The 57,671-nt window shown below is 34.7% G+C and carries 41 protein-coding genes (1 of these 41 only partly in view); 8 read left to right on the top strand and 33 right to left on the bottom strand.

Annotated elements, in window-relative coordinates; translation table 11 throughout:
- Positions 1-321 precede the first annotated feature (321 nt).
- From AC1VAQ_RS01425 to AC1VAQ_RS01435, 3 genes are all read left to right on the top strand, one after another.
- A complete protein-coding gene (locus AC1VAQ_RS01425; RefSeq protein WP_302596686.1) occupies positions 322-2,322 on the top strand; it encodes an oxidoreductase in 2,001 nt (666 codons plus the stop codon).
- Between the two features lie 97 nt (positions 2,323-2,419).
- Positions 2,420-3,616 carry an MFS transporter gene (locus AC1VAQ_RS01430; protein WP_479903408.1) on the top strand — a complete coding sequence of 399 codons (1,197 nt, stop codon included), beginning with the start codon at positions 2,420-2,422 and terminating at the stop codon, positions 3,614-3,616.
- A gap of 152 nt (positions 3,617-3,768) precedes the next feature.
- On the top strand, positions 3,769-5,130 hold the full coding sequence (locus AC1VAQ_RS01435) for a dicarboxylate/amino acid:cation symporter (protein WP_302596684.1): 1,362 nt from the start codon (positions 3,769-3,771) through the stop codon (positions 5,128-5,130).
- 87 nt (positions 5,131-5,217) lie between these two features.
- Here AC1VAQ_RS01435 and AC1VAQ_RS01440 read toward each other — a convergent pair whose 3' ends face one another.
- Positions 5,218-6,096, bottom strand: coding sequence for a LysR family transcriptional regulator (locus tag AC1VAQ_RS01440; protein WP_479903409.1), 879 nt, complete (start codon positions 6,094-6,096; stop codon positions 5,218-5,220).
- 188 nt (positions 6,097-6,284) lie between these two features.
- Between AC1VAQ_RS01440 and aroD the strand changes: the two genes are divergently transcribed.
- Both aroD and AC1VAQ_RS01450 read left to right on the top strand, forming a co-directional pair.
- Entirely contained in the window at positions 6,285-7,049 is a 765-nt protein-coding gene (aroD, locus tag AC1VAQ_RS01445; RefSeq protein WP_302596682.1) for a type I 3-dehydroquinate dehydratase, read from the top strand.
- Between the two features lie 56 nt (positions 7,050-7,105).
- The gene (locus AC1VAQ_RS01450) at positions 7,106-7,972 is read left to right on the top strand and encodes a shikimate dehydrogenase (RefSeq protein ID WP_302596681.1); all 867 of its coding nucleotides are present in this window, start codon (positions 7,106-7,108) and stop codon (positions 7,970-7,972) included.
- 50 nt (positions 7,973-8,022) lie between these two features.
- Here the strand turns inward: AC1VAQ_RS01450 and AC1VAQ_RS01455 are convergent, their stop codons facing one another.
- From AC1VAQ_RS01455 to AC1VAQ_RS01500, 10 genes are all read right to left on the bottom strand, one after another.
- Positions 8,023-10,050 (bottom strand): methyl-accepting chemotaxis protein, encoded by a 2,028-nt coding sequence (locus AC1VAQ_RS01455; protein WP_479903410.1) that lies wholly within the window; start codon positions 10,048-10,050, stop codon positions 8,023-8,025.
- A gap of 148 nt (positions 10,051-10,198) precedes the next feature.
- A complete protein-coding gene (fabV, locus tag AC1VAQ_RS01460; protein ID WP_302596679.1) occupies positions 10,199-11,365 on the bottom strand; it encodes an enoyl-ACP reductase FabV in 1,167 nt (388 codons plus the stop codon).
- A complete protein-coding gene (locus AC1VAQ_RS01465) occupies positions 11,355-11,756 on the bottom strand; it encodes a hypothetical protein (protein ID WP_302596678.1) in 402 nt (133 codons plus the stop codon). The genes fabV and AC1VAQ_RS01465 overlap by 11 nt, the downstream gene beginning before the upstream one ends.
- A 164-nt stretch (positions 11,757-11,920) precedes the next feature.
- Positions 11,921-15,298: a glycosyl hydrolase 53 family protein gene (locus AC1VAQ_RS01470; protein ID WP_479903411.1), complete on the bottom strand. Its 3,378-nt coding sequence runs from the start codon at positions 15,296-15,298 to the stop codon at positions 11,921-11,923.
- Positions 15,299-15,430: 132 nt separating this feature from the next.
- Positions 15,431-17,497 (bottom strand): beta-galactosidase, encoded by a 2,067-nt coding sequence (locus AC1VAQ_RS01475; RefSeq protein ID WP_479903412.1) that lies wholly within the window; start codon positions 17,495-17,497, stop codon positions 15,431-15,433.
- A 20-nt stretch (positions 17,498-17,517) separates the two neighbouring features.
- A complete protein-coding gene (locus tag AC1VAQ_RS01480) occupies positions 17,518-18,360 on the bottom strand; it encodes a sugar ABC transporter permease (protein WP_479903413.1) in 843 nt (280 codons plus the stop codon).
- Entirely contained in the window at positions 18,360-19,682 is a 1,323-nt protein-coding gene (locus tag AC1VAQ_RS01485) for a carbohydrate ABC transporter permease (RefSeq protein WP_302596674.1), read from the bottom strand. The genes AC1VAQ_RS01480 and AC1VAQ_RS01485 overlap by 1 nt, the downstream gene beginning before the upstream one ends.
- Positions 19,683-19,791: 109 nt before the next feature.
- The gene (locus AC1VAQ_RS01490; RefSeq protein ID WP_302596673.1) at positions 19,792-21,051 is read right to left on the bottom strand and encodes a sugar ABC transporter substrate-binding protein; all 1,260 of its coding nucleotides are present in this window, start codon (positions 21,049-21,051) and stop codon (positions 19,792-19,794) included.
- Between the two features lie 21 nt (positions 21,052-21,072).
- Positions 21,073-22,092 carry a LacI family DNA-binding transcriptional regulator gene (locus tag AC1VAQ_RS01495; protein WP_302596672.1) on the bottom strand — a complete coding sequence of 340 codons (1,020 nt, stop codon included), beginning with the start codon at positions 22,090-22,092 and terminating at the stop codon, positions 21,073-21,075.
- A 320-nt stretch (positions 22,093-22,412) separates the two neighbouring features.
- Positions 22,413-23,207 carry a M55 family metallopeptidase gene (locus AC1VAQ_RS01500; RefSeq protein ID WP_302596671.1) on the bottom strand — a complete coding sequence of 265 codons (795 nt, stop codon included), beginning with the start codon at positions 23,205-23,207 and terminating at the stop codon, positions 22,413-22,415.
- A gap of 142 nt (positions 23,208-23,349) precedes the next feature.
- Between AC1VAQ_RS01500 and pepF the strand changes: the two genes are divergently transcribed.
- Together pepF and ade are read left to right on the top strand one after the other, a co-directional pair.
- The gene (gene pepF, locus AC1VAQ_RS01505; RefSeq protein WP_302596670.1) at positions 23,350-25,149 is read left to right on the top strand and encodes an oligoendopeptidase F; all 1,800 of its coding nucleotides are present in this window, start codon (positions 23,350-23,352) and stop codon (positions 25,147-25,149) included.
- 242 nt (positions 25,150-25,391) lie between these two features.
- On the top strand, positions 25,392-27,188 hold the full coding sequence (gene ade, locus AC1VAQ_RS01510) for an adenine deaminase (RefSeq protein WP_479903414.1): 1,797 nt from the start codon (positions 25,392-25,394) through the stop codon (positions 27,186-27,188).
- Between the two features lie 90 nt (positions 27,189-27,278).
- Here the strand turns inward: ade and AC1VAQ_RS01515 are convergent, their stop codons facing one another.
- The 14 genes from AC1VAQ_RS01515 to AC1VAQ_RS01580 form a co-directional block, all read right to left on the bottom strand.
- Positions 27,279-28,790: a magnesium transporter CorA family protein gene (locus tag AC1VAQ_RS01515; protein WP_302596668.1), complete on the bottom strand. Its 1,512-nt coding sequence runs from the start codon at positions 28,788-28,790 to the stop codon at positions 27,279-27,281.
- A 401-nt stretch (positions 28,791-29,191) separates the two neighbouring features.
- The gene (locus AC1VAQ_RS01520) at positions 29,192-29,992 is read right to left on the bottom strand and encodes an MBL fold metallo-hydrolase (RefSeq protein WP_302596666.1); all 801 of its coding nucleotides are present in this window, start codon (positions 29,990-29,992) and stop codon (positions 29,192-29,194) included.
- A 97-nt stretch (positions 29,993-30,089) separates the two neighbouring features.
- Entirely contained in the window at positions 30,090-31,373 is a 1,284-nt protein-coding gene (locus AC1VAQ_RS01525; RefSeq protein ID WP_302596665.1) for a SpoVR family protein, read from the bottom strand.
- Positions 31,357-32,577 carry a sporulation protein YhbH gene (gene yhbH / locus AC1VAQ_RS01530; protein ID WP_302596664.1) on the bottom strand — a complete coding sequence of 407 codons (1,221 nt, stop codon included), beginning with the start codon at positions 32,575-32,577 and terminating at the stop codon, positions 31,357-31,359. Before yhbH ends, AC1VAQ_RS01525 begins: the two co-directional genes overlap by 17 nt.
- Positions 32,578-32,586: 9 nt before the next feature.
- A complete protein-coding gene (locus AC1VAQ_RS01535; protein WP_302596663.1) occupies positions 32,587-34,509 on the bottom strand; it encodes a PrkA family serine protein kinase in 1,923 nt (640 codons plus the stop codon).
- An 85-nt stretch (positions 34,510-34,594) separates the two neighbouring features.
- Positions 34,595-36,361, bottom strand: coding sequence for a glycoside hydrolase family 13 protein (locus AC1VAQ_RS01540; protein WP_302596662.1), 1,767 nt, complete (start codon positions 36,359-36,361; stop codon positions 34,595-34,597).
- Positions 36,362-36,382: 21 nt separating this feature from the next.
- A complete protein-coding gene (locus AC1VAQ_RS01545) occupies positions 36,383-38,356 on the bottom strand; it encodes a methyl-accepting chemotaxis protein (protein ID WP_302596661.1) in 1,974 nt (657 codons plus the stop codon).
- A 31-nt stretch (positions 38,357-38,387) separates the two neighbouring features.
- Positions 38,388-39,242: a sugar ABC transporter permease gene (locus AC1VAQ_RS01550; RefSeq protein WP_302596660.1), complete on the bottom strand. Its 855-nt coding sequence runs from the start codon at positions 39,240-39,242 to the stop codon at positions 38,388-38,390.
- Positions 39,239-40,633 carry a carbohydrate ABC transporter permease gene (locus tag AC1VAQ_RS01555; RefSeq protein WP_302596659.1) on the bottom strand — a complete coding sequence of 465 codons (1,395 nt, stop codon included), beginning with the start codon at positions 40,631-40,633 and terminating at the stop codon, positions 39,239-39,241. The genes AC1VAQ_RS01550 and AC1VAQ_RS01555 overlap by 4 nt, the downstream gene beginning before the upstream one ends.
- A 98-nt stretch (positions 40,634-40,731) precedes the next feature.
- The gene (locus tag AC1VAQ_RS01560) at positions 40,732-42,027 is read right to left on the bottom strand and encodes an extracellular solute-binding protein (protein WP_302596658.1); all 1,296 of its coding nucleotides are present in this window, start codon (positions 42,025-42,027) and stop codon (positions 40,732-40,734) included.
- A 119-nt stretch (positions 42,028-42,146) separates the two neighbouring features.
- Positions 42,147-44,507, bottom strand: coding sequence for a glycogen/starch/alpha-glucan phosphorylase (locus AC1VAQ_RS01565; protein WP_479903415.1), 2,361 nt, complete (start codon positions 44,505-44,507; stop codon positions 42,147-42,149).
- Position 44,508: 1 nt separating this feature from the next.
- Positions 44,509-46,008, bottom strand: a complete 1,500-nt coding sequence (gene malQ / locus AC1VAQ_RS01570) for a 4-alpha-glucanotransferase (protein ID WP_303243722.1) — start codon at positions 46,006-46,008, stop codon at positions 44,509-44,511.
- Between the two features lie 391 nt (positions 46,009-46,399).
- Positions 46,400-47,599, bottom strand: a complete 1,200-nt coding sequence (locus AC1VAQ_RS01575; protein WP_479903416.1) for a glycosyl hydrolase — start codon at positions 47,597-47,599, stop codon at positions 46,400-46,402.
- A gap of 51 nt (positions 47,600-47,650) precedes the next feature.
- Positions 47,651-48,193, bottom strand: coding sequence for a Holliday junction resolvase RecU (locus AC1VAQ_RS01580; protein WP_302596654.1), 543 nt, complete (start codon positions 48,191-48,193; stop codon positions 47,651-47,653).
- A 254-nt stretch (positions 48,194-48,447) separates the two neighbouring features.
- Between AC1VAQ_RS01580 and AC1VAQ_RS01585 the strand changes: the two genes are divergently transcribed.
- Positions 48,448-49,188 (top strand): hypothetical protein, encoded by a 741-nt coding sequence (locus AC1VAQ_RS01585; RefSeq protein WP_302596653.1) that lies wholly within the window; start codon positions 48,448-48,450, stop codon positions 49,186-49,188.
- Between the two features lie 141 nt (positions 49,189-49,329).
- Here AC1VAQ_RS01585 and AC1VAQ_RS01590 read toward each other — a convergent pair whose 3' ends face one another.
- The 8 genes from AC1VAQ_RS01590 to recG all read right to left on the bottom strand — a co-directional run.
- Positions 49,330-50,298 carry an RluA family pseudouridine synthase gene (locus AC1VAQ_RS01590; RefSeq protein ID WP_302596652.1) on the bottom strand — a complete coding sequence of 323 codons (969 nt, stop codon included), beginning with the start codon at positions 50,296-50,298 and terminating at the stop codon, positions 49,330-49,332.
- 12 nt (positions 50,299-50,310) lie between these two features.
- Positions 50,311-50,871, bottom strand: a complete 561-nt coding sequence (locus AC1VAQ_RS01595; protein ID WP_302596651.1) for a hypothetical protein — start codon at positions 50,869-50,871, stop codon at positions 50,311-50,313.
- An 8-nt stretch (positions 50,872-50,879) separates the two neighbouring features.
- Complete coding sequence (locus tag AC1VAQ_RS01600; protein ID WP_479903417.1) at positions 50,880-51,650, bottom strand: glucose 1-dehydrogenase; 771 nt, start codon at positions 51,648-51,650, stop codon at positions 50,880-50,882.
- Between the two features lie 204 nt (positions 51,651-51,854).
- Positions 51,855-54,758 carry an insulinase family protein gene (locus AC1VAQ_RS01605; RefSeq protein WP_302596649.1) on the bottom strand — a complete coding sequence of 968 codons (2,904 nt, stop codon included), beginning with the start codon at positions 54,756-54,758 and terminating at the stop codon, positions 51,855-51,857.
- Between the two features lie 489 nt (positions 54,759-55,247).
- Positions 55,248-55,790 (bottom strand): ATPase, encoded by a 543-nt coding sequence (locus AC1VAQ_RS01610; RefSeq protein ID WP_302598187.1) that lies wholly within the window; start codon positions 55,788-55,790, stop codon positions 55,248-55,250.
- Positions 55,791-55,795: 5 nt separating this feature from the next.
- Complete coding sequence (gene coaD, locus AC1VAQ_RS01615) at positions 55,796-56,281, bottom strand: pantetheine-phosphate adenylyltransferase (protein WP_302598188.1); 486 nt, start codon at positions 56,279-56,281, stop codon at positions 55,796-55,798.
- 4 nt (positions 56,282-56,285) lie between these two features.
- A complete protein-coding gene (gene rsmD, locus AC1VAQ_RS01620; protein ID WP_479903418.1) occupies positions 56,286-56,828 on the bottom strand; it encodes a 16S rRNA (guanine(966)-N(2))-methyltransferase RsmD in 543 nt (180 codons plus the stop codon).
- Between the two features lie 115 nt (positions 56,829-56,943).
- A protein-coding gene (recG, locus tag AC1VAQ_RS01625) for an ATP-dependent DNA helicase RecG (RefSeq protein WP_302598190.1) crosses the window boundary here: on the bottom strand, positions 56,944-57,671 show its 3' portion. The gene runs 1,336 nt beyond the window's last position; the window shows 728 of its 2,064 coding nt (coding positions 1,337-2,064); the start codon falls outside the window, past its right edge; it ends in the stop codon at positions 56,944-56,946.

A 57,671-nucleotide genomic window follows, 5' to 3' on the forward strand; every position in this document is an offset into this window, starting at 1 on the left:
TTTTCTCTTATAGTATACACGATAAATCTCTAACGGTCTATTTGTAGTATACCCCTCACCATTTGTTTTAATTTTAACATATCATTTTTGTCCTCTTTATTTCTGCATAATATTGAAATTTTCACTTCATTTCCCCCATATCCTTTGAAATATTTCAGTTTAACTATATTTTTTACTTCTTTTTCTTATGAAATTTCATTTTTTACTTGTTAAATAGTTGACATAATATGATTTTTTTCATATACTCTTATTATTAGTTTAAGTTTTAACAAACATAACTTTAATTTTTATACTATAAAATAAACACAACTGGAGGCTATTATGTTAAACACACACTACACAAACTTATTAAGCCCATTAACGATTAAAAGTTTAACTATGAATAATAGAGTTGTAATGACACCAATGGGGACTAACTTTGCAAGTAGTACAGGTGAATTTACAGATGAACATATCAAATATTATGAGCAGCGTGCCAAAGGCGGTACAGGTCTTATTATTGTAGAAAACATTAACATTGACTACCCACTTGGTTCAAATGGTACAACTCAAATTAGAATTGACCATGATCGTTACTTACCAAAATTAAGTAAACTTGCAGATGCTGTACATAAACATGGCGGTAAAATTGCATTACAAATTAACCATGCTGGTGCTTCTGCAGTAAGCACACGTATTGGACAGCAGCCAGCTGCACCATCAACCATCCCTTCTAAAGAAGGCGGAGAAATACCAAGACCTTTGACAATTGATGAAATTCATGACATTGTTAAAAAGTTTGGTATTGCTGCAAGACGTGCTCAAATTGCTGGTTTCGATGCTGTTGAAATCCATGGTGGCCACTCTTATCTTATTGCACAGTTTATGTCACCTCTTACAAATGATCGCACAGATGAATTTGGTGGCAACGTAGAAAATCGTGCACGCTTCTGTAAATTAGTTCTTGAAGAAGTAAGAAATGCAGTTGGTCCTAACTTCCCTATCATCCTCAGAATTTCTAGTGATGAATTCATGGAAGCCGGAAGAACTTTAGAAGATACACTTGAACTTCTTACTTACTTAGATAAAGAAGTTGATATGTATGACGTTTCTGCTGCTGTAAATGATTCTCTTCACTTACAAGTAGATATCATGTCACTTGCTGAAGGATGGCGTGCGCACCATGCAAAAGCTATTAAAGAGAAATTCGGCAAACCAACTATGGCTGTTGGAAGTTTCCGCTCACCAGAAGTGGTTGAAAAAGTTCTTGCAGAAGGTGTCTGTGATCTTGTAGGTATGGGACGCGGACTCATTGCTGAGCCAGAATGGGTTAACAAAGTTGCAGAAGGTAATGAACGATTACTTCGTAAATGTATTTCATGTAATATCGGATGTATTACAAACCGTGTCTTCTTAAATAAACCCATTACATGTACAGTAAACCCTGATCTTATTAATGAAAATGAGTACAAAAGACGTAAAGTAACAAAACCAACTAACGTTGTTGTTATTGGTGGCGGAACTGCTGGTCTTGAAGCTGCTTGCACAGCTGCTGAAGTTGGCTGTACAACAGTTTTACTTGAGAAAAATGAACAAACTGGTGGTCTTGCACGCGAGATTGCAAAATTCCCAGACAAAGATAAAGTACAATTCTTCGTAGATTACCTTGAAGAACGTGCAAAAGACTTAAAGAACCTTTTCGTTTGTACAAATACAATGGCTACAATCGAAAAAGTAGAACAGTTTAAACCAGATATCGTGGTAAATGCAACAGGTTCCGTACCACTTCTTCCACCTATCAAAGGTTTTGCTGAAAACTTAAACAACGATAACGTTTATACAATTACTAAATTACTTGCGAATTTAGATAAGGTCCCTAATATGAAGGGTAAAAAAGTTGTTATCGCTGGTGCAGGTGCTGTAGGTCTTGACTGCGTAGAATATTTCTCTCAGCAAGGTGCACAAGTCACTATTTTAGAACGACTTCCAGTTGTGGGACAAGACTTAGACCCTGTTTCACGTAAAGGAATGCTTGCAGTCATTAAAGAACATGATGTTCAAACACTTACAAGTACTTCTCTTATGGAACTTACTGATAAAGCAATGCTTTGCCAAGATTCAGAAGGCAATGATATAACACTTGAATTTGATCTTGCATGTATCTGTTTAGGTATGCGTGCTGAAAACAGCCACGTTGCTGAGCTTACTGCTCACTTTAATGCAAAAGGCATTAAAGTACTTAACATTGGAGACAGCTTAAGAGCTAGAAAAATCTTAGCTGGTATTGAAGAAGGACGTAATATCCTATTAGAACTTGAAAAACAAGGTCGCTTAACTTACTAATTTCAAGCTAAAAGTTTAGGGCATTAAATTGCCCTTGGCTTTTGCCTTGATTTGATAAATTTTTAACATATTATTTTTAAAGGAGCTTTTTAGCAAAATGCAAAACTCAATTTTCAAAAACAAATTTTTACTTACTGCTCTCGCCATGTATCTAGTTTACTTCGTACATGGTATGGGGGGAATCATTGTAGCACAAAATAAAACAGCCTTAATGGCACAATGGGCAACTGATGCTGCTGGTATTGGTACTGTTATTTCTGCCCTTGGACTTGGACGCTTCATCGTTCTTTTCATCTCAGGTAAATTATCAGATAAATATGGTAGAAGACCTTTCATTCTTTTAGGAATTGTAACTTACATTATCTTCTTCGTAGGAATCTTATTCTCTCCTAACGTACTTGTTGCTTTCATCTGTGCACTTATTGCAGGTATGGCAAACTCATTCTTAGATGCAGGTACTTACCCAGCACTTATGGAATGTTTCTCTGATGCTCAAGGTTCAGCAAGTGTTATGCTAAAAGCGTTCATTTCTGGTGGTTCATCATTACTTCCTATTATGATTAGCTTCTTAGTTGCAAACAATATGTACTATGGTTACTCATTTATCTTTTGTATTGCAGTTTTAGTAGTCTGTGGTCTTGTACTTTTAAAAGCACCGTTTCCAGCTTTCAAAGCTGTAGAATCTACTGCTGAGGCAAAAGTTGAAGTAATCGATGCACCAAAAGCAAATATGTGGATTGAAGGTCTTGCCCTTATTATCATTGGTTTCACAGCAACTACTACTTTCCAAATTATTGCTTCATGGCTTCCAACTTATGCAGAAGGTGCTGCTGGTATGAGTGAGGCATCTGCGAATATGCTTGTAAGTCTTTATAGTACAGGATCTCTACTTTCTGTATTTATAACATCAACATTAGTTGCTAAATGGATTAAACAAGTACGTTTCGTATTCGTTTATCCACTTATTTCACTTGTCATGCTTATCATTCTTTACATGTTCCCAAGTGTAATCATCTGTAAAGTAGCTGCATTTGTTATTGGTTTCACTGCTGCTGGTGGTGTACTTCAATTAGCACTTACATCTATGACAGAATTATTCCCAGCTAATAAGGGAACAATTACAGGTATCGTATATAGTGCATCAAGTATTTCTTCATTTGTTATTCCTGCTTTAACAGGTAAACTTGCAACAATGAATGTAAGCTATATCATTCTTTTAGATATCGCTGTAACAGCTGTTGGTGTACTCCTTGCACTTATTGTTAACTTCCGTTACAATAAGGTAATGAAATAAGCATAATTAAGATTAATTATATATTTAAATACATGGGGGCACTTTATCACGTCATATAATGCTATACATTATATGCTGGATAAGGTGCCCTTTTAATCTAGATTATGCTGCATACTAATTTGAAAATAATAGAAGCTCAACTGGAGGTTTATATGAAATTAAAAAGGTTCTTAAAAACGCCTAAAGATAATAGCAATGCCCTAGCCATACGCATGACCATCGCATTGCTTCTTGCCTTAGTCGTTGGTTTCCTTTTAATCTTTGTAAGGGAAAAACTTATAAGTTCAGGTCACGGTGAGACTTGGACATTTATTAACGCTATTTTTTTCCAAGATATTAGTGTAGAAGAAGGCAGAAATGCCTTAGGACTCTTCTATATTCTTGGGCAACTCTTTATTAATAGCTTGCAACTTATCATTATTCCTATGGTCTTCTCATCTATTGCACTGGCTATGTGCCATATTAGCGATACCAAGAAGCTTGGTCGACTTTCTTATAAGACACTACTTGGCTTTTTAACAACATCTGTGTTTGCATTATCTACTGCAAGTATAATCGGTTATACCGTTTATCGCTTTGGCTTATTTGATGTTACTCTAGAAAGTACTGGAAATGCTGCTGTTGCCACAAGTAGTAATCCACTCATGATTATTTTAGATGCTGTACCAAATAATATTGCAGTTGTCTTTAGCAACAACAGTCGTGTTTTAGCTATTGTCTTCTTAGCTGTAGTCATCGGGCTTTGTATTAACAAATTAGGAGATGATATACAAGTTCTCAAAAAACTTCTAGAAGATTTTAGTAAACTTATCAATGTATTTCTAAACTTTATTATTATTAAGTTTAGCCCTATAGCTGTATTTATTTTAATTACACGTACTTTTGCTGTTTATGGTACTGAGCATCTAAAGCCTGCTCTTGTTTATATTTTAACAACTTGTTTTACGGCTATTTTATATTTAGTGGTAGCTTATCCACTTTATGTTTTTTTAGTGGCACGCCTTAATCCAGTCATCTTCATAAAGAAAATTGCAAAAGTAGGCCTTCTTGCTTTTTCAGCTAATTCTTCTGCTGCTGCACTTTCTTTAAACGAACGTACCACAACGAGTGAATTAGGCGTAGATAAAGATATTGCCTCTTTTATACTACCACTTGGTATGACCATTAATATGAATGGTACCGCCATTACCCAAGTAGTTGCTACAATCTTTATTGCTGCCAGTTCTGGCTATGAACTAACATTCAAAAATATCATTGTTATTGCCGTACTTGCACTTGTAGCTTCAATAGGTACCCCAGCTGCCCCTGGTGCTTCTGCAATTATTTTATTTACAATCTTAAATTCGATGGGCTACAACAACCCAGCAACACTTATTGCCTATTCCCTCATTATTGCCATTAATCGACCTGTAGACATGGTTAATACTAGCCTTAATGTTATAGGAGATGCTGCCACTGCTGTAGTTGTTGCAAATTCTGAAGATGCTTTAGATAAAGATATATATTATTCATAAAAGAAAAGCTAGAGATTTTTACATCTAAAATGTCCTTTACAAAGGGTACATTTTACTAAATGTATACTCTAGCTTTTTTATTATCTATCATGAATTATTTTTAATATACGCAATAAAGTTTTGTACAACTGGAGCAAGCTGTGTATTTTTCATATGTGCCATAAAAATCTGACGATGATACTGAGGTGAAGTAATGTGAATCGCCTTAAGTGGCAGGTGATCTAACGCTTCTGTCTTTGCTACAACAGCTATCCCAAAATGCTGTAGCACAAGCCCTAAAATGGCATTTTCATCTTCTCCTTCGCAAACTACTTGAGGTGTGATCTGCGCAGCTCTAAATAACTTTGCAAGCGCCTTCCCTAGTCCTGAATGCTTATCATATGCTACAATAGGGTAAGGTGCGATATCAGCAAGGGGCATTTCATCTCTTGTAGCTAAGGGATGATTCTCTTGTACCACCACCACAAGTTCTTGTTCGATGATGGGCTCAAACACAATATCCTTTTCATTTTCTACATAAGAGCAAAAGCCCACATCATATTTAGAGGATTTTAACCCCTCTATAATATCTCCTGTAATGCCTTGTTTAAAAGAAAAGGTAATTTCACCATGAGCCTTAACATCCAAAAATTTCCTTACCATAGTTGGTATATAAGAAAAAGCCAAAGGTGCCACATAAGCAAGGTCAATATGCCCTGCTACAGGGCTTGTAAGTTGTTTGATTTTTTTTTGACCGCTTTCTAACATATCTAATGCTTCTTCTACATAACTCAAAAAAATTTTACCATATTTAGTAAGGACAATGTTTCGTCCCTTTTTTTCAAATAAGGCGATGCCTAATTCTTCTTCTAAACTAGAAATGGCATAGCTTAAACTCGGTTGTGATATACTTAACAATTCAGCCGCATAGCGAAAATGTTCCACTTTAGCCACTGTTTTAAAATAATAAAGTTGGTTTAAGTTCATATTTTATAGTACTCCTAGATGTTTTTTATAGTGTATCACTTTTGATAGATAATTTCTATCAAAAATACAAAAAATAAGTATTAGATTTATCAAATCAATAAAGTTATAATCTACTTATAAGAGAAAACGTTAATTTTTTAACCAATCTATAACATATAAATATTATTATCTCAAAAGGAGATCTACTTATGAAAAAAATCGTTGAAGTTAGAAATATTAAATTAGGCGAAGGCATGCCTAAAATCTGTGTACCACTTGTTGGTAAAACAAATGAAGAACTTCTTGTAGAAGCGACTAGCTTAAAAGAACTTAAACTTGATATCGTGGAATGGCGTATTGACCACCATGAAGATGTTGAAAATATTGAAAAAATGAAAGAAACTTTAGCATTACTTAGAGATGCCCTTGGTGAAACACCTCTTTTAGTTACATTTAGAAGTAAAAAAGAAGGTGGTGAGCGTGAGGTAAGTACGGCTTACTATGCACAGCTCAATAAAGAAATGGCTAATACAGGTATGGCTGATATAATTGACGTAGAACTTTTCACTGGTGACGAAATCGTTAAAGAAATCGTTGACTTTGCACATAGTAAAAACGTAAAAGTTGTTATGTCAAATCATGATTTTGATAAAACACCAACTCAAGCAGAAATCGTAAGTCGTCTTTGCAAAATGCAAGAATTAAATGCTGACCTTCCTAAAATTGCAGTAATGCCACAAAATACTGATGATGTTTTAACACTTTTATGTGCAACAAATGAAATGGCTACAAAACATGCTGACCGCCCAATCATTACAATGTCTATGGCAGGACTTGGTGTAATTAGTAGACTTGCTGGTGAAACATTTGGATCAGCACTTACATTTGGTGCTGCAAAAGTAGCTTCCGCACCAGGTCAAGTGCCAGTCGGTGAACTTTCTGAAGTACTTAATATCTTACACAAAAGCAAATAATTAATTTTATAATCATTTTAAAACATACTATATAAACACCTTGGAGGACATAAATCATGGCAGAAAGAATTACAGGACATACAGAACTTATTGGATTAATCGCAACACCTATTAGACACTCAAGCTCACCAAAAATGCATAATGAAGCATTTGCTAAATTAGGACTTGACTATGCTTATCTCGCTTTCGAAGTAGGTAATGAAGAACTCGAAGCTACTGTTAAAGGCTTTAGAGCAATGAATGTGCGTGGCTACAATGTTTCTATGCCAAATAAAACAGTTATTCACAACTACCTTGACAAACTTTCACCAGCAGCTGAAATGTGCGGTGCTGTTAATACAGTAGTAAATGACAATGGCGTACTTACAGGGCATATCACAGATGGTACAGGCTACATGCGTTCATTACAAGATGCTAATATCGATGTAATCGGCAAAAAAATGACACTAGTAGGTGCAGGTGGCGCTGCTACTGCTATAGCTATCCAAGCTGCTTTAGATGGTGTAGCTGAACTTTCTATCTTTAACCTTAAAGATGGTTTCTGGGCTCGTGCAGAACAAACAGTAAAAGATATTAACGAAAAAACAAACTGCAAGGCAAAACTATTTGATCTTGCTGACCTTGACGCATTAAAAGCTGAAATTGCAACAAGCTACTTATTTACAAATGCAACAGGTATGGGGATGAAACCACTTGAAGGTCAAACATATATTCCAGATGCTTCTTTCCTTCGTCCAGACTTAATCGTTTCTGACGTTGTATATGCACCAAGAGAAACTGCCTTATTAAAAATGGCAAGAGAAGTTGGTTGCCAAACAATCAATGGTCTTGGTATGATGTTATTCCAAGGCGCAGCTGCCTTCGAACTTTGGACAGGTAAAGAAATGCCTATCGAACACGTAAAAGAAGCTCTTGGTTTCTAAATAATAAAAGCCGTAGCACAAATCTGCTACGGCTTTTATTATTTATTCTTTTAAAGTTTAAACTTAGTAACTTGTTCATCTAATTTCTGTACAAGTCCTAATAAGTTGTTTGCACCACTTCCAATTATCTCACTTGAATCCGTAAATGAATTTGTAATTGTTGCAACCTCTTCTGTCGTTGCTGCTACTTCTTGAGAAGCTCTCGTGATACATTCAACTGAATCTACCATACGATCTTTACGTTTCTTATTATGTACTGAAAGCATAGCTAATTTTTCTGTTTTTGGAATGATTCCTTCAATGGCAGTTGTAATATGTGTAAAGGTTTGTAATGTTTGATTTATTTTTTCGCCTTGCATGCTCATATCTGCATTCATATCTCTAGTTGCTTTAATAATATTTTCACCTTCATTTAAAACAGCTTCGATAATCTTTGTAATTTCTTCTACTGATTGTTGACTCTGTTCTGCTAAATGTCTAATCTCTTCTGCTACAACACTGAAGCCTTTACCTGCTTCTCCAGCTCGTGCTGCTTCTATGGCAGCATTTAATGCTAATAAATTAGTTTGTGAAGCGATTTGTGTAATTGTTGTTGTAATCCCCTGAATCGATGAAATACGTTCATTCATACGACTTACATTCACGTTAAAACCTTCAAAGGCTTCATTAACTACTTGTGCTGAATTATTTAGCGCTTCCATGTCTGACTTGCTATTTTTAAGCTCTGTTTCAACATCTAGAGAATCAATTACAACGGCTTCAATACTCTCATTCATTTCCTCAATATTTCTATTTAAGTCATCCATTTCTTGGCTTACCTTACTTATTTCCATCGCTTGATTTGTATTGCTCCCTGCTGCTTCTTGCATAGAGCTTGCTATGGCCATACTACTTTCAACCATTTGTCTTGATACAGTATCTAATGAACTAGCCTCTGTATTTAAGACAACAATATTTTCTTGTACGGCTTCTAAAAGTGTTTTTATACTTTCTACCATATTACTTATGGCTAAACTAATCATGCCTAACTCATCTTCACGGCTGCTAAGTGACTCAGGGAATGACTGTGTAAAATCACCTTTTGCATAAATTGCAAGTTGTTCACTAATCTGCTTAATACCTGTGCCTACCTTTTTCCCAATGACCAAGGCTACACATGTCATAAATAATATACCGATTATTGAAGTTATAATTAATAAAACTCTTATTGCACTAATTTCTGCAAAGATATCTTTTTTTGGCACTTCAAACGCAATTGACCAACCATTTGAATGCTTAATTGGTGCATAAACTACTAGATTATCTTCTCCATTATTAAATGATTCAATCCCCTGCTCTCCCTGAATCATCTTTTCTTGAATCATTGCAAGGTCTTTTAAAGAAGAATCTTGCCTTGCAGCTTCAATGACATTATATTTTGTGTCTACTTTTTCTTTGTCGTCTGAAGCAATAACTGTTCCTTCTCCATCTAACATATAAGTTCTTCCTAAATCAAAGTACTTCAATGATTCTGTGAAGCCTATTAAATAACTATTATCAAAAGTACAGGTAATAGCACCTTTAAACTGACCTTCTAATTTAATCGGTGTCCCCATAAAGATGATTTGTTTACCTGTTGCTGTATTATAAGATGGATTACTTATATAAAGTATGTCCCTTTTAAAATTCTTAAAGTATTCTCTTTCTGAAATATCATTTTGAAATCCATCTGTTGATGTTAAATACCCATCTGCTGTAATATAACCAATTGAAGCAATACCATATTCTTTGCCATAATCTGCTACATAATCATTAAGCCTTTCAACCTTTTCTTCTATACTTAATGTATCGTCTACGAGCATCATATCATTAGCAATAATATGTGTCATCGATAACTTTTGTTCTAAGCCTTGTGAAACAATTTGTGCTGCATCTTGAATCATTCGCTGCACACCATTAATCTTTATCTGTTCCATTGCTTTATTTACATTAATACCTATTATAGAAAATACAGTACCAAATAAAATAATACTTATCCCAACTAAGTACATCATTAAACGTACTGTAATAGATTTTTTTAACTTCTGTTGTTTTTTCATGTCTGCCACCTTTCTAGTATATGTTACTACTTATTTATCGACATATATATTTTTATAATATAGGACATTTTAAATTTACATAATATTAAATTAACTAAACGAAATAAAGCTGCATTACTTAATAGTAATACAGCTTTATTTCGTTTAGTTAATTTTCCAAATTTATATCTTGGCTATAATCTACATTCGCAAAATGGAATCCAAACATATGATAAAAATCTTCCCAATAACCTTTGATATCTGCCTTTTCACTTAAACTTTCTGTTGTAATTTGGTTCCAGTTTGCCATAACTTCTTTTTGCACATCTTCTTGCATTTCATAATCATCTAAGCGAATGAGCCCTTCTTCATCTACTTCAGCACTCTCTCCCTTGAATTTCTCTCTAAGTAAACGGTCCATTTGTTCAATACAACCTTCATGAAGCCCCTTATCTTTCATAACCTTATAAAGTAATGTAATATAAAGTGGTACAATAGGAATAGCAGAACTTGCCTGTGTCACTAGAGCTTTATTTACTGAAATATAGGCTTTAATTCCTTTTTTTGCTAACATCTTTGTAATGCTTAAAGATGTCTCATACAAATGTGCCTTTGCTGCACCAATTGTTCCTTTATAATAAACTGGAAAAGTAAGCTCCGGCCCAATATATGAATAGGCAATTGTTTTTGCCCCTTCTTCTAAAACATCAGCTTCACTTAAGACTTTCATCCACTCCTGCCAATCTTCGCCGCCCATTACTTTAATAGTGGCATTTATTTCTTCTTCTGTAGCTGAATCGATAGTTGCCTCATTTACTTCATTATTTTTTAAATCTAAATTTTTATTTGTAAAAGGTTTTCCTATTGTTTTTAAAACAGATTTATAAATTGTCCCATCAGCCATAGCACGGCGTGGTGCCGCTAAACTATAGATGACAAGGTCTACTTTCCCTAAGTCTTTTTTAATAACCTCTATTACTTCTTCTTTCACTTCCTTTGAAAAAGCATCCCCATTAATTGTTTTTGCATAATATCCCTCTGCCTCTGCCATTTCTTCAAATGCTAATGTATTATACCAACCAGCTGTAGCTGTGCGGCGGCTTGTCCCTTGTTTTTCAAACATTACCCCTAATGTAGCCGCCCCACTGCCAAAGGCTGCTGCAATACGTGTCGCAAGACCATAACCTGTAGACGCCCCAATCACAAGTACCTTTTTAGCACCATCAAATTTACCTTTTGTCTTCACATATTGAATTTGCTCTTTTACATTTTCCCTACATCCTAATGGATGTGCTGTTGTACAAATATAATCTCTTACTTTTGGCTCAATAATCATTTTCCTTCTCCTTTACAAAACATTTTGCCTCATGAATCAGAAACTTAACTGTCTCATCCGCTACATCTACTTTTATTTCTTTCCCCTCTAACACTGCCTTAGCTGCTTCTAAAATAATCTCATGACCATACCTTCTAGTACCAATCTGATTTTCTAACAAATATGTAGGACCACCAATAGAAAAATGTATATCATCATAATCAGGTTCTATATAAAAAGCTTCTCCCTCATACTTCTTATAATCTTCCTGATAATAGGCGATTAAATAAATAAAAGCTAATTGTCTTCGAAGTAATTGTGATGGCGTTTTTAATGCCTTAGTTGATAAGTCCATTTGTTTTAATAAATCATGAAATGCCGCTTGATGCTGTAAATTTCTAAAAGCAATCACGTGTTAAGTCTCCTTTTCCTATAAAACATTACATTTAATTTAAATTACATTCATTATTATATCATTTATTTTTATTTATTTTTATATATTTTTATAATTTTAATAACTCAAAAATAAGACTATGCCACTTTATATGCCATAGTCTCATTATCTATACTTTTATCCTATTTCTTCAATAATGTATTAAGTCTCATTAATACTACCATCATCTCAGCTCTTGTAAGTTCTTTTTGAGGCGCCATTGTACCTTCAGCTACGCCTTCTAAAACACCTGTTTCATAGCAATATTTTAATGCCTCTTCATACATTGTTTCTTTTGTATCTTCAAAGCCTTCAAAGTTTCTTGTTCTTTCCAATCTACCCTCTGTAATTTCATAAATAACTTCAGCTAAAAGTGCTCTTGAAAGCGGTTCATTTTCCAGTTTTGCTACATTTCTTAATGTTTCTTCTTTTAGCTTACTCCCTATAGACATCTCATGTCCATAAGCCCAATGCTCTGAATCTGTCCAATATTTACTGACAGTTTCTCGCGGTAATTGGGTTGTTATTTGATGATTTAGCAGTAACATACGGTCCAAGAAAGTAAAGGCATCATTGACCCTCACACTTTCATTTGGTGCAAACTGCGTTTTACTTATTCCTTGTGTAATCCCCTCATTAACAGCTGTTTCTATAGCCGCACTCGCCCAGTGGGCTGAAGGCACGTCTCTAAAGGTTATACTTTCACCTTTTTTAAGAGTAATGTGCATATAGGTTAACCCTAATTCTTTTAATGCCGCTTCATCTTGCCATAATGTGGTAAACTCTTCTGCTGTAAATATTCCATTTTGATTGAGCCAACTTAAGTCTTCCTTAGTCCCTAATAAAGTATAAGGCATATAATTTTTAAGATGAGCTAATACTTCTTTTTGTGTTTCAGCATTTAATTTCTTATAGGCATTTAAAAATTTATTACTTGTTGTTTGCTGAACAGTTACAGAGGAACTACCGCTACTTGGCCTTTGACTTCCCGAGTTGCCATTATTACCTTCATTTGGCTTGCTGTCTTCTCCGGGTTTATTACCTTCATTTGGCTTACTATCTTCTCCTGGGTTATTACCTTCTTCTGGCTTGCTGTCTTCTTCATCTGCTGCTATAAGATAACACAAGAAATCATCTATTGTTCCCCAACCACCTGCATCACTTTTAATCGCCATACCAATTGTGATGCTGTCTTCTTCTACTGGAATTTCACTAAGCTCAGGTTTCTGCCAGTTTACCCAACCATCTACTCCTGTTTCAGCCTTATAAAGCTTATCACCTACTTGTGCATAGAGATACATTTCACTATTTTCACAATCTCCACCTTGTAGTGCTGCACTTATAGTATAAGTACCTGATTCCAAACCTGTCAGTGTCTGTGAAATTGTAAAGTTAATCTCACTATCATTCCAGAAATGAACGCTATAGTCACCACTTGCTGCATCTCCTGCCTTATTTTGATAGCTAACATATGAACTGCTATCTCCTAAATAGTCTATTTGCCACATACTACGGTCTGTACCTTCAAAGCTAGAATTTTGAACAAGGTTCCGTGGTTTGATTTGCACTATACATTTTACTTCACGTGCTTCTTCAACCGTTCCTGTAATCTTATAAGTGCCAACACCTGATTTAATTGCCGCCTCCACTTCTTCTTGGTCCCATATGACAGCAAAACTCTCTTTTGTCCCATCATTATAATACCCTAAAATACTTTGTGGTAACTTAACACTGTCGCCTAATTCTACTGTTATTTTTAATTCTTCAAAACTAGAAAGCACTTTCTTTCCGACAGCACCATTTTTTAAATAACGATATGTATATAATGAAGGAAGAATCCTACCCTCTGCATCAAAGAATGCTTCATTATCCCATGAACTTCCCCCATACCACTTTCCTGCATCTTCTGCATCATATTCGGCTGCAAACTTAGACGCCCAACCGGAACCATATTGTTCCCATTTTTCTTGACGTGCTTCTAAAGTCTCATCAGGTACACTAATCCAAGCAGGTTCCCAGTAAAATACACCTATACCTGCTTCACCTATATCCACTACTGCTTGTACTACATCTCTTAAAGCGTTAGCTTGACCTTGTGGTGAAATTTCATAATTTAAAGTTTGTCCAGTTTTGGGTGCAGAATTTTCATGACCATCTGTGTCTTCTTTTGTATAAACATAAGAAGTTTCTGCTACCATTACCTTTTTATCATATGTATCTGCCACTTCTTTAAGCACAGCTGTTAGGTTTTCTAAGCTACCATGCCAAAATGGATAATATGAGCTTGCAAATACATCATAATCTACATTATAAGTATCAAGTTGTTTAGCAAAGTTCGCATAATTCCCACTGCGTTCCGGATTCGTAAAGTGAAGCGCTATTAAAATATTTTCATCTATCTCTCGAATGGCACGACTTCCTGCATTAAATAACTTGCTTCTATTCTCCCACTCTTTTTCCCCACAGAAGGAATTGGTGGTTTCATTGCCTACTTGAACCATGCCTACATCTACACCTGCTTTTATAAGTGCTTGTAAGCTCGCTTTGGTATACTCATATACAGCTTGCTCTTTTTCTTCCAAAGTATAGTTTTCCCATGCTTTAGGTGCCTTTTGCTTAGCTGGATCTGCCCAAAAATCTGAATAATGGAAGTCTACGAAAACTCTCATCCCAGCTTTTGTTGCACGCTGACCAATTTGAATAGCTTTTTCAAGGTCATTATTTCCACCGCCATAGCCATTGCCCTCTGCGTCATAAGGGTCATTCCAAATACGCACACGTACATAATTTGTTCCTGCATCTTTTAAAATCTTGCAAAGATCCTCAGCTACACCTTCTTCATTATAATATACAACGCCGCTCTCTTCTTGCGCAATAAGACTTGAGATATCGGCACCTTTCATAAAATCATCTGGAAGACCCTTGACATATTCCACAAAAATGTCTGCTTCTTCTGGCACAGGAACTTCCTCTTCCTTTTCCACTGCTACTAAGCTAATTTCATCAATATAACTATACGCATTTGGCATGCCTGTAATCTCAATTGTCATTAGAACATCATCAGGCATGGCATTTTCAAATGTCATACTTACTTTTTGCCAAGTATTCCATCCTTCATTAATTTGAATTGCTGAAGATGTCGTACTGCCTGCATGAAATTTAAGCATTGCATCGCCGCCGCCCATGACATAAGCTGACAATGTATACTCTCCTGCTGGCAAGTCCTTCACAACTTGTGACCAGCTCATCGTATGTGATGTTTCCTGAGCATCATCTACCCAATAAGTCATGGCATAGTCACCCTCTTGTTTGCTAATCCCTTGCACATCGCTATAAGCTTTCGCTTCTACCTTAGCGCTCTCCCAAGACGTACTTGTAATATTCCAGTCACGCCACACGTGCTCACTTTCCTCAAAGCTGCCATTTACAATATATTCTTTCCCACTTGCTGCAAAGCATTGCAATGGCATACCTGTCATACATAAACATAAAACTAATAAGTAGATTATTCTTTTTTTCATTTTCTCACCTATTCCTTTGTATGCTTAAACTTATTTTTAAAATGTCTTTATACTAAAAAAGAAGCCTGTGCCGACAAATACTATATACTTGATATATAATGGGTACATGCTTCTTTTAAAAATTGCTTTACTTTAAATTGTAAATGTATGTGCGTATTCACTTTCGGCTGTGACTTTTTTAAGCTCACATGCTCTACCGTCTTTCATTTCTGGCCATTTTTCTAAGAAAATAGGTGCATTTTCTTCAAGTGGCATAATTTCAAGACGAAGTTTTTGTGGGAAATCAAAACGTTTTGTGCCTACCTCCCATACTTTACCGGTATAGAAATGATCATCTATATAGTCTTCACCTAAATATAATTTACCACCATCACCAGCAAAATCAATTTGAAGGAATAAATCATTTTGCATAGCATCTTGTTTTTCTACTGTAATTTCATAAACGTTCTTTTCATCACTTTGTGAAATAAGCTTATAAGTTACTTGTGGCACTACCACAGCCCTTGAAGCTTCATACACTGCAAACTGACCTTCATTTTCCTTTTTCTTAAAGCCTTCTGGCACAACTTCAAGGTCTGGATAAACTTTAAAGTTTACTTTTCCTCTACCAATTATCTCAATACCTTTACTTGTTTGCAGTACTGCAGCTTGACTAATGATTAAGCGTTCTGTCTCACCTTGTATTTTCCAAGCATTTTTAGCTTCTTCTTTTGTTAAAGTCATAATTTCTGCATCACCAAGTGACCCTTCAATTTCATAGCTAATTGCTTTATCACTATAAAAGACATATGTTTTTTCATTTAATTTACAAAGCGGTGTTGCTGAAATCGTCTTAAGCACAGCCTGACCAACTGACATATTAAATGGATAGAAGAAAAATTCGCCATTTTCAATATCTGTAGCTGCATATGTAAGTGTTTCATTTTCAAGCGGTACAGTTAGTACAACATCTTTGTGTGCTTTCATTTCATAACGACGTTGATAATTATTCACAAAAATATAGCCTGATTTACCGTTGTGTCTATAACTTGTACGAAGGTCTTCAAAGTTTGTAGGATAAAGTGGATTACTTTCAGGCATAATGGCAGGCATTTCACATAGCTGACTACCAAAGTCTTTTACAAACATTGTAAGGAGTTTAATCTCTTTATAAGTTTCTGACACTTGCCCATATTGTCTAATCGGTGCTCTAAAATCATATGAAAGCTCTGGGAGGTCATTAATAGAACCTGTTGCTTTAGATTCCTGTAAGAATGAAAGCTTTCCTTTTGGATTTGTACCCCCATGATACATATAGTAACCCAACAAGTTTACACCACTTCCTAATTTCACCATAGACATCGCACCAATATCTGTTTCTGTTGCTACGGGCCTTCTATGGTGCGTCACTTGAAGACCACCCCCAAGCTCGGCGGTTAAATATGGGAATTTATTAATATCAAAGGTGATACCTGTTCCAAAGCCAAAATCACTTCCGATATTATGGTCGTTGCGTTCATGGGTAAAGATATAGTTACCACTTGGTTCAATCTCTGTAAGTCTTTGATCCCAAGGTGCTTCACAATACCCCCCCATTACAGGTAGCAGCCCACCAGTTACAGCACCGCCCCAACCTGTTGCAGTATATATAGGCACTTCAAAACCTATTTCCTTCGCCATTTGAGTGAGAATGCGCATATGCTGCTCGCCTTCTTCACCATTTAAGCCACCGCAGTGACCATATTCATTTTCTATTTGAAGCCCAATAATAGGCCCATTATCTTTAAACAACAATCCCTTAACTTGTTCATATATCTTTGTATAGAACTTACGTACTTCTTCTAAGTACGCTGCATCATTGCTACGTACTTCAAAATCTTTGTGAAGAAGCCAATCTGGAAATCCTCCATTTCTCGCTTCTGCATGGCACCAAGGTCCTACACGAAGAATCATTTTAAGACCACAATCTTTACATGTTTCTACAAAGCATCTTAAATCTTTATCACCTTCAAAGTCATACTGACCTTCAATTTCTTCATGATGAATCCAAAGGACATAGGAAGAAACAACGTCTACGCCCCCTGCTTTCATTTTATAAAGAGATTCACGCCAATACTTTTTAGGATATCTTGAATAATGAATTTCCCCCATAATTGGGAACCAAGGTTTATTATCTTTTAGCATATATTTCTCATTGTAACCAAATGCTGTATTGTTCATTTTATTTCCTCTTTCCATTCTTATTCCTTAACTGCTGCGCCGCCCATACTTGTAATCATTGTTTTTTGCATTACCATAAAGAAGATAATAAATGGCACTGCAATCAAAAGAGCTCCAGCTGCAAATGTTGTAAATTCATTTTTCTTTTCTGTTAAAAAGCTACTATATAAGCCGAGTGCTAAAGTTTGTTTATCTGAAGAACGAAGCACCATTTTAGGGAAGATATAGTCCATCCAAGGTGCTGTAAAGCTAGAAATACCTAAGAAAATAATAATTGGCCTTGCAACTGGTAAAATAACACCTGTAAATATTTTAAAGTGACTAGCCCCATCAATTCTAGCTGCCTCATCTAAGCTCTTCGGAATAGTATCCATATAACTTTTTACCATCCAAGTATTATAAGGAATGTTTCCTGCTAGATAGACAAGAATAAGTCCCCAAAGCGTATCAAGCCCACCAATGCGAAGTAAAATAACATAAATGGCTACCATCCCTACGAAAGAAGGGAAGATTTGTAAGATAAGCATTGTCATCATCATACTTTTTTTCATTGTAAATTGAAAACGTGAGAAAACATAAGCACCAAGTGATGCTACGATGACTGTTGCAAGTGATGTACAAACTGCTACATACAGTGTGTTTTGAAACCATTTACCATAGTTTGTCTTTGTAAATAGTTCTTCAAAATGTTTAAATGTAATCCCATCACCAAATGGAATAATGCTTAATGTTGCAATAGAGTTACCTGGTGCAAAGGCTCCACTTACAACATACATAAGAGGATAAATTACAAATAATGACGTTCCTATTAAGAATAATAATACAAATGCTAAGTTGATCTTTTTAATCACTTTATTACTCATTAGATTTCACCATCCTTATAAGCTTTTGTTTTTCTAAAGTTGTAAATTGCAAATGGTGCAAGTACAACAAAGATGACAATCGCTAGCACTGCTGCATAGTTGTATTTCAGTAAATTAACCGTTAACTTATAAATCCATGTCACTAAAATATCTGTACCACCCGCGCCAGTTGTTGTACTATCTGCTACAACTGGGTAACCTGTCGTTAAGAAGAAAATTGAACCAAAGTTATTGATATTGTGTGTGAACGACATAATAATAAGTGGTGTTGTTTGATATAAAACGATTGGTAAAATCATTTTTTTGAAGATCTGGAACTGACTTGCACCGTCAATTTTAGCTGCTTCATAAATATCAGGTGAAATAGCTGTCATAGAACCTGTAATAAGGAGCATGAAATAAGGGAATCCTGCCCATAGATTTACCATAACACAGACGAATTTAGCCAGCCACTCATTACTCAGCCATGGGAGCCCTGAATTTGCAAGCCCAAGTGCTATCAATGTACGATTAACGACTCCGAAACTACCATTTAATAAGTTGCTCCATACAAGCATACTTACAATAGCAGGTACAGCATAAGGTAAAATAAAGATTGTCCTAAAAACAGGTGCAATTTTAAGATTACTTTGTTGTAAAATGACAGCCATAATCATCCCACCAAAGTAACATGTAAGTGTTGCAAGTGCCCCCCAAACTACTGTCCAAATCGCAACACGTGCAAAACCGGTTGACCAGGCACTATTTCCACCAAACATGGCTTTAAAATTGGCAAATCCAACCCAGTCTACTGTATTATTAGGCGGAATATGATCTGGCGCCGCATAATTAGTAAAGGCTACACACGCTGAGAAAACAAGAGGTACAACTACAAAGAATAATACAAGCCCTACAGTAGGGGCTAATGCTAAAATAGGAAAAGCTTTTTGAGAGGTATCTGAAATAATATTTTTTTCATTTTTAAAATAACCAAATGTACAATAATCTTTATATGATTTTAATGCACTCTTAACAGAAATGATATAAATCGCTACAAAGATAAAAATAACTGCTAATATAATCACACCATCTATGAGCATGAAAATAGAATTATCACGTTGTTTTACAGGTAAATTAGGTTGTGGACTTCCCAGTGTAATCAAATTAATGATTTTTTGAACAACCATAGGTGAACAAATTAACATTAAAATTTCAATTAACGCATAAAACAAACCTTTTATATATTCCTTTAAGTAAAGAATGTGGCCAAGTCCCATAAATAATATGGAGCTTATAAGTACTTTTTTTCTAGAAGACCCATCTGGCTGCACTTTTGTTTGCATAAATCCACCTCTTATCTTATTTTTTAATCAAATGATTGCATTTTAAAGAGGTTGCAAGAAGGCGTTTCGAAAGTGCCCTTCCCACAACCTCTTTCATTTATCATTATGGCTATTGTGCTAAAATTGCTGTATTACAAGCATCTAATTCTTTTTGAACATCTGCACCGTCCCAGATATTTGCACTAGCTGCTTTCATAGCATCCCAGAAAGCATTCATTTGAGGAATAGAAGGCATTGGGAATGCATAGTCAAGTTGTGTTAAGAATCCTTCAATATATGGACTGTCTACGCTGCAGTTAATTGCTGGAAGTGCACCTGTAAGATCAAAACGTAATTTTTGCATTTCTTCTGATACTAAGAACTCAGAGAATAATGCTGCTTCATTTGGATAATCACTATATGCTGATACGAACATTGCACGAGTACCTGCAAATGATGCAGCTGGTGTATCATTACCTGGAAGGCTTGGAAGTGGTGCTACCCCGAAGTTAAGTCCAGCTTCTTCAAAAGTTGCTACGTTCCATAAACCTGTAATATAAAGAGCTACATTACCACTGCTGAATGCTGAATCACAAGCAGCTGTTGTAAGGTCAGCTGATGGAATATCAAGTGCTGGTCTTAAGCTTTGGAAGAATTTCATACCTTCTACAGAAGCTTCTGAATTGATATTTGTATTTGTTGTATCTGTTCCATCTGGTCCAAATAAGCGGTTATCCTCACTTGTTGTAAAGATGATTGTATAATAACCATTTTCTACATCCATCATAAATCCATATTGATTATTATGTGATGCATTAAATTCTTCACTAAATGCTTTTAAATCTTCCCATGTTGTTGGCACCTCTTCTTCTGTAATTAAATCTTTATTATAGAAAAGTGCATATGTTTCTGCTGAAACTGGGTAACCGTACATTGTGCCGTCATATGTAAGCGCTGTACTACATGCACCTAATACATTTTCTGCAAGTGTATCAGGATTAACCGTTGGTAGAATATGTCCACCTGCAACAAGTTCACCAAGTTTATCATGTGGTGCTGCAAATACATCTGGTCCTACACCGGCTGGCCCATCTAATGCAATTTGGCTTGTTGTATCACCCAATTCTACATTTACATATTCAATAGAAATATTAGGATATTTTGCTGTAAAAGCGTCACCTGCTTGTTTGATAAATTCATCAGGCCCACCTGTTGATTCCCATACTTTTAAAGTAATAGAATCACTTGTGATTTCTGCACTTGATGCTGCTTCGCTTGATGCTGGTGTCTCTGTTGATGCCGTTTCCCCAGCTCCATTACTGCCACATCCTACACTCATTGTACCTGCTACACACATTGCTGTTAATAATGCTAATTTCTTAAGTTTCATAAAAACTACCTCCTTATAAATTTACATAGTCGATTTTTTTAAAACGATTTCATAATCTAATAGAGTTTGATGAGGAACTTCTTCCCCATTTATTAAACTGATTAACACTTTTCCTGCTTCAATGCCTAATGCTTTAATATCAATTTTGAGTGATGTAATTGGTGGATTATAATTCGCCAAATGAATGCTATCATAGAAAGATGCAATTTTGATATCTTGTGGAATCCTAACACCAAGTTCACCAAGCCTAATTAGTGCTCTACTGCAAATCACATCATCACTGCAAATAATACAGTCAACTTCTTGATTCATCGCAAGGTCTACAGCACGGTCGATTTGTACATGGCTGTTAAGATCTAAAAAGACGAGTTTTTCATTTACACTTTTACCATGGTTCTCAAATGCTTGTATAAAACCTTTATAACGATTATTGGTAATGATATGGTGCCTACTTCCTGCTAGTAGTGCGATTTTCTCATAACCTATCTTTAGAAGTACGGATGTAAGTTCTGCACAACCTGATATATGATGATTATCGATTTGAACAACTTCTTCATCTTCCACAGAACCAATTACAACAAACGGAATTTTTACTTTTTTTAAATAAGAAATTGCTAAGTCATTTACTGTAGGTCGTGTTAAGACAATACCATCTACCTTATGATTTCTGATAAGCCTTTCAATCAAGCTAATATCATTTTCTGTAGAGGTAAGCACAACAACATCATACTCAAAGCCTGCTGCAGTATCACAAATACCCATTAAACAACTTTGGAAAAAAGGAATTTCTGTTTGCTTTGTATCTGCTGGAAGGACTACACCAATGTTAAAGGTCTTGGACTCAGCAAGACTTTTTGCAATGACGTTAGGCCTATAGTTATGAATCTCTATATAATCCCTAATGCGCTTACGCGTTGCCTCGCTAATTCTACCTTTGCCAGATATAGCTCTCGAAACCGTTGTCTTAGATACACCAAGTTCTTTAGCAATATCACTAATCGTTAGGCTCTTATCACTTCCTGACATGTTGCAATCTTCCACAAACTCACCTCCTTGGTTGGATAACCGGTTGTTTATATATTCACATTAGCATTATTTTTTACTTCTGTCAATTTATATTTTTCTATACTTAATAGTATTTTTCAAATAGTTTTTTATAACTTTTTTACAACAAATTGATTTTATTACATTGCAACGTTGCGCACTTTTTATGCTTTTATCAAAATTTTTATTTTTAGAAAATTATATATATTATTTAAATTTAATTTTTATATTAAAAATAGAGATTGTCTAAAAGGCAATCTCTATCTTTGTTTCATTTCAAAAATATAATGAATAACTACAGTTTATATTTGCGAAATCTATAAAAATAAAAGGAACGACAAGATTTGTATATAATGCTTAGACTTATAACGTACACTGTGTTCCGAAATCTGCTCTGCATTTGGATAAAATGAATATTTATAAGCCTCCTCGTGTTTTATAAATTCTACGACTATTTCATATTCTTCTGGCCTTTTAAGCTTATAATCCGTTAAGTGCTCTGCTGCTTTTTTGACATTTTTATGGATACGCTCAATAGTTAACTCTGGATGAATACTTACAATGCCACCGCCAAATCCTTCACCTGTCGCCACACTCTTAATATGTCCGTCAAATTCTCTTACCCGCCTAATAAGTTCACCATCACCTGTCACAGCAATAACAGGCACACCAATACTATGCGCGCCATAAGCAAAAATCAAAAATTCATCAGCTAGCTGGCCATTAATACGAATACTTCTTATTTTATCTGGATTTAAAGAATGTGCTAATGGACTGCCATTTGTTCCAGCGCCACTATGATAACCGATAAATACAGCTGCATCAAAACTTTCATCTAAACCTTCTATCATACTATAAGGATGATTACTCCATCCCGAAATAATCTTTACTTCCTTTGGCAGCATCTCATGAATTAAATTCTTACCGTCTTCATGGGCGTCCTTCACTAAGATTTCCTTTGCACCTGCTTCTATAAGTCCCTTACAAGCAGCTACAACTTCTTTCGTCATCTGTATACAATATTTTTCATAGTTACTGCCACCCTTATGTGTTTCATCCCAATTTGAAATGCCTGTTACACCTTCTATATCTGCACTGATATAAATTTTCACTTGTACCCCCCCTTAATTTCGTTTTTATCCTATCTTTGAGTATATCAAAACTGACAAAGAATAGCAAAAAATTAATTTGTTATTTTCCCACAAATTAGAGTATACTATATAATATTATACTAACTAAAAGGAGCTGAAAAATATGACACATACTCTTCCAAAACGAAAAGATGTAAAAATAGAAGATACTTGGAAACTAGAGGATATCTTTGAAACGGACGATGCTTTTAAAGCCTCCTTTGCTGCTTGTGAAGCACTTATTCCTACTTTTAAAGATTTTACTGGCAAACTAACACAAGATGCCCATACACTTTATGACTTCTTAGTAAAGCAAGATGTACTTTGGCAAGATATCAATAAACTTTATGTTTATTCTCATATGCGTCTTCATCAAGATGGTGGCAATGATTTCTATCAAGATTTATCAAGTCAAGCTGAAATGCTTTCAATTAAAGCATCTGAAGTACTTTCATTTGCAAGTAGCGAACTTTCTAACCTTACTGCTGATCAAATTACTGCTTTTTGCACAGAGGTTCCAGAACTTAAACTTTACGTGCGTTATTTAAGTGAAATTCTTCGTCAAAAAGTGCATATTTTAGATGCACAAACAGAAGCACTCTTAGCACGCATAGGTGAATTAGCAGGTACACCAAGCAACGCCTTTGCTATGCTTAATAATGTTGATCTTAAATTCCCAACAATCAAAAATGAAAAAGGTGAAGACGTCCGCATTACACACGGAAACTATATAAGTTTCCTTGAAAGTAATGACCGAAGTGTCCGTGAAGCTGCTTTTTCAGGTCTTTATAGCACTTATGACACTGTTAAAAATACAATTGCCGCCTTATTTACTGGGAATGTAAAACAATATGGCTTCTTCTCTACAACACGTCATTATGAGTCACCGCTTCATGCTGCTTTATCTGAAAATAACATTCCTGTTTCAGTGTATGATAATCTCATTGATACAGTGAATAAAAATTTAAATATTATGCATGATTATGTGGCCCTACGTAAAGAGGCCCTCGGCGTAGACATACTCCATATGTATGATCTTTTTGTACCTATTGTGAAAGACTTCCAAAAACTAATTACTTTTAATGAAGCTTGTGATATTGTGCTTAAAGCACTTGCCCCTATGGGTGAAGACTATGTTGCACTGCTTAAGGAAGCATTCGATAACCGCTGGATTGACAAATATGAAAATGAAGGTAAACGTAGTGGTGCGTATTCATGGGGCACATATGGAGCACCACATCCCTATGTGCTTATGAACTATACAAATAATGTGCATAACCTCTTTACCCTTGCACATGAAATGGGTCATGCAATGCACAGCTACTTCTCTTCACATACACAACCTCATATTTATGCAGATTACTGCATCTTTGTTGCAGAAGTTGCATCTACTGTAAATGAAGCGCTTTTAATGCAATATCTCTTAAAAACAACTACAGACCCTGTGTTTAAAAAATATCTTATTAACTACTTTATGGAACAATTCCGTAGTACACTCTATCGCCAAACAATGTTTGCCGAGTTTGAAAAAGAGGTACATCTCTTAAATAGTAAAGGTATAACACTTACAACAAAATTACTTTGTGATAAATATTATGCCCTTGTTAAAAAATATCACGGTGATGCCATGGAAATAGATGAAGCCATTGCACTCGAATGGGCACGTATTCCTCATTTCTATACACCATTCTATGTATACCAATATGCAACAGGTTATTCAGCTGCTATTACTCTCTCTGAACGTATCTTAAAAGAAGGTGAAAGTGCAGTTAAAGACTATATGCAATTCTTAAGCGGCGGTTCTTCTAAGGATCCTATTGACCTTCTTAAACTTGCAGGTGTTGATATGAGCAAACCTGAACCAATTGAAACAGCGCTCAAACAATTTGCAGCCCTTATTGACGAATTTAAACAAATGAGCTAAATCCATAAAGGCTCAGCTTATTAATGCTCTTGTAAGAGAAAATTAATAAGCTGAGCCTTTTGTAATATTAATTTTTATCATAAAATTTTGATATAGTATTGCAGTTTATTATATAATTTGTTTATCAATTTCATTATAGGTATATATATATTAAATATTTTGATACAACTTAACTATTATATATTGTCAATTTAATTATGCAATGTTATGATAGTTGAAATAAATTTTTAGGAGGCCAAATAATGTCAAAGAGATATAAATTATCAGAAATCACAAAAGAGCTTGTTGCAGTTGCTCGTGGAGAGCGTAAAGCGGACATTGTCATTCAAAACGGTAAATTAATTAATGTAAATACAGCTGAGATTATTCCTGATATAGATGTTGCTATTAGCTTTGGACGTATTGCTCTTGTAGGTGATGCATCACACACTATTGGGCCTCAAACAAAGGTTATTGATGCCGCAGGTCTTTATATTGCACCTGGCTTCATGGATGGGCATCTTCATGTAGAAAGCAGTATGCTCACTGTCAAAGAATATGCTAAAGCAGTCATGCCTCATGGTACAACTTCAATCTTCATGGACCCACATGAAATTGCCAATGTATTAGGGGCCGAAGGTATCGGTCTTATGATTCAAGAAGGTAAAGAAGTACCACTTAACGTCTATACGACGATGCCAAGTTGCGTACCTGCTACTGCTGATTTTGAAACAACAGGTGCTACTTTAAACGCTTTAGATATTATTAATGCCATGGGACAAGACACCATTATCGGGCTTGGTGAAATGATGAACTATCCTGGTGTCTTAAATGGCGACTTACAAGTACATAGAGCTTTAAAAGCTACTTTAGAAAATAATAAGATCATTACTGGACACTATACTGGCCCAGATATGGCTGCTGGGCTAAATGCCTATATTGCAGCTGGTGCAAGATGTTGCCATGAAACAACACGCATGGAAGATGCCCTTACTAAAATGCGTCTTGGGATGTATGTGCAAATTCGTGAAGGTTCTGCTTGGTGCGATGTCAAGGAAACAGTTCGTGCACTTACAGAACATAATATCGACTCACGCTTTGCCTGCCTTGTAAGTGATGATCTTCATCCAGATACTTTAATCCATGAAGGCCATATGGACCATATTATCCATCGTGCTATTGAAGAAGGCTTAAATCCAATTACAGCAATCCAAATGGCAACAATCAATACCGCGGAATGTTTTGGACTTGCCCGTGACTTAGGCAGTGTATCTCCTGGTAAATGGGCTGATATTGTTCTTTTAGATGACCTCACTAAAGTACATGTTAAAATGACACTTATCAATGGCGAGGTCGTTGCTGAAAATGGTGCCTTATGTATTGAAATCCCTGCACACTCTTATCCTAGCTTTGCTAAAAACACAATGAATGTGGGCAACACTTTACAGGCAAGTGACTTTCAAATTTGTGTTCCTGAAGATTTTTCAGATGATACAATTACAGCTCATATCATTGGTATTAATGAAGCTCAGGCTGGTACAAATCATTTAACAGGTACCTTAACTGTAACAGATGGCAAGGTTGAAAGTGATTTAAATAATGACTACCTTAAACTTGTAGTCATTGACCGTCACACAGCTTCAACACGTATGGGAAAAGGTTTTGTACATGGCTTTGGTCTTAAATCTGGCGCTGTAGCTTCTACAGTTGCCCACGATGCCCACAACTTATCTGTATTAGGTACTAATGATGCGGATATGGCGCTTGCTGCTAATACTTTAATTGCAGTTGGTGGAGGCATGGTTGTTGTACAAGATGGTAAAGTATTGGCACTTAATCCACTTCCTATTGCAGGTCTTATGTCAGAAGATCCAGCCTCAGAAGTTGCCATGCGTACTGCCCAAATTGATGAAGCTTGGAAAATACTAGAATGTTCTATTGTCTCACCATTCATGACAATGGCCCTTCTCTCTCTAGCTGTTATCCCAGAACTTCGTCTTACCAACAAAGGTCTCGTAAACACTATTACCTTTCAGCAAATAGACTTATTCATCAAGTAATCTCTCATATTATTTTAGGAGTAGAAAAGCCCCCGCTTTCCTACTCCTCTTTTATTCCTTCATCTTTTATCATTTCACCTTTACTGTCTTCTAAACCCCACTTCCATAACGACAAATAATAAAAATACTTGCTGCAAAAAGTACTGCATATAAAATCCTCAAGGTAATATGCAGCTTTGTCTTTTTTTTATTCCAAGTACATAACACAACTGTTACTAACACTGGCAATAGCACATAACTATTCATCCAAAGTGCTACACGCTCGCTACGCCACCAATGATTTATTTCCTTTTGCAAAATATTCATGCCAAAAAGACTTGTTACAAAGCTAGGAATGACAAGGGCAGCACCAATAATTGTAAGTAATTCTACTTTTACTGTAGACTGAGCTTGTTCCACTAAATTAGCATATTCTCGTACTTCATCGATTTCAAAATTAAGCTGCTCCAACTCTTCTGTAATTTTAAACTGCTCAGATAGCTTCTCATAAATATGTGCGCCCTGTGCGTCTTCTGTCACTTCTTTAAAATAAAGCTGATTGATAAATTGAATATAGATTTCATAAATACTTGAAATAGCTGGTGAAATTTCATACTTTCCTAATGTCGAAACTCTAGCAATTTCATTAGATAAACTAAGCAAGGTGGCCCGCTGCATCAATACTAATGAAACTAACTGGTCATAAAGTTTACTTTTAGGCAGTTCATTAGCTACACATAATAAAGCATATCGGCTAATGCCATAAATACTCCCCTCATTTTTCAAATAATACGTAGAGCCAATATGCTCTGGAATATCATCTTCTTCATGATATGTTACCTTTTTATTGATTGTCATCATTCGCTCTAATGTTTCATAAGAAACAGTTCCTTCTTGAATACTTCTTAAAATCTCCTTATTTTTATAAAGGCATAAACAGAACATCTGATTTCCTAAAATTGTTTCGATAACAATTTTCCCGTTTTTCTGATGACCTTCCCGCGTGGCAAAATCACTTCCCAATACATCCATAATGACCTTACTAATATCTAAACCTCTTTTTAAATAATTTGCTTCATATCGTTCATCAATATGACACCGCTCATTTAAATGTAAAATAATATAGTCTGGAAACAATTCTTCTTTTGCTTTTGATAACGGTAAAATAGGCGGATATACACTTTTGCTAAAGCTATTGATGCCTTCAACAGCTTCATAACTGGCATAGTCTCTATTGGTTAAGGTAAATGATAGTAACCCAATGCCCGTTTTATACAGTTTAAGGCTGATTTCTTCAATATGCAACTTATACGCAATGCCACCAACTGTAATAATGAAATAATTATCTTCAGCTAGCTGATGGTACGTATAATTTCTTACAATTACAGGACCCTCATGAAATGTATATAATGCTGTACGGATGGGTTTATAAAAATAAACAAATTCATTATAATCTTTCTCCGTCATTAACCTAAGCTCATGTGCCTTCCAGCCCTCTAAGGTTTCAAAAAACTTATTTTGAATTTGTGTATGTTGTAAAAATAATGTATTATTCTTTTTATGATTATAATTCCAACTAAAGGGAAATAAAAAAATATGTTCACTAATAAGCTCTTTGTCCATATCTACACCATATTATCAAATAAAGGATGTTCTTCTTCGAAAAACATCCTTTAGATTGAACTTATTTATTGTTTTTGCAATCTGTTGCATTGTTAGTGCTGTTATTATAATTATTGTCGTTATTTGCATTATTATAATTATTTGAGTTGCTTGAGTTACTATATTTGTGTTCGTTTAATGAATTGTTGTAGTTATTGTTGTTGCTTGCATTGTTGTAGTTGTTGTTGTTGTTACTTGCATTATTATAGTTGTTACTATTACTTGCATTGTTGTAATTATTTTTATTTTGAGCCATTATGAGCCCCTCCTAGATAATAAGAATTTTGTTTAAATGAACGCTCATTTAATACGCTACTTATTATCTACCTTTTAACTCATTTTATTCTCACTTAATCATTTTCTTAAAATCCATATATTTCAGAAACTTCATCCCTTTTAGCAACTGACACAATAATATCTTTACCTACCTGAATATTGTTTTCTTCTAACGCAGTTTTGGCTGTTAAATAAGCCAAATCAGGTACATTATTATCTTTACTTAAATGGCCTAGCACTGCCCATTCTAAACCTTCATGATAAATTTCAACTAATGCTTTTGCTGCATCTTCATTATTTAAATGGCCTTTATCTCCTAAAATACGTTTTTTAAGAGGAAATGGATAGCTTCCTGCTTCTAACATACGAATATCATGATTAAATTCTAACAAGATTCCATTAGAGCCTCGAAGATGCTGTGCAATTTCTTCATCAACAATACCAATATCCGTTGCTAAAGTAATTTTTTTATTTTTATATTCAAAAGTATACCCTACAGGATCCACAGAATCATGGTGAATACTGTAGGGTAAAATGCGAAGTCCATCTTGCTCAATATACTTTCCTTTTTCAAGGATACGTACATTCTCTTCTTTGATAGCCCCTAACATGTTTGCTTCTAGCATACGCTCCCATGCTTTCTTAGTTGCATAAATAGGGGTATTATATTTTCTACTAAAAATACCTACACCCTTAATATGGTCAGAATGCTCATGCGTAATTAAAATCCCATTAATGCTAGCTGGATCTACATCAATCTCACCCAATCCTGCAATAGCTTTTTTTCCGCTAATTCCTATATCAATTAAAAACTGATTTTCTCCTGCACCTAAATACGTACAGTTTCCACTACTACCACTTGCAATGGCACACAGTCTAAATTCCATCTTTTGTCTCCTTCACACATAATCTAGCTCTTATTACTATATCACAAATTTAGCTAAAATGCGTGAAGTTTTTTAGGCTTATTCTGGCTATTGCACCCTACACATTCTCAATGCTTACTTTTTTGCTCGCATTACAAATGATTTTTCTTGGAATTTGAGAAAGCTCTGTTAGAAGTACAACCTTATCGCCCCAAAGTGTTTGAATATATTTCAAGGTTTCTGTTGCATAAGATAAGCTTAGTTCTCGGCCATCTCCTACATGCTCCAATACCAAGGTATTGTTATCATGTCTTAATACTTCTTTTACACGGATTGTTGGAATTCCTCCCATACCTACACTATTTGCAAGTGTATTACGTATGCTCTTCCATCCCTCTTCATTAGAAACCTCTGAAACTACATAATACCTCTCTTCTTCTTCTAATTCACAAAGATGGCTTTCTAGGCAAAGCTCATAAGTTAAATGACTTCTAATAAATGATGCATCCCTTTCAGCTGTTCGAATCTGTGCCAGTTTCTTAAAATCCCCATCATATTTCTCATATAAATCCTGCCATATCTTAAAGCCGATATAATAAGGATTTAAACTTCCTGGTATCTGACAGATAACACCGTTGTGTACTTTATAAAATTCAAGTTCCAGACCTTGTTCCACGCCAAGCCTCTTGAATATTTGATAATGCCAAAAAGTTGCCCATCCTTCATTCATAATCTTTGTTTCAATCTGTGGCAAGAAGTATCTACTTTCTTCCATGACAATATTCATGACATCTTGTTGCCACTCCTCTAAATTACCATAGAATTTCAGGAACTCTAACAAATTATCATAAGGATACTCCGGCTTCTCCGGTTTATTATAATTTAATGGCTCACCAGCACCGCAATGATATTTGATGGAATGCGCTGCATCTAGTATCTTTTCTACTGCTTCATACCCAATACTAGGGTCTTGAATATAATCTCTAATGCGATCTGCATGCGTTTTAAAACGTTCTACCGTGACCCTTGCATTGGTATAAGTTTTAAACATACGGTTATTTTTAAAGAAATCATTATGCCCATACACATGGGCAATGGTTAAAATTTGTAGTGCCAATGTATTGTCTTTCATGAGATAGGCAATACAAGGGTCAGAATTAATAACCATCTCATAAGGAAGCCCTGTTAAGTTATACTTATACGCAGTCTTTAACCTATCATAACTTTTGCCATAACTCCAGTGAGAATAATGAGAAGGCATACCCACATAAGCTTCATAACAGAGCATATCTTCAAAGCTAATAATTTCAAATTCTTGAGGATAGTAATCCAGTCCTATTTCCTTAGCAATGCCTTCAATTTGCTCATTATACTTTTCTAGATCCTTAAGCGTGTAATCCATCTGCCTCCTCCTCCTTTCTCTCTGTCGTTTTCTTACCAGTTTCTACAGCTAGCATCTGTTTAAATGCTGTCCATACATCTTCTTTTTTAGTAATTTTGACGGCTGTAAAATTAGGTTTATTTACATCTTCAAGATAACGGCTCATTATCGTACTTGTGTAGCTACTAGTCTTAATCTCGCCATAGCCAAATAAATTACACGTATCACAAAGTTTATTGGCAAGTTCTACTGCACGGTCATTATCTTCACCCCAGTTATCACCATCACTGCAATGGAACGTATAAATATTCCAATTTGCTGGATTATAACGTTCTGCAATCAATTCCAAGGCCTTTTCATAGCCGCTACTTATATAAGTACCGCCACTTTCACCGCGATGGAAGAAATCATTTTCATTAACTTCCTTAGCTACCGTTGTATGGGCAATAAATGCTATTTCCACATTCATATAACGAATGGTTAAAAACTGATACAATAGAAAATAAAAGCTACGGGCAAGATATTTTTTCGTTTGACCCATAGAACCTGATGTATCCATGATACAAATAACAACTGCATTTGAATCACGTTTCATTTTTGGTTTTTTATAAAAGTACTTAAGATCTGTCTCATGAAATGGCATTCTCTTGTCTTCTGGATAGTCAATACCAGCTTCCTTCATTGCACGCTTTGCACGTTTTTCACGTTTAATCTTTTCAATCATACTATGCTTTTTAGAAAGTCTGTATCTCGCCCCCTTATCGCGCACACCGCTTCTCTTAGAACCATACTGGGTTTCAATTTCATTAAATTGCTTATGTTGAAGATAAGGAAGGCTTAGGTCTTCAAATAATAAAGAAATTGCTTCCTCTATTGTTACTTCTGTTTCATAGATATCTTCGCCTTCTTCATTACCTGCACCCTCTTCACCTTGCCCATTCCCTTCTCCATAGTCGCCTTTAGGAATCTTCTTTCCTTTAGCTTCTTGGCCATTACCGGACACAACCCCTTTCTGGTTGCGTCCGTATTTGAAGTAATACTCCTTTAGGCCTTTAATAGGAATCTTGATTTTCTTATTTTTACTTTTTCCAATAATACTTTCTTCTGAAATAATGCTTCCTATATTCTCTTTAATACTTTTTTCTACTAGTTCCCTATGTCTCCTACGGTCTTCCACGCTACGATCTCTGCTATGGGGTTGAAACTCTTTAAAAATGGCTGTCATACTTTTACCCTAGTCTTTCCATAAATTATTAGCTGCATATTTTAGTATGACATTACAACAATGGTCACAATATCCGTTGAGTTTCATTTCTTCAACCATAGCATCGTATTTTACGTTTTGTTCCTTATCTCTTACCTTGCTTTGAGTGATAATTCTTGAAAGCTCTCTTACAGAAGCTGTGAGTTTCTTTTCAATGGCTTCTTTAAGAGGCTCATAAGCCGTATAATCTACTTTGCCACCGTTTCGGATAATAGAGAACATATAAGCTGTTACATCTTGTCTGAAGCCTTTTGCACCAGCTTGCGTAATACCTAATTGCTCTTCAATAGAGCGCATGAATTCTTCATCAGGATTAAGTTCCTCTCCTGTATTAGGGTCCTTGATTTTTGTCTTATTTGCATAAGCTTCTGCATGATCAAGATAATTATTGAACAAATCTTCAGCTTGCTCACGATAGCCATGAATGAAAGCCTTAGTAACTTCTTTTTCAAGCATTTTATGATACTCTTTCTTGATTGTATCTTGTAAGAAACCAAGATATTTTTTCTTAAGCTCATCTGTTGTGGTCATTTCTTTGACTTCTCTTGATAAAACATCAATGAGCCCAATTGGATTAATACAATTACAATCTGATTCTGATAAAGCTGTATCAATAGCTTTTGTAATAAATCTTGTAGAAATGCCTGTCATACCTTCACGTTCTGCTTCATCGCGAAGCTCTAAAATATCTACACGTTTTGTTGTGCCCTTTTCAATAATTTCTTCACCATTATAAATCTTCAGCTTAGTAAGTGGATCTACCTTAGCAGATGGTGTCAAACGTGTTAAAATAGCAAACATTGCTGCGATTTCTAACGTATGTGGTGCGATATGAGACTTGAAGTTAGAATTTCTAAGCATCTTTTCATAAATTTTAATTTCTTCGTTAAGCTCTAAACAATAAGGTACTTCAATCTTAACGATACGGTCTAAGATAGCTTCGTTGGTATGATCAGATTTAAATTTATTCCACTCTGCTTCATTAGAGTGTGCTAAAATAACCCCGTCAAAATAAATCATTGCATTTTTACCAGGCGAAGGAATACTCTTTTCCTGAGTTGCTGTAATCATGGTATGTAAGTATTCAACGTCGTTTTTAAATACCTCGATAAATTCTACAATGCCACGATTACCTGCATTAAATGCACCATTTAAAGAAAGTACCCTTGGATCATCTTCTGGGTATAAATCCATTTTTGAGATGTCAATTGAACCAATTAGAACCGACGTATCTTGATTGTTAGGATCTACTGGTGGCACAACGCCAATTCCTTTACGAGAGCGGACTGAGAAATCAGTTTGAACCACTGGAAAATCCTCATATTTGCCTTCAAATTCATGAACTAAACGATATTTACAAGCTGGACACAAGTCCCCTTCGATTTTAATACCTAATAGTTCCTCCATTTGTGGGCGTAAGTGTTTTGGAATAAGATGCAGAGGCTCCTCACGCATTGGGCATCCATCTAAGGCATAAATTGGATCACTTGTTTCTAGGAGATGTTTAATCGCCTCAATAAGAGAAGACTTACCTGCGCCAACAGGACCTACTAAATAGAGCACTTGCCTAGATTCTTCGCCTTTCATTGCTGCTGAACAAAAATATCTTACAATCTTCATAATTGTCTGATCTATGCCATAAAAATCATTTTTAAAGAAATGATAACGTTTAATCATCTCTTTACCATAGATTCGCATAAGACGTGCATCCTCTTCAGTCTTAATATAGTCTACCCCTGGCTCAGTGAGCAATCTATATAGTCTTTCATGGGCTAGCTCATAAATACTTGTATCTTCCTTTAGAATATCTAGATATTCTAAAAATGTTCCTTTAAATTTTGTTCGTTTTCTTGCCTGTCTATCAGCCATAATAAGTTCAGAAAAATCCACCATATATTTTCACTCCTTTGCATAGGAAATGCTCTCTTTAAAATATATGGTGGACTTTAACAATAAATTCTTATTTCTTGTTTTTTATTTAGATTAATTTTTTTATAATTAAGATACCATTCTTGCCGAGTTTGTTCACTTTTAAATAACGACTATACATAACTTGTCCTTCTATAGGTACCTCAATTTCATTTTCACTACAGTTTAATATAATCTTTAACTTATTTTGGTTATAATCATCTATCTTTAGAAATTCAAGTACTCTAGAATTCTCTAGCTCATGGGTAAAATGAAAATTTCTACTCTTAAAAAGTGGCTCCGTAAGACGTAACTGTAACAATGTCTGAATAGTTTCCATTTCTTCTTTATACAGTCCCTCTTCAATTTCCTTCCAAGGCATACATCTTCTACAATCCGGGTCATGTGCCCCATCTAAAAGCACTTCAGTCCCATAAAAAATGCAAGGACTACCTGGCATAGCAAGTAATAATAATATTTGCTGATACATTTTGTCTTTATTTTGAATACGATGCATTAGCCTAGCTGTATCATGGGAATCTAACAAGTTAAACAGTACATCATTCGTCTGTTGCATATATAAGGTGTAGCATCTATTAATGAGAGCTTCAAACTTTTCACTTGTCTCTTCCTGGTTCAGCCAAAAATCTGTAATTGTTTCACCTAAAGGATAATTCATCACCGCATCAAATTCATCGCCACGTAGCCAACTTATCGCATCATTCCATATCTCGCCAAGTATATAGAGGTCTTGCTTTATCGCTTTAAGCCTTCTTCTAAGTGCCTTACAGAAACTATGGGATACTTCATTAGCCACATCTAAGCGAATCCCATCAATCTGATAAGTATTTACCCAATACTCACAAATACTGATTAAATATTCTTGAACAACTTCATTGTTCGTATTGAATTTAGGCATCTTGTCATTAAAAGCAAAGCTAAAATAACGCCCTTCATGCGCATTGTTACCTCGAGGGTCAAAAGGCCATTCATTCACCATGAACCAATCATAATACTTAGAATTAGGCCCCTTTTCTACCACGTCCTGCCATTTAGGAAATACGGCGCCTGCATGATTAAATACGCCATCTAACATGACTTTAATCCCCAAAGCATGTGCCTTCTCTACTAATTCTTTCATTGTCTCCTCATCACCAAAGTAAGGATCTATTTTAAAATAATCAATCGTATCATATTTATGAGTACTTGGACTTTCATTAATAGGTGTTAAGTAAATACCTGAAATATGAAGTGACTTTAAATAGGGTAACTTTTCAATAATTCCCCTTAAATCACCTCCATAAAATTCATTGTTTTTCACGGTATCTTGTGGCCCTGCCCATGATAATGTGCCTTCTTTATTTAAACTTGCATCGCCATTACAAAAACGCTCTGGAAAGATTTGATACCATATGGTGTCATTTACCCATTTAGGTACTGTATTAATATCACTTTTATTCATCCATGGGAATGTAAAATATTGAGGTTGACCTTTCATCTCTTCTAAATCTTCTAAGGTATAAAAGCCATCTTCAAAATAATAGATGACCTCCTCATTACATATAAGCTCGAAATAATAGCGACATCTTTTAAAGGGTGGCTGTACTGTTGTGGTCCACCAATTATGATGTGCTAAGCGCTTTTTAAACACTATTTCTTCTCGTTTTCCTTCCCAAGTGCTGTTACTTCCCAAAATTCCATTCGTGAAAGGGTCTCCATAGTGTAAAAACACTTTGGAGACCTCCTGACCCGTTTTCAAATTAATAATTAAGTTATTTTCATCTAATGCATAGCAATAATTATCGCTGCTACGATGATATACTCCCTGAAGTTCCATATATCCTCCCTCACATTTAAGCTAATAACATTTCTCTAATTCTTTTACAATTTCATTCATCTGCGCCGCTAGCTGATTAATCATCGTTGCACATTCAGCTTGTGTTATAGTTTTTTCATTGACTTCTTCTGTCACACAAGCAAACTCCTGCGCAATCGCATTAATTTTTACAACACGCTCTAATACACTATTTTTGTGCTTATCAATGATTGTAATCAAATCATTTGTATGATTAATTTCTTCATCAATATAATTCATTTTGCCTAAGATCATCTGAAAGCTCTTGTTGGCATCATCTACTAAAGGCCTTTGATGCTCAAAAAGATTTACCGCTTCACCTAGTTCACCTATTGCAGAACGGCTCTTTTCTTCAATAACTGCTAAAAGACCTTGAATTGCATGAATTGCCTCACTTGTTTGCTGAGATAAATTACGCACCTCACTAGCAATTACAGCAAATCCTCTGCCAAAGTTACCAGCCCTTGCAGCTTCAATAGACGCATTTAATGCTAATAACTCTGTTTGATCATTAATGCCTTTTACCATTGTCAGTATGCCGTATATATTGGCTGTTTCTTCACTTAATGCTTTTACTGAAGTGCTCACTTTATGACTCATTTCTATATTTTTAAGTGCATTGTCATCTAAAGTACTTAAACTTTGTTGTGTGTTTTCACTAACAGCCATAACATCCTGTGATACATTTTGTACCTCGCCAACTACCTTGCCCACTTTACTTACTTGCTGCGAAAGCTGTTCCATAAGTTCTGCGGTTTCCTGTGTCTGCTCACTTTGAGTTTTCGCACCCTCCGCCACTTGTTTTACCGTACTGCTTACTTCACTGGCTAAACGTGCTGTTTCTCCACCTTGATCCTTCAAAGCCTCGGCATTTTCTTTTACCTTTTCTGTAACAATTTGACTTGCTGCAAGCATCTGCCTAATTGAGCCTAGCATATGTATAAACCCGCTTATCACAAGATTTGTTTCTACTTCTCGGCTCTTAATCACCTTTGAAATGTCTTCTTCAAAAACTAAATTACCCTCTTCAACCTTTTTCATATACTGGGCAATTTTTACAAGCGGCCTTGTAAGTTTCTTACCTAACATAACACTTAACAAAATAGCTACAATACTACACATGCATAAGACAATCAAAATATTAATACATGACCGGTTAAATCCTTGCATTAAAACAGCTACTGGTGCAACACTCACAACCTGCCATCCATTGGTGCACTGAATTAAGCTTACAATATTACGCTTTACATTACTTGTCACCACTACTTCTTGACGTTCTTCTTCCCCCATAGCCTGAAGTAATTGCTGCAGTGATATGGTATCTGCACTACCTGCAATCATTTTATTATCTTCATCTAATATTGCAAGAGACATTTGCCCCTCTACATTACTTAAATCTAAAAGTTCATTTAAGTAATCACTATTCATGGCAAAAATCACAGCCCCCTCACTGCCACCTGCTACCTTTCTTGCCAAATAAATATTGCCATCATCTAAGGTAAACCATGTAAACTCTGTAGTTTGTGCCGTAACTACCTTATCATATACTCTATTTAATTTAAAATTTTGTAAGTTAAATGTATCCTTCGTCTTTACATTTTTATAATAAATGGTATCGTTTCCGTAAATATAAATACCATTTATAGCATCTTGCACTTTAATAACTGGTGAAACAACTTCTTGAACCTTTCCTCTTAATACAGATTGTTCGTTTGCACTTAGCTGATCATATTGATTTATCATCTTTTGGATATAAGAGGAACTTGTTAAATCTCCCATTACCCCTCTACCTGTTTCAATAAAGCCATTTACATTATAGCTTAATTGTTCTACAAGCTTTTTAGTATATACGCTTACCAATTCTTCAGTACTGTTAGTTGTAAACTTGATGCTCATAGACATGATAATCAGTGCGGGTACAATGGCAATAAATGAAAAGTACATAATAAGTTTAGTCTGCAGTTTTCTTTGCCTCATAAATCTTCCTCCTATATCCATATTTAAAATACTATTTTACAGAACCACTTGTAACACCTGATACATAGTATTTTTGAAGCCAAATAAATAATATGGTAATTGGAATAGCAATACATACACTACCAGCAGCAAACATGGTGAAGCAGTTTTCAATATTTTCTTTTTCTGTCATATACCAAAGTCCAATAGCTACTGTATATTTTTCATAGTTGTCACCCATGATAATCTTTGCAAAAATATAATCCATCCAAGGTGAAATAAATGCTTGAAGTGCTGTATACACAATAATTGGTTTTGAAAGTGGTAATACAATCTTTGTAAAAACTTGTGCATTAGTCGCTCCATCAATACGTGCTGCTTCATCTATTTCTTTGGAAATTGTATCAAAGAATCCTTTAGAAATATAAAATGTTGTCGCTGCTGATGCTGAATATACTAAAACAAGTGCCAGAAGGCTTTGTGTTAAACCTACAGCCTTTAAAACATAATATACAGCAATCATTGACATAAAGCCTGGGAACATACCAAGTACAAGAGCTAAATTCATATATGCTTTTCTAAGTCTAAAACGCATTCTAGACATTACATAAGATACAGATAAATTGATTGTTGTACTTAATGCGCAAGATCCAATAGCTACAATTAACGTATTCACAAACCACTTTTTAAATGGAAAGACACTAGCATCCGAAAAAAGTCTTGCATAATTATTAAGTGTAAATTGTTTAGGAATAAAATACTGTACAAATGCTTTTCCTTCTGCCCTAAAAGACGTTAATATAATCCATATAATTGGAATCAGCCAAATGATACTCATAATTCCAAGTATCGCATAAACGGTTCCATTGCTTAATTTTTTACGTGCAGTATTGGTCATTTTACTCATTGGAAATCCTCCTCATTCTTTGCTGATGACGTAAAGTTGAAGGCAATTAATGAAAAGATAACTGAAATTACAAAGACTGCGATACCAATGACAGATGCACGGCTATAATCTTTGTAGTTAACTGTTAGCTTATAGAGCCAAGTTACAAGTAAATCTGTCTTACCAGCAAAATAATAATCTGTTGCCAAAGGTTCTCCTTTTGTTAAGAAGAAGATTACATTAAAGTTATTAATATTACCAATAAATTGTGTAATTAAATAAGGGGATGTGACAAATAAGATATAAGGCATTGTAATTTTTATAAAGGCCTTAACTGGAGATGCCCCATCAATTTCAGCAGCTTCATAAAGTTCTTTAGGTATATTCATTAAAATACCAGATGTAATCAACATCGTATAAGGAATACCAATCCAAAGGTTAACTGCTAGTACTGTGATTCTAGCATATGTAGGGTTTTCTAAGAACTGAATCAAATTTTGAGTAAGTCCTAGGTTTTGAAGTACTGCATTAATTGGACCATAGTCATTAAGCATAACACGCATAACAAGTAATGAAATAAACTGTGGGATTGCCATAGTGAGTACAAAGATTGTACGCCACATTTTTTTTAGGCGAATTCCATTTTTATTAATCATAAGTGCTAGTATAATACCACCTAAATAGCAGCTAGCTGTAGCAATTACTGCCCATGTGATTGTCCAACCTAAAACTGGGAAAAAAGTATGACTAAATGAAGAAGAGCTAAATAACATATCCTTAAAGTTTGCAAGTCCTACCCAGTCAAATAAAGCTCCTGGTGGTTGATGATCTCTATCATAATTTGTAAAGGCTATTAATATCATATATGCGAGTGGTAATACTGTAAAAATCATAACGCCTATAAGTGGAATAGCCATCAGTGTTACATGGAAACGCTCATCTAATAAACTTTTTAATTCTTCTTTAAATGTTGGGATGTGTCTATTATTTTGAACTAATTTTTGTACATTCCAAGCACTATGTATATTACTTACGTAAATCACCAAGAAGATAGCTACAACTGCTAAGGCACACACACCATAAAGTAAAAACAGCATGGAGTTATCACCTTGTGAAAGCACTTCTATACCTAGTGCCTCATCCATTACCCAGCCTTGTGCGTTTGTGCCAAGTGTAATTAGGCCTTGTAATTTACTTAAACCTATAGCTATTAAGAAATAAATAAAAACTATTTCACTTACTAGATACAGAAGTCCTTTTACAAACTGTTTTCTAGCGATATTCCCTAACCCCATGATTAAGAAAGAAAGTTTAGTAAAAATATCTCCTTTCGTAAAGATGGTAAAGAGATTTTCTTTTTTTGAATGGCTTTTTACTTTTTTGGTTTGCCTACTTATAACGCCTGCACTCATATAAACCTCCTTAGATTCTTCTTAAAAAGTTATTTTTATGGCAGTACTTGAAAACAAGTACTGCCATTTATTACTTCATCCTAAATAAGCCAATAATATTACTCAGCACCTTCAGTAATTGTTGCAACTAATGTATCGAGTTTTGCTTGATAATCAGCTTCTGTAATTGTACCATCAAATGTTTCTTGAACGAATGCTTTTGTTGCATCCCAGAATTTACCCATTTGTGGAATAGAAGGCATTGCATAAGAATAATTAAGTTGTGCAAGAAGTGCCGCAACTGCTGGATCTGATGTTACTTCACTACTTTCAGAAAGTGATTTAGCTACTGGTACAGCACCACGATCTTCAAAACGTTTTAACTGATTGTCTTCATTTGTAAGCCAATTTGCAAGAGCCATTGCTTCAAGAGGATACTTCGTATTAGCTTTTACACAATAGATTTTGAAACCTGAGAAAGAAGACATGTGTTTTTCTTCACCATTAAAGTTAAGTGTTGGAAGTTCAGCAACTCCGAAGTTATCTCCTAAAACTTCTTTGTAGGTTTCTGTTTTCCAAGGACCTGCAATATAAGCACCTAATGTACCTGCTTCAAATTGTGTTGCAGCTACTGTATCATCAAATGATACAACGCCTTCAGCTTTAAGACCACCTAATAATTTAGCAACTTCAAGTCCTTGTTCATTGTTAAATGTAACAGTTTTTGGATCTGAACCATCTGTTCCAAATAATTCACAACCATTTGATAAGAAAAATGGACCTGAGTAATAAGCATTAGCAATATCCATTGCAAATGGTGTCACACCATCAGCTACATCTGCTGTTAACATTGCATCTAATGATTTAACTTGATCTTCATTGAAAATTGCTTTGTTATAGAATAAGAAATATGTTTCTGAAGCACTTGGATAGCCATAAAGCTCTCCATCATATGTAGAAGCATTAACTGCTGCTTCAACAGAACGTTCTTTTATTTCATCTGCATATTTTGTATTTTTATAAACTGCACCAGCTTGTACAAGTTCACCAAGTTGGTCATGGGCAATAGCAAATACGTCTGCTGCTGCTTCTGTATCTTTTAAAACTTCTGTTTTAGCTTGGTCTTCACCATTAACACGTACTGTAATATTCCAGTTAACCCCTGGGTTAGCTGACTTAAAGCTCTCAACCATTTCATTTAACATTGTTTGATCATCTTGTGAGCCCCATACTGTAAGTGTAACGTCAGTATTAGCTGGTGCTGTGCTTTCTTCTGCAGCTGCACTGCTTTCTGTTGGTGCTGTGCTTGGTGTAGCTGAAGTACTTGTACTACCGCCTCCACAACCTGCTAATGAAAGTCCCATGGCACCAATTGTTAACATACTTACTATTTTAGAAAACATCTTTTTCTTCATGAAAATCTCCTCCTATAAATAGTTCTTTTTATTTTTTTTACTTATATTAAAACCTTGCCTATCCATGTCCTTATTACTCATTGACAGGCAAGGAATTTAATCGGAAACGATTCTAAATTTTATTTATTTGTTACTGCCTCAATACCCCAGATTTCATTTGCATATTGTAAAATAGTACGATCGCTTGAGAAGATACCAGCATTTGCAATATTTTTAAGGCTCATTCTTGCCCAATTCATTTGATCCTTGTATGCTGCAAATACGCGGTCTTCAGCTTCTTTGAAGGCTACAAAATCTTCTAGAACGAAATAAGTATCTCTTTCTTTCATAAGACTTGCATAAAGATCTGCAAAATCACCACTGCCATCATCTTCAAATGTTCCATCAACTAAGCTATTTACAACTCTTAGAAGTGCTTCATCTGCTTCAGCTACTTGACTACCTTTATATGTTTTTTGGATTTTTTGAATATCTTCTACACGAAGGCCAAAGATAAAGTTGTTATCTTCTCCTGCTTCTTGCACAATCTCTACATTAGCACCATCATAAGTACCAAATGTTAAAGCACCATTAAGCATGAACTTCATGTTACCTGTACCTGATGCTTCTTTACCTGCTGTAGAAATTTGTTTTGAAATTTCTGCGGCTGGGAAGAGTTTCTCTCCATAAGAAACACGGTAGTTTTCTACAAAGAGTACTTGTATTTTTTGACTTACTACTGCATCGCTTTCAATTAATGCCTTAATGGCACCTATGAATTTTACAATAGATTTGGCACGTCTATAGCTTGGGAATGCTTTTGCCCCAAAGATAAATGTTACTTTAGGCATATCCATATCAGGATTTTCTTTAATACGATAATATAAATCTAAGATATAGAAGGCATTTAAAAGTTGTCTCTTATATTCATGAAGACGTTTAATTTGAATATCGAATAAAGAATCTGGATCAATGACTGTACCTTCTGTTTCTTTAATATATGCTGCAAGTTGTTCCTTCTTAATATGTTTAATTTCAAGAAGACGTTTTAAAACTTTCTCATCATTGACATAAGCTTCTAATTTCTTAAGTTCACTTAAATCAGTTACCCAATTTTCATTGCCTAAAAGTTCTGTAATAAGGGCAGATAACTCTTTATTACAAAGTCTAAGCCATCTTCTTGGTGTAATACCATTTGTTTTGTTTTGGAATTTCTCTGGATATAATTCATACCAATTATGAAGCTCTGTATCTTTTAAGATATCTGTATGAAGTTGTGCAACACCGTTTACTGCATGACCTACTTCAATAGCTAAATTAGCCATACGTACTTGGCCATTTCCAATGATTGAGAATTCTTCAATAGCTTTTCTACCATACCCTCTTTGCACAAGCTCTTTTACAAAGTTGTTGTTAATAAGTTCAATAATATTAAAGATGCGAGGTGAAATCTTCTTAATTAATTTAATATCCCATTTTTCTAAGGCTTCAGCTAAGATTGTATGATTTGTATAAGCAAATGTTTCTTTTGCTATTTTAACAGCTGTTTTAAAACTTACATCCTCTTCATCTACAAGTAAACGAATAAGTTCTGGAATTGCAAGTGTTGGATGTGTATCATTAAGCTGTACTGCATGATATTTACTAAACTCTGTAAAATCAGTATGACCTAATTTTTTATAAGTTCTAATAATATCTTGAAGTGTTGCACTTACCATAAAATATTGTTGGCGTAATCTTAATATTTTACCTGCTTCTTTAGAATCACTAGGATAAAGCACACGTGTAATATTTTCAGCTTCATTTTTCATATGTAATGCTTTTTCATAATTTTGTTCACAGAACTCATTAAAATCAAATGGTACAATACTTTCACATTGCCATAGTCTAAGTGTATTTACATTTTTTGAACCATAGCCAATAATAGGAACATCATAAGGAACTGCTTTTACACTATAATCCTCAAAGCTTACTGTAACAGCTTCGCTATCTTTACGAATGCTCCATGGATCTCCATATTTAAGCCAAGTATCAACCTCTTCTACTTGTCTACCATCTATAATACGTTGGTTAAATAAACCGTTTTGATAACGAAGACCATACCCTACAAGTGGTAAGTGCATTGCTGCACCAGATTCCATAAAGCAAGCTGCAAGTCTACCAAGTCCACCATTCCCAAGTCCTGCATCTTCTTCAATTTCTCCTATTGTATTAAGGGAAATGCCCATTTCACCTAATACTTCTTTAACTTCATCATACTGCTCCATACAAATGAGGTTGTTTCCAAGTGCACGACCCATTAGGTACTCAGCTGAAATATAATACGCACGTTTTCCTTGATTATATGCATCTGTTGTATTTTGCCAATCTTCTACAATCTCTTCAAGTAATGCTAAAGACACTGCATTGAAGACTTCATAATCTAAAGCATCTTCAAGTTTTTTACCATATTTCACCTTGCAGTATTTTGAAATGTTTTGTTTAAATACTTCTTTGTTCATTTTATTTCCCCTTTCGCCCATATAGCTTTGTTAACTTTTTAAGCTTAATACTGAGTGTTTCATTAATATCTTCTTTTTCCATACGCCAGCGCCAGTTAATGCCGCCAATAGTAGATGGTATATTCATACGTGCCGTATTATCAAGTCCTAATAAATCTTGCATTGGTATAATAGCAGTACTTGCCGGACTTGCCCAAACACCACGAATAAATCCCCAATGATAACCTTCTTTTTTAGTAAGTCGTAAATAGCGTTTTGCAAAATTTAATGCCTTTTTATTTTCCTTCTGTGCCATCCAACCTACAATTGTATCATTATCATGTGTTCCTGTATAAACAACAGAATTTTGAATTTGATTATGTGGTAAGTACTCGCTATCACCTTTAGGATCAAATGCAAACTGCAATATATTCATACCTGGATAACCAGTACCTTCACGTAATGCAATAACTTCATCCGTCATAAATCCTAAATCTTCAGCGATAATATTAACTGCGCCAAGTTTGTCTTTAATAGCCTCAAAAAGTGCTAAACCTGGACCTTTTGTCCATTGACCATTTTTAGCGGTTTTATCACCATAAGGTACCTCCCAGAAAGATTCAAATCCTCTGAAATGATCAATACGAATGACATCATATAACAAAGCATTTTGTTGTATTCTTTGAATCCACCAATCATAACCTGTCTTAGCCAATGTTTCCCAATCATAAATTGGATTTCCCCAGAGCTGACCATCTTCTGTAAATGCATCTGGCGGACATCCTGCAACTGTAATTGGTGTTCCTTCTTCATCTAACTTAAATAATTCTGGATGTGCCCAAGTATCACTACTGTCTCCAGCTACATATATAGGAATATCTCCTATAATTTGAATGCCTTGACCATTCGCATATTCTTTAAGCGTCATCCATTGCTCATAAAATATATATTGAAGAAATACCCAATAGCCTATTTCATCTTTAAGTGCATCTTTATAACTTTCTACTACACTCTCTTCTCTTTTTTTAAGAGGTTCTTCCCATTCTTGCCAGCTGACCTCATCTTTACTTATTTTAATTGCCATAAATAAGCTATAATCGTCTAGCCAACTTGCATTTTCTTTTTGGAACTTATTCATTTCCTTTAATAGGTTTTTATTATTTTTTGCTTTTTCATATGCTTCTTTCAAAGCAGCCATCTTCTTAGGTACAACTTTTTCAAAATCTACGCTTTTGGAATCGTTACCGCTATTGCATATACTTGCATAAGTTGTTTCTTCTAATAGTCCCTCATCCACTAATGCTCTTAAATCAATTAAATAAGGGTTTCCTGCAAAAGCTGAAAAGGCTTGATAAGGTGAATGACCATATCCAGTAGGTCCTATTGGAAGTATTTGCCAATATCTTTGACCAGCTGCTTTTAAAAAATCTACAAATTCATACGCACATTTTCCAAAAGTTCCTATACCTTCTGCTTCTGGTAATGATGTAATATGCATCAAAATCCCACTTGCTCGTTCCATGCTGCCCCTCCTATATCTAATCTAAGTTAAACTCTTAAACTTAATTAATACCTTAATTTAGATTTGGTACCGTTTCCAAACGGTTTAAAAAATTTATAAATTAATGTTTTAATATTTAATTTATTTAAATACATCTTAAAATATACTAGCGTAAAAGTCAATAAACTTTTTATTATTTTATAATTTATTGTACATTTTACTAAATTATAAATTTTGTTATATGACTTTTAGACAAAAAAAATAAAAGGTATTGCAAAATAAAATACTAGGCACTTAAGTGCTACGATTCTCCCCAAGTGCATCAAAAAATCACACCAAAGGTAGATGTATCATACCAAGTGCCTAGCTCTATTATTAAATATATTAGGAAAGTCAAATTACTATGCTGCTTCTATTTCTTGTAGTAACAATTATAATAATTGGTTATATCTTTAAACGCATAAAACTTTTCGCCATTTATATCTTCTATAGGTGTAAGTTTAGATAGAGGTACTTTCTTAAAAATAGTCTTCATATACCTAGATGGAATATACAGTTGATTTTTAAAAAAAGTACCCGTTAAATCATAACGCATATAACTTTCATTTTTTATATCAGCCTCTTGCTGCAATGTGCCAATCACATTCAGTGCACCCGTGAGCTGTTTCATTTCATCTGTTAAATCAGGTTGATCTGTTAGGGTATAATCTTCCTTGCCATTTTCCCTTACCTCTGCCATATCCATATCTACATATAAAATTCCCTTGATTCTTGGATAGTTCTTTAACAAATCATCATAAAAGTAATCTAATTTCTGTTTCGCATCATAAATAGTATACGTATGATCTACCCTAGAAAAGTGTGAAATTGCAAGTCCTGAAATAAGCATAGGTTTACTATATTGGAAATTCTTATAAAAGAAATCTATGGCTTCTTTGCCATCGTATACATAAGCCTCTCCAGACTTATATCTCGGAATATAAATATTAATTCCTACCCAATCTACATATCGGTTTCCTGGATAATAAAACATGCTTTCATACGCCTTATTATCAGAAATGCTCCATACAACAACTGCATTCTCAATGTATTCTTTTATCACATTATATGCTCTCTCATAAGTTTCCTTGTATGCCTCTGGACTTCCCATAGTTGAGCTTACTGGAAATAGTTCAATAAATACTGGTATATGATAAGCACTTTTCAAATCCATTGCCAAGCGATATATCGGTGTCAAATCTCCTTCAGATTTAAAGTAGACTTTAATGTAAGGCGTCTTTTTCTGTGCAATACACTTTAATATTTCTTTATTTGCAATACGTTCTTCAGGATTATATTGAAAAATCTTAAAGGCATTCGTAGCCCCTATTAAATTGTCGAACCTTCTAATATCTCTGCCAATATTTTGATCCGCACTTACATCAGCACCTAAATATACTCCTTTTAATGGTTCATAGGCTGCTAAATTAATGCTATCTTTGATATAAATAGTTACATCTTTTTCTTTTTTAGAAGCTTCTATATTTGAAACTGTAGTATCTTTTTGTGTACAGCCACCTAACATACAAGTACAACATAAAAAAATAATTCCTATTAAGTTTGCTCTTTTCATCCGGCTCACCTCATAGAAATTATTGTCAATTATTCCCTATTTTATTCATTGCTAATTATTTTGTTCTCTATTTTGTAAATAGCAATCTAATGTTTTTAAATAATTAAGATACATTCCTCCCTCTACAGGAATTAAATATTGCTTTTCAAAAGCAGTATATGGAATAGACTTTCTTCCGCCATTTAATGCATCTTGATAATAACTATCTAACGTTTCAATTGGTAAAAAATAATATTCGCCATATTTCTTAAAATAAACAATCAAAAAGGCTTCACCACCTTGTTTATGAAAAGCATTCATAAAATTTACCTGATGGGCATGAATATTATTAATTGGTAAAAAGCCCTTTGTCGTCTCCTTCGCATCAAAACAAATGCTAATGCCTTGTACGACGCCAATATAGTCGACAGTACTTTTTTGATCAAAGTATGCTAGCGTTATAACTCGCTTCTCTTGATCAATACGAATTGGCTTAATTGGTGTCGGTACTTTTTGTACAACTGCCAACCCTTTTTCTAAAAAAAGTTCATTCGTTACATTAATTTGCTCTTCTAGTTCATTTCCTCTAAGTCCCCTAGTATTCCAATAGCCCATTTTTTCCCTCTTTTCTTGATTTTCTGTAAAATTACGGTTATTATTAAATAAGATTAGGATATATTTTCCATTTATACATATTTTAAACTGACTTATCCATTCATCAATTATTCTTATAGGAGGTGTTTACCTTGCCACGCTTTGTGCATTTTTTTAAGACATTTTATCAAAAACAATTTTTCAGGTTGCCCGCCGAGCAAAAAGCTAAACTTCTGGCCCGGGATCATTTTTACTTTTTAGCCGGCATCTATTATATGGAGGCAAAAAAATATAAAGATGCTACACCTTGTTTTCAAAAGGCTAAAGCATATAGACATTTAATCGTAGTTTATCAAAAACAAGGACTTTACTCAAAAGCACTTGAAGTTGCTGAAGCTCACGGATTTTATGATTTAGGTGCTAAACTTTGTCTACAAATCGAGAACACAAAAAAGGCTGCCTCTTTTTATGCACATGAAAAACCTTTAAAAGCTGCCAAGTTATATGAAAAAGGTCATTTTTTCTTTGAAGCAGGTTTAAATTATCTTAAAGCTTATGAACCTACCAAGGCCTTTGAATGTTTTAGCCAGTGTTCCAAATTAGCGGACAAGCAAAAAGGCCTAGATTACTTAAATGAATTCGGTCTTGTCCTTTATTTTACTAAACAGTACGAAGATGCCTTTAAAGTTTTCTTATCTCTAGAAGACTACTACTCTGCCCTAGATTGTGCAAAGAAACTAAAAGAACCTATTCTAATTGATTCTGTTACAATGCTTCTCGCAGCCTATGAGGCTGAAAATGCACATTACTTATTGGCCGGCAAATGTGCTGAAACTGTAGCACCCGAACGTGCTCTTGTTTACTATGCACAAGGTAAATCTTATTATGACATGATTCGCCTGCTTATTTCAAGACAAGAATATGAAAAAGCAGTTAACGTCTGCATCCTACAAAATCAATTGGAAATGGCCTATGAGATTGCACATACCTATGATTCTACTTTAATGGTCATATAACTTACATACATCTCATTTCAATTTATATACAAACTTTAAAAGCTGATTGATTATATATCACACTACTTAATAGCTATAATCACAAATAGAGCAATCACACATCTGTGTAATTGCTCCATCTATTTTCATTCTTTCTTTATTTTATATAAGCGCTTCCCCAGCACAGATTTCAGAATAAATCTTAGGTGCAGGTACTGTAAACACGCGGTCTTGTAAATAAACAAATGGTGCTTTGCAAAGTTCAAACTTCACTTTATAGGCACATAATATTTGAGAACGAAGGCCATATTTACTTACAAAGTATTTATTTTCAAGTTGATCACCATACTTAGGGTCTCCAATAATCGGATGACCAATTTGACTTAAATGGGCACGAATTTGATGTGTTTTACCTGTTACAAGCTGTACTTCTACAAGCGTATAACGACCATTTGTTTTTAAAGGTAAAATACGTGTTTCTACTGGTTTTGCCCCTTCTACATAATGCTCTGTAATGACCACTTCATTTTTGCCCTCTTGTTTTACATGATATCCTTTTAAAATCATAGGAGCACTAATACGTCCTAATACAATACTCATGTAATATTTAGAGATTTGCTTGGTCTTTAACATATCACTTAAAACTTGTGTGGCGGCAATATTTTTACCCACTAATACAATTCCAGCTGTATTACGGTCTAAGCGATTACATGGTGCTGGTGTAAATCCTTTAGACCTACTTGGGTCATAACTTCCATTTTCTTTTAAGTATGAAAGTACTTCATCTGCTAAGCTGTGACCGTCTGCATGGTCTTTTTGGGTTAAAAGGCCCATTGGCTTATCTGCAATAAGAATATTCTCGTCCTCATAAACTGTTTTAAAGCTAATAGGCACCTTAGCTACCTTCTTTTCTACAACAAATTCAGCAAATTGTTCCTCCGTAAAAAAGATCTTAATTTCATCCTGTGCTTTTAAAATCTCATTGCCTTGAGGCTTTTTACCATTATATTTAATTTTTTTAGTACGCATGCCCTTGTAAATTAAACTTTTAGGACAACCGGCTAAATATTTACCTAAAAATTTATCCAATCTCTGATTGGCTTCTACATCAGTAATTACTATTTGTCTCATTTTTCCACCATTTTACATTATTAATTCTTGAATAAGTTGTGTATGTTCTTCCAACTTTTCACTTGTATAACAAGCATCCTTCTCAATTTTTACCATTGTGTTTTTAAGATTATTTTCAGTATCTAACTTTACAAAATGAATTTGTTTTATTTCAATTCCTTTTGCTTTTAAACGATTTTCAAGCCAAAGTCTATTTTTCTTAAGTACTTCCTCGTTACATACTAAAAAGTAAATGCTTCTAGAGGTTACAACAATATGTTCAATTAATATAGTCGCTCTTGCATCCGGAATAATACAACTATGAAAGAGACTATAGCTTCCTTTCATAGTTTCAAGAATTTCACCTTCTCTGCTATTGCCATCTTTAAATTTTAAATAAACACATAAGCGTGATAAACTTAAGGCTAAACCAATCACTAAAAATCCTGAAATAATTGTGAAGATATTCGCACGTTCCCCAGTTATCATAATGCCAATACCATAAACTATAACAACTACTAGCGTCCAAATGCCCGTATATATGCTATATTTTTTCTTTTGTTTTTTAATATAATCTTTTTCCTGTTTAATCATCCCATCACCTACTGTGTATAAATCATTTTAACTGTCATGCCACCATCAATAACGAAATTGCTACCAGTTATGAAACTTGCCTCATCCCCTGTTAGATACATAACCGCATTTACAATGTCTTCCGGCATTCCTACACGTCCTACCAAATGTTGTGCATGATCGGCTTCTGTTAGTGCCGTAAACTTACGATACTTTTTCTTCTTATATTGTGAAACATCAATCCATCCTGGACTAATAGCATTCACTCGCACACGATGTGCTAAACTATTGGCTAAAGCATGGGTGAGTGCTAAAAGTGCACCCTTCGATGCAGAATAAGCCTCTGTATGTGGCTCACTCATCAAAGCCCTTGTAGAGGAAACATTAATAATGCTACTGCCTTCTGGCATATGTGGTCCACAGTACTTTGCACATATAAAAGCACCTGCTACATTGACACGCATCACTTGGTCAAAGGCCTCAACACTACTTGTAAAAAGTGTATCAGAGGCTTCTCCTGTATTAATTGCTGCATTATTAATTAATATATCAATCTTGCCGTAGCGTTCAATGACCATCTGTACCATATCTTTCACAGATTGTTCTGAGCTTACATCCGTTGGAATCATTAAACAGTCTCCACCAATTTCACAAATAGCAGCTTCTGTTTCTTTTCCAGCTTCCTCGTCAACTTCTGCAATAATGACACTCGCACTTCGTCTTGCATACTCTACAGCAATACAGTGTCCTATACCTTGCCCACTGCCTGTAATTACAACAACTTTCCCTTTAAAGTCCATAAGCTTCCTCCTTTTGCTATGATGCACCTCAACTTTAGTATCTTTTATTATAACAAATAATCTAAAAGACGTATACTCCTTATAGCGTTTATCCTTAAAAAATCACATTTTTTGTCATAATAACGTTGCGATTTTATATTTTGTCTTATTTTAGCATAAAATCAAGGGATGTTACGTTGATGTAACATCCCTTTTTATTACCTATTAAATAGTTGTAAACTCTGTAAATAAATCTTTTGCTTCATCAACCTTTTGTGGACTACCAAAAACGCAGTACATATTTTGCTCAAGGCAAGCTTTAAGCATTGGTGCAAAGCTACGTAAAGTTTCATTGGTTGTAGCAAATAACTCATCTCGTGATGCTTGCTGTTCTTCTTGTTTAACACCTACTAAATGATATACTTGAGCTGTTTTACCCTCTGACGCTGGTGTATATGGAAAGTCTAACTGGCTAATTGTACCTATAAGATATTGTACAAGCTCACGTTCAGATAAATTAATATTTGCCACATAGTCTACTACTTCTTTATAAATTGTCAAGGTCTCCTTGATATTAGGGTCGCGATAAGAAGCAAAGAACATGTTGCCACTTCTTCTGAAGTCACAGAAGCAACCATATGCACCATTTTGAACACGTACACGACTCCATAAATAATCCATCGATAAAATTGACTTAAGCATCATAAGTCCACCATTATAATTATAGCCGGCTTCTTTAAAGTTATACCCTGTTGCCACATAATTTACTTGACTTGGATAAATTAAGGCTTCTTTTTCTTCACTTACTTCAAATTTCATTTGGAGTGGACTATAATCTGCTTCTTGCATGCCGTATAAGCCTTGTGTGATTTCTTCTGTAACAGTCTGTGTTAAATCCTCATCTACTGTCACGCCCACTACAATACGCTTTTTATTATTAAGGTACGCATATGCTGTCTTAAGCCCTGCAATTGTTTCTTCTTTACGATTTTCCCAATCTTTTTCAATTTCACATACGAAATGATAGAAAGTAAGTCCTTTTGTTTTTTCTTCAAAGGCTTCTGCACTTGATAAATGTGAAAGTAATCTGCCATAAGCTACACGATGACCATCTCCACTAATTGAGGATTCCATAAGTGCTTTCATTTCACGAATAATTTCTAAAAGACGCTCACCATTGTCAAATTGTGTATTCGTTATAATTTCACGCATAATTGCAACTTGTTCTTTGATATGCTCCACAAGCGCTTTAGATTGAATTTGGAATACAGGTAGATATTTGTTGTGAGACCTTAAATCATTTAGTCCTTGAATAGCAAATGAAATACTTCCTAAGTTCTCATCAATCACATGTGAAAGATCCTCATACTTATAGTTCTTTGTATCTAACTTACTAAGCATTCCTACAATCATACCAAGATATGGCATATACTTATCTTCAATGCCCTCTAATTTAATATGCCAGTTAATATAAGCTATTTTATTTGTAAAAACAGGTGTTACAATAAACTGCGTACCGTCTTTTTCCATTGTGTGATAGCGTGGATAGGTACTTTCACGTCTTAAATCTTCTTTTTTAAGAAGCGGAATACAACTTAATGTCTCAGGTGGGTCCACCTGTGCCTGGAAGTCATTAAAGCTTTTTGTTTGTGCAACTAATACTTGGATTTCCTCCTCTGATAGGCTTTTCTTATATTCTGCAAGAATTTGTGTTACCTTTTCATCCTGTTCTTTTTCAAGTCCAACCTTAGGATATAAAATAACTCTTGCTGCATGTGAATTACCAAGTAAATATTTCTTAATAAGTCCTTCAAAATAACCTGAATAAGCCTTTGCCTTAATATTTCCGATTTCTTCTTCATATTTTAAGTAAGTATATGGTGAAGCATCATATACCCAACTCTTAAGCGCTGCTAAACCATAAAATAACCCTTTAGAATAACCGCTTGAATCACTTTCACGAAGTTCAAACTCTTTAACTTGAAGTGCACCTTTTAGAAGTGCTTCTGGAATACCTTCATTTGCAATTCTTGCCAGTTCATTTTGAATCACTTCATAAAAACGCTCTTTCTTATCTTCTTTTGCATTTTTAGCAACGATTGTAAAGATTGGCTGTCTTAAATGTGTTTGGAAAGCACCATAAACATCTTCACCGATACCCTCGGCGATTAAGGCTTTCTTAAGAGGTGACGCTGGTGTATCTAAAAGTATATACTCTAAAATAGACATAGCTAACATCAGCTCTCGATCTGTAGCTTCACCTACCACCATGTTATAAGATAAGAAAAGTCCATTTTCTTTATCTTCAGCAGCTGAGTAATAACTATGTTTTTCAATTTCCTCATTAAAAGCTGATTGTACTTTAATCTGACTATCAATTGGTGCATAATCAAATTTTGATAAATATTCATTATCAATATAAGTAAGTGTCTCATTCACATCAATATTTCCATAAATACAAATATAACTATTTGATGGATGATAATATCTGCGATGGAAATCTAAGAATTCCTCATAACTTAAGTCTGGAATACAGCTTGGTGCACCACCTGATTCATTTTTATAAGTTGTATCTGGGAAAAGTGTTTCTTTGATATAACGGAAGCCAATTTCTTCTTGTGAAGAAAAGGCACCTTTCATCTCATTGTAAACAACACCTTTATAAACAATAGGGTCTTCTGGATTTTCTAAATGATAACGCCATCCTTCTTGCATAAGAATTTCTTTTTTGTCATAAATTTTAGGGAAAAAGACTGCATCTAAATATACATCCATTAAGTTATGGAAGTCTTTATCATTTTGACTTGAAATTGGATAAAGTGTTTTATCAGGATAAGTCATTGCGTTTAAATAAGTGTTAAGTGAACCTTTTGCAAGTTCTACGAATGGGTCCTTTAATGGATATTTCTTAGAACCACATAATACAGAGTGTTCAATAATATGGGCAACCCCTGTACTATTTGATGGTGGTGTTCTAAATCCAATACAAAAGCTTTTGTGTGCGTCATCATTTGGGATAATGAGTAATTTCGCTTTTGTTTTTTCATGTATATAAATATCAGCTTCGCTGTCTATTTCTTTAATATATTGTTGTTCTTGTAATGTATAACCTTTTACTGGATAAGCCACAGCTTCCCCTCCTATTTCATTTTATTATTTTAATCATTAGTACAATTATAATCTTTGACCTTATTTTTGTCTACTTAACAAATACCTCCTTTATTCTAGTCCTTTTTCTTTGCCGTCTATTTAACTGTTTGCTACCGTATTTATTATTAACGTGCACTATGCCTTAAATTATATTTATTCATATTACAAGGATTTAAGACGCAATTTGTACAAGAAGCTCCTTAAAATAGCACTGTATTTTATAATTAGTATGCCTATGTAAGCAAAAAAAAATAACACTATAAATAGTGTTATTTCAGGCTGTAGACAATTAACTTTTCCATAGTATTTTACTAGTCTAGAAATAGAAAACAGAGGTAAAAATGGACCTAAACTGCTCTTTTTACCCCTATTTTAATAGATTTTCTTGAATAATCCTCACTTAATTTGTGAGTTTATTTTGGGAAAATTCATTTGTCAACAATCTGATAACACTATAAATAGTGTTATTTAATCCTGCTGCTCATTAATTTGATTAGCCATCTGTTTAAGTTCTTGGCGATTATCATATAGATTTCTTAAAGTTCCTGTGATATCATATTCAAAGTTCTGCATATCTTGATGCACAGACTCAAGTGCTTCCTTAAGCTGTTTTTCTGCACTTTTAAAAAGGTCTTCTGCATAATCTACAGCTCCCATATGAATCTGTCTCGCATCTTCCTGGGCTGTCTCAATAATATTTTGTGCCTTTTCTCTTGCATACTGGGTAATTTCATGCTGATCAATTAAACTGGCTAATTTTTCATTAGCCTCCTCTAGAATAAGACGTGCCTCATTTTGTGCATCACCTAAAATCTTATTGCGCTCCTCAAGAATACGCTCTGATTGATAAACCTCAGTTGGGAGCTTTAATCTAATGTCATTTATAATCTCAAGTACTTGCTGCTTATCTACAGAAATCTTACCTGAAAGAAATCCTGTCTTTCCATCTTCTATTAATTCATCAAGCTGATCTAATAACATGACGATTTCGCCGCATCTTGCATTTTCCACTTTAATTACCCCTTATCCCATTTATTTTTTAACTGTTCTTCGACGTAAGTTGGTACAATTCCATGAGGGAGTCTCTTATATAAAGAAAGTTCTCTCACACTACTTGAACTCACACACTGATGTTCAGGTGCAGTCATTAAAAAAATGGTTTCTACGCTTGGCATTAACTTTTTATTTATCTGTGCTAGCTGCATTTCTGCTGCTAAGTCTGCACCATTACGTAGGCCTCTAATAATTAAGTTGGTATTTTTCTGCATGGCATAGTCTACAAGCAGACCTGAGAAACTATCTATCTCTACATTATTTAAATGACTTGTCACAGCACTTAACATTTCTTTTCTCTCATCTACCGAAAATAAACCATTTCCTTTTTGATAGTTGTATAATACAGCCACAATTAAGTGATCTACTTGAGTAGCTGCACGTTCTATAATATCTAAATGACCACAAGTAACTGGGTCAAAACTACCTGGATAAATTCCTACCTTCACTGTTTTATCCTCTCTTTAAAAAGCTCAGCACAGTTGTGCGATAATTCTTTTCTTTCCATAATACCAAATCTTGAGGGTATTTTACAATACTATTTGTACCACCTTCTAAAATAATATATCCCTCTTCACTTAACAAATCACAATCCACGATATTTTGAAGTACATCGCCAATTGTTTCTAATGCATAAGGTGGGTCCATAAAAATAATATCAAACTTTTGACCTTTAAGCTGATTAATAGCTGCATTTACATCACAGGCATAAATTTTAGCTTCATTTATAAGTCTTGTCTTTTCCAAATTTTCACGAATACATTTTAAAGCTTTTTCATCTCTTTCTACAAGTACAGCCATTTCAGCACCACGACTAAGGCTTTCAATGGCCATAGCACCACTCCCACTAAATAAGTCTAAGAAACGACACTGTGGAATATCAAAAGCAATCATATTAAAAATAGTTTCCTTAATACGATCTGTCGTAGGGCGTGTTCCCATTCCCTCCGGCGCCACTAAATTTGTTCCTCTACACTTACCACTAATTACTCTCATACATAAGCCTCCTCATTCTAGTACCCTTCATTACTTACTAATACTCATTTATTACTTTAATTTTTCATTTTTAATTGCTTTCTACTTTATATTTTTCACTGCTTTTTCAAGGCTTCTATAGTGCATTATGCAGCGACTCTTGATTCAATCGCTCCTTCATTTCATCTAATAGCTGATTATTTTCTGAAAGGCTTAAAGATGGATCCATATCCAAAAGTAATTTCACACACTTCTGAACTTCTTTTAAGACCTTAGCATCTGTATAAAGGTTAGCAATTTTCATTTCTGGCAACCCATGCTGTTTTGTCCCAAAGAATTCACCAGGTCCACGTAGCTTAAGGTCTGTTTCAGCAATCACAAAGCCATCTGTACTTTCTTCCATAATCTGAAGACGTTTCTTTGTTACCTTACTTTTTGAATCACTTACTAAGATACAGTAAGACTGATGTTTTCCGCGTCCTACACGTCCTCTTAACTGGTGAAGCTGTGCTAGTCCAAAACGCTCTGCATTTTCAATTACAATAATTGTGGCATTGGGTACATTAACCCCTACCTCTACAACTGTAGTTGAAACCAGTATTTTAATCTCACCACTTGCAAACTGATTCATAATCGCATTCTTTTCTTTAGGTTTCATTTTCCCATGTAAATAACCCATCGGAATATTGGGGAACTCTTCTGCTTGCAGCTGCGCCGTATATTCAATAACATTTTTAAGTTCACTCATCTGTTCATTTTCTTCTACCATTGGACAAATAATATAACATTGTCTGCCTTCATGAATATGCTTTTCAATAAAACGATAAATTCTCTGATGGTAATTAGAATCCACTGCATTCGTCT

This window comes from Cellulosilyticum sp., from assembly GCF_982396655.1.

What these genes read in the sequence shown, in the direction of transcription:
- AC1VAQ_RS01595 (WP_302596651.1), bottom strand. Translation starts at nt 50,871, where the DNA reads ATGATTAAACAGGAAAAAGATTATATTAAAAAACAAAAGAAAAAATAT.
- AC1VAQ_RS01560 (WP_302596658.1), bottom strand. Translation starts at nt 42,027, where the DNA reads ATGAAGAAAAAGATGTTTTCTAAAATAGTAAGTATGTTAACAATTGGT.
- AC1VAQ_RS01455 (WP_479903410.1), bottom strand. Translation starts at nt 10,050, where the DNA reads ATGAAAAAACAACAGAAGTTAAAAAAATCTATTACAGTACGTTTAATG.
- AC1VAQ_RS01525 (WP_302596665.1), bottom strand. Translation starts at nt 31,373, where the DNA reads ATGGATTACACGCTTAAGGATCTAGAAAAGTATAATGAGCAAATTGAA.
- AC1VAQ_RS01470 (WP_479903411.1), bottom strand. Translation starts at nt 15,298, where the DNA reads ATGAAAAAAAGAATAATCTACTTATTAGTTTTATGTTTATGTATGACA.
- AC1VAQ_RS01550 (WP_302596660.1), bottom strand. Translation starts at nt 39,242, where the DNA reads ATGAGTAAAATGACCAATACTGCACGTAAAAAATTAAGCAATGGAACC.
- AC1VAQ_RS01435 (WP_302596684.1), top strand. Translation starts at nt 3,769, where the DNA reads ATGAAATTAAAAAGGTTCTTAAAAACGCCTAAAGATAATAGCAATGCC.
- AC1VAQ_RS01585 (WP_302596653.1), top strand. Translation starts at nt 48,448, where the DNA reads ATGGAGGCAAAAAAATATAAAGATGCTACACCTTGTTTTCAAAAGGCT.
- fabV (WP_302596679.1), bottom strand. Translation starts at nt 11,365, where the DNA reads ATGATTATTGAGCCAAAAGTAAGAGATTATATTTGTACAACAGCACAT.
- AC1VAQ_RS01430 (WP_479903408.1), top strand. Translation starts at nt 2,420, where the DNA reads ATGCAAAACTCAATTTTCAAAAACAAATTTTTACTTACTGCTCTCGCC.
- AC1VAQ_RS01575 (WP_479903416.1), bottom strand. Translation starts at nt 47,599, where the DNA reads ATGAAAAGAGCAAACTTAATAGGAATTATTTTTTTATGTTGTACTTGT.
- AC1VAQ_RS01520 (WP_302596666.1), bottom strand. Translation starts at nt 29,992, where the DNA reads ATGGAATTTAGACTGTGTGCCATTGCAAGTGGTAGTAGTGGAAACTGT.
- pepF (WP_302596670.1), top strand. Translation starts at nt 23,350, where the DNA reads ATGACACATACTCTTCCAAAACGAAAAGATGTAAAAATAGAAGATACT.
- AC1VAQ_RS01515 (WP_302596668.1), bottom strand. Translation starts at nt 28,790, where the DNA reads ATGGACAAAGAGCTTATTAGTGAACATATTTTTTTATTTCCCTTTAGT.
- rsmD (WP_479903418.1), bottom strand. Translation starts at nt 56,828, where the DNA reads ATGAGAGTAATTAGTGGTAAGTGTAGAGGAACAAATTTAGTGGCGCCG.
- AC1VAQ_RS01440 (WP_479903409.1), bottom strand. Translation starts at nt 6,096, where the DNA reads ATGAACTTAAACCAACTTTATTATTTTAAAACAGTGGCTAAAGTGGAA.
- aroD (WP_302596682.1), top strand. Translation starts at nt 6,285, where the DNA reads ATGAAAAAAATCGTTGAAGTTAGAAATATTAAATTAGGCGAAGGCATG.
- yhbH (WP_302596664.1), bottom strand. Translation starts at nt 32,577, where the DNA reads ATGACAGCCATTTTTAAAGAGTTTCAACCCCATAGCAGAGATCGTAGC.
- AC1VAQ_RS01545 (WP_302596661.1), bottom strand. Translation starts at nt 38,356, where the DNA reads ATGAGGCAAAGAAAACTGCAGACTAAACTTATTATGTACTTTTCATTT.
- AC1VAQ_RS01600 (WP_479903417.1), bottom strand. Translation starts at nt 51,650, where the DNA reads ATGGACTTTAAAGGGAAAGTTGTTGTAATTACAGGCAGTGGGCAAGGT.
- AC1VAQ_RS01565 (WP_479903415.1), bottom strand. Translation starts at nt 44,507, where the DNA reads ATGAACAAAGAAGTATTTAAACAAAACATTTCAAAATACTGCAAGGTG.
- AC1VAQ_RS01535 (WP_302596663.1), bottom strand. Translation starts at nt 34,509, where the DNA reads ATGGTGGATTTTTCTGAACTTATTATGGCTGATAGACAGGCAAGAAAA.
- ade (WP_479903414.1), top strand. Translation starts at nt 25,392, where the DNA reads ATGTCAAAGAGATATAAATTATCAGAAATCACAAAAGAGCTTGTTGCA.
- malQ (WP_303243722.1), bottom strand. Translation starts at nt 46,008, where the DNA reads ATGGAACGAGCAAGTGGGATTTTGATGCATATTACATCATTACCAGAA.
- AC1VAQ_RS01425 (WP_302596686.1), top strand. Translation starts at nt 322, where the DNA reads ATGTTAAACACACACTACACAAACTTATTAAGCCCATTAACGATTAAA.
- AC1VAQ_RS01450 (WP_302596681.1), top strand. Translation starts at nt 7,106, where the DNA reads ATGGCAGAAAGAATTACAGGACATACAGAACTTATTGGATTAATCGCA.
- AC1VAQ_RS01590 (WP_302596652.1), bottom strand. Translation starts at nt 50,298, where the DNA reads ATGAGACAAATAGTAATTACTGATGTAGAAGCCAATCAGAGATTGGAT.
- AC1VAQ_RS01580 (WP_302596654.1), bottom strand. Translation starts at nt 48,193, where the DNA reads ATGGGCTATTGGAATACTAGGGGACTTAGAGGAAATGAACTAGAAGAG.
- AC1VAQ_RS01490 (WP_302596673.1), bottom strand. Translation starts at nt 21,051, where the DNA reads ATGAAACTTAAGAAATTAGCATTATTAACAGCAATGTGTGTAGCAGGT.
- AC1VAQ_RS01555 (WP_302596659.1), bottom strand. Translation starts at nt 40,633, where the DNA reads ATGAGTGCAGGCGTTATAAGTAGGCAAACCAAAAAAGTAAAAAGCCAT.
- AC1VAQ_RS01480 (WP_479903413.1), bottom strand. Translation starts at nt 18,360, where the DNA reads ATGAGTAATAAAGTGATTAAAAAGATCAACTTAGCATTTGTATTATTA.
- AC1VAQ_RS01540 (WP_302596662.1), bottom strand. Translation starts at nt 36,361, where the DNA reads ATGGAACTTCAGGGAGTATATCATCGTAGCAGCGATAATTATTGCTAT.
- AC1VAQ_RS01475 (WP_479903412.1), bottom strand. Translation starts at nt 17,497, where the DNA reads ATGAACAATACAGCATTTGGTTACAATGAGAAATATATGCTAAAAGAT.
- AC1VAQ_RS01485 (WP_302596674.1), bottom strand. Translation starts at nt 19,682, where the DNA reads ATGCAAACAAAAGTGCAGCCAGATGGGTCTTCTAGAAAAAAAGTACTT.